The 57,671-nt window shown below is 37.5% G+C and carries 50 protein-coding genes and 2 pseudogenes (2 of these 52 running past the window's edge); 4 read left to right on the plus strand and 48 right to left on the minus strand.

Annotated features, from left to right (window positions below):
• Window positions 1-68, minus strand: partial view of an anaerobic ribonucleoside-triphosphate reductase gene (gene nrdD, locus GJV51_00500; protein QGM24556.1) — the 5' portion only. The gene continues 2,143 nt to the left of window position 1, outside the view; only the first 68 of its 2,211 coding nucleotides appear in the window; the start codon lies at window positions 66-68; its stop codon lies off the left edge, out of view.
• 267 nt (window positions 69-335) lie between these two features.
• On the opposite strand from nrdD, the gene GJV51_00505 reads away from it, so the two are divergent.
• Window positions 336-1,778 (plus strand): nicotinate phosphoribosyltransferase, encoded by a 1,443-nt coding sequence (locus GJV51_00505; protein QGM24557.1) that lies wholly within the window; start codon window positions 336-338, stop codon window positions 1,776-1,778.
• Entirely contained in the window at window positions 1,775-2,596 is an 822-nt protein-coding gene (nadE, locus tag GJV51_00510) for an ammonia-dependent NAD(+) synthetase (protein QGM24558.1), read from the plus strand. Before GJV51_00505 ends, nadE begins: the two co-directional genes overlap by 4 nt.
• Window positions 2,597-2,688: 92 nt before the next feature.
• Here nadE and GJV51_00515 read toward each other — a convergent pair whose 3' ends face one another.
• The 39 genes and pseudogenes from GJV51_00515 to gatC all read right to left on the minus strand — a co-directional run bounded on the left by GJV51_00515 (window position 2,689) and on the right by gatC (window position 48,068).
• Entirely contained in the window at window positions 2,689-3,210 is a 522-nt protein-coding gene (locus GJV51_00515) for a hydrolase (GenBank protein ID QGM24559.1), read from the minus strand.
• Window positions 3,211-3,532: 322 nt separating this feature from the next.
• Window positions 3,533-4,606: a histidinol-phosphate transaminase gene (gene hisC, locus GJV51_00520; protein ID QGM26089.1), complete on the minus strand. Its 1,074-nt coding sequence runs from the start codon at window positions 4,604-4,606 to the stop codon at window positions 3,533-3,535.
• Between the two features lie 39 nt (window positions 4,607-4,645).
• Window positions 4,646-4,933, minus strand: a pseudogene (gene hisE, locus GJV51_00525) (phosphoribosyl-ATP diphosphatase).
• Window positions 4,934-4,957: 24 nt separating this feature from the next.
• Window positions 4,958-5,356, minus strand: a complete 399-nt coding sequence (gene hisI / locus GJV51_00530) for a phosphoribosyl-AMP cyclohydrolase (protein QGM24560.1) — start codon at window positions 5,354-5,356, stop codon at window positions 4,958-4,960.
• The gene (gene hisF, locus GJV51_00535; protein ID QGM24561.1) at window positions 5,353-6,117 is read right to left on the minus strand and encodes an imidazole glycerol phosphate synthase subunit HisF; all 765 of its coding nucleotides are present in this window, start codon (window positions 6,115-6,117) and stop codon (window positions 5,353-5,355) included. The genes hisI and hisF overlap by 4 nt, the downstream gene beginning before the upstream one ends.
• Entirely contained in the window at window positions 6,114-6,830 is a 717-nt protein-coding gene (hisA, locus tag GJV51_00540) for a 1-(5-phosphoribosyl)-5-[(5-phosphoribosylamino)methylideneamino]imidazole-4-carboxamide isomerase (protein ID QGM24562.1), read from the minus strand. Before hisA ends, hisF begins: the two co-directional genes overlap by 4 nt.
• A complete protein-coding gene (gene hisH / locus GJV51_00545) occupies window positions 6,827-7,444 on the minus strand; it encodes an imidazole glycerol phosphate synthase subunit HisH (GenBank protein QGM24563.1) in 618 nt (205 codons plus the stop codon). The genes hisA and hisH overlap by 4 nt, the downstream gene beginning before the upstream one ends.
• An 18-nt stretch (window positions 7,445-7,462) precedes the next feature.
• Window positions 7,463-8,050: an imidazoleglycerol-phosphate dehydratase HisB gene (hisB, locus tag GJV51_00550; GenBank protein QGM24564.1), complete on the minus strand. Its 588-nt coding sequence runs from the start codon at window positions 8,048-8,050 to the stop codon at window positions 7,463-7,465.
• Window position 8,051: 1 nt separating this feature from the next.
• Window positions 8,052-9,329 carry a histidinol dehydrogenase gene (hisD, locus tag GJV51_00555; GenBank protein ID QGM24565.1) on the minus strand — a complete coding sequence of 426 codons (1,278 nt, stop codon included), beginning with the start codon at window positions 9,327-9,329 and terminating at the stop codon, window positions 8,052-8,054.
• On the minus strand, window positions 9,326-10,933 hold the full coding sequence (locus tag GJV51_00560; protein QGM24566.1) for an ATP phosphoribosyltransferase: 1,608 nt from the start codon (window positions 10,931-10,933) through the stop codon (window positions 9,326-9,328). The genes hisD and GJV51_00560 overlap by 4 nt, the downstream gene beginning before the upstream one ends.
• 374 nt (window positions 10,934-11,307) lie before the next feature.
• Complete coding sequence (locus GJV51_00565) at window positions 11,308-12,414, minus strand: diguanylate cyclase (GenBank protein ID QGM24567.1); 1,107 nt, start codon at window positions 12,412-12,414, stop codon at window positions 11,308-11,310.
• Window positions 12,408-13,136, minus strand: coding sequence for an EAL domain-containing protein (locus tag GJV51_00570; GenBank protein QGM24568.1), 729 nt, complete (start codon window positions 13,134-13,136; stop codon window positions 12,408-12,410). The genes GJV51_00565 and GJV51_00570 overlap by 7 nt, the downstream gene beginning before the upstream one ends.
• 83 nt (window positions 13,137-13,219) lie before the next feature.
• Entirely contained in the window at window positions 13,220-14,062 is an 843-nt protein-coding gene (hisJ, locus tag GJV51_00575) for a histidinol-phosphatase HisJ (protein QGM24569.1), read from the minus strand.
• A gap of 49 nt (window positions 14,063-14,111) precedes the next feature.
• Window positions 14,112-14,918 (minus strand): Cof-type HAD-IIB family hydrolase, encoded by an 807-nt coding sequence (locus tag GJV51_00580; protein QGM24570.1) that lies wholly within the window; start codon window positions 14,916-14,918, stop codon window positions 14,112-14,114.
• A 69-nt stretch (window positions 14,919-14,987) separates the two neighbouring features.
• Entirely contained in the window at window positions 14,988-15,167 is a 180-nt protein-coding gene (locus GJV51_00585; GenBank protein ID QGM24571.1) for a hypothetical protein, read from the minus strand.
• A complete protein-coding gene (locus GJV51_00590; GenBank protein ID QGM24572.1) occupies window positions 15,167-16,642 on the minus strand; it encodes a signal recognition particle protein in 1,476 nt (491 codons plus the stop codon). Before GJV51_00590 ends, GJV51_00585 begins: the two co-directional genes overlap by 1 nt.
• 42 nt (window positions 16,643-16,684) lie before the next feature.
• Window positions 16,685-17,029 (minus strand): DNA-binding protein, encoded by a 345-nt coding sequence (locus tag GJV51_00595; protein QGM24573.1) that lies wholly within the window; start codon window positions 17,027-17,029, stop codon window positions 16,685-16,687.
• Entirely contained in the window at window positions 17,026-18,525 is a 1,500-nt protein-coding gene (gene ftsY / locus GJV51_00600; GenBank protein ID QGM24574.1) for a signal recognition particle-docking protein FtsY, read from the minus strand. The genes GJV51_00595 and ftsY overlap by 4 nt, the downstream gene beginning before the upstream one ends.
• A 68-nt stretch (window positions 18,526-18,593) precedes the next feature.
• Window positions 18,594-22,145 (minus strand): chromosome segregation protein SMC, encoded by a 3,552-nt coding sequence (gene smc / locus GJV51_00605; protein QGM24575.1) that lies wholly within the window; start codon window positions 22,143-22,145, stop codon window positions 18,594-18,596.
• Window positions 22,142-22,852: a ribonuclease III gene (locus tag GJV51_00610; GenBank protein ID QGM24576.1), complete on the minus strand. Its 711-nt coding sequence runs from the start codon at window positions 22,850-22,852 to the stop codon at window positions 22,142-22,144. The genes smc and GJV51_00610 overlap by 4 nt, the downstream gene beginning before the upstream one ends.
• A 111-nt stretch (window positions 22,853-22,963) precedes the next feature.
• Window positions 22,964-24,331, minus strand: a complete 1,368-nt coding sequence (locus GJV51_00615) for a phosphoglucosamine mutase (protein ID QGM24577.1) — start codon at window positions 24,329-24,331, stop codon at window positions 22,964-22,966.
• Window positions 24,332-24,334: 3 nt separating this feature from the next.
• Entirely contained in the window at window positions 24,335-25,438 is a 1,104-nt protein-coding gene (locus GJV51_00620) for a hypothetical protein (GenBank protein ID QGM24578.1), read from the minus strand.
• On the minus strand, window positions 25,435-26,256 hold the full coding sequence (locus GJV51_00625; GenBank protein ID QGM24579.1) for a TIGR00159 family protein: 822 nt from the start codon (window positions 26,254-26,256) through the stop codon (window positions 25,435-25,437). The genes GJV51_00620 and GJV51_00625 overlap by 4 nt, the downstream gene beginning before the upstream one ends.
• A gap of 6 nt (window positions 26,257-26,262) precedes the next feature.
• A complete protein-coding gene (locus GJV51_00630) occupies window positions 26,263-28,359 on the minus strand; it encodes a Na+/H+ antiporter (GenBank protein ID QGM24580.1) in 2,097 nt (698 codons plus the stop codon).
• 3 nt (window positions 28,360-28,362) lie between these two features.
• Entirely contained in the window at window positions 28,363-29,241 is an 879-nt protein-coding gene (murB, locus tag GJV51_00635) for a UDP-N-acetylmuramate dehydrogenase (protein QGM24581.1), read from the minus strand.
• Window positions 29,242-29,430: 189 nt separating this feature from the next.
• Window positions 29,431-29,844: a nucleoside-diphosphate kinase gene (locus GJV51_00640; GenBank protein QGM24582.1), complete on the minus strand. Its 414-nt coding sequence runs from the start codon at window positions 29,842-29,844 to the stop codon at window positions 29,431-29,433.
• 64 nt (window positions 29,845-29,908) lie between these two features.
• Window positions 29,909-30,430: a DUF1456 family protein gene (locus GJV51_00645; protein ID QGM24583.1), complete on the minus strand. Its 522-nt coding sequence runs from the start codon at window positions 30,428-30,430 to the stop codon at window positions 29,909-29,911.
• Between the two features lie 191 nt (window positions 30,431-30,621).
• Window positions 30,622-30,849: a CsbD family protein gene (locus tag GJV51_00650; protein ID QGM24584.1), complete on the minus strand. Its 228-nt coding sequence runs from the start codon at window positions 30,847-30,849 to the stop codon at window positions 30,622-30,624.
• 112 nt (window positions 30,850-30,961) lie between these two features.
• Window positions 30,962-32,671: a glycosyl transferase gene (locus GJV51_00655; GenBank protein ID QGM24585.1), complete on the minus strand. Its 1,710-nt coding sequence runs from the start codon at window positions 32,669-32,671 to the stop codon at window positions 30,962-30,964.
• 1 nt (window position 32,672) lies between these two features.
• Complete coding sequence (locus GJV51_00660; GenBank protein QGM24586.1) at window positions 32,673-34,199, minus strand: glycosyltransferase; 1,527 nt, start codon at window positions 34,197-34,199, stop codon at window positions 32,673-32,675.
• 91 nt (window positions 34,200-34,290) lie between these two features.
• A complete protein-coding gene (locus GJV51_00665) occupies window positions 34,291-36,984 on the minus strand; it encodes a hypothetical protein (GenBank protein QGM24587.1) in 2,694 nt (897 codons plus the stop codon).
• 245 nt (window positions 36,985-37,229) lie between these two features.
• Window positions 37,230-37,595, minus strand: a complete 366-nt coding sequence (locus tag GJV51_00670; protein QGM24588.1) for a DUF1304 family protein — start codon at window positions 37,593-37,595, stop codon at window positions 37,230-37,232.
• A 43-nt stretch (window positions 37,596-37,638) separates the two neighbouring features.
• Window positions 37,639-39,585: a DNA mismatch repair endonuclease MutL gene (gene mutL / locus GJV51_00675; GenBank protein QGM24589.1), complete on the minus strand. Its 1,947-nt coding sequence runs from the start codon at window positions 39,583-39,585 to the stop codon at window positions 37,639-37,641.
• 4 nt (window positions 39,586-39,589) lie between these two features.
• Window positions 39,590-42,154 (minus strand): DNA mismatch repair protein MutS, encoded by a 2,565-nt coding sequence (mutS, locus tag GJV51_00680; protein ID QGM24590.1) that lies wholly within the window; start codon window positions 42,152-42,154, stop codon window positions 39,590-39,592.
• Window positions 42,155-42,291: 137 nt separating this feature from the next.
• Window positions 42,292-43,689 carry a 23S rRNA (uracil(1939)-C(5))-methyltransferase RlmD gene (gene rlmD, locus GJV51_00685; protein QGM24591.1) on the minus strand — a complete coding sequence of 466 codons (1,398 nt, stop codon included), beginning with the start codon at window positions 43,687-43,689 and terminating at the stop codon, window positions 42,292-42,294.
• An 80-nt stretch (window positions 43,690-43,769) separates the two neighbouring features.
• Window positions 43,770-44,756, minus strand: a complete 987-nt coding sequence (locus GJV51_00690) for a YegS/Rv2252/BmrU family lipid kinase (GenBank protein ID QGM24592.1) — start codon at window positions 44,754-44,756, stop codon at window positions 43,770-43,772.
• 80 nt (window positions 44,757-44,836) lie between these two features.
• The gene (gatB, locus tag GJV51_00695; GenBank protein ID QGM24593.1) at window positions 44,837-46,276 is read right to left on the minus strand and encodes an Asp-tRNA(Asn)/Glu-tRNA(Gln) amidotransferase subunit GatB; all 1,440 of its coding nucleotides are present in this window, start codon (window positions 46,274-46,276) and stop codon (window positions 44,837-44,839) included.
• Between the two features lie 15 nt (window positions 46,277-46,291).
• Window positions 46,292-47,758 (minus strand): Asp-tRNA(Asn)/Glu-tRNA(Gln) amidotransferase subunit GatA, encoded by a 1,467-nt coding sequence (gene gatA, locus GJV51_00700; protein ID QGM24594.1) that lies wholly within the window; start codon window positions 47,756-47,758, stop codon window positions 46,292-46,294.
• Between the two features lies 1 nt (window position 47,759).
• On the minus strand, window positions 47,760-48,068 hold the full coding sequence (gatC, locus tag GJV51_00705; protein ID QGM24595.1) for an Asp-tRNA(Asn)/Glu-tRNA(Gln) amidotransferase subunit GatC: 309 nt from the start codon (window positions 48,066-48,068) through the stop codon (window positions 47,760-47,762).
• Between the two features lie 219 nt (window positions 48,069-48,287).
• On the opposite strand from gatC, the gene rpsO reads away from it, so the two are divergent.
• Window positions 48,288-48,557: a 30S ribosomal protein S15 gene (gene rpsO / locus GJV51_00710; protein ID QGM24596.1), complete on the plus strand. Its 270-nt coding sequence runs from the start codon at window positions 48,288-48,290 to the stop codon at window positions 48,555-48,557.
• A 49-nt stretch (window positions 48,558-48,606) separates the two neighbouring features.
• Window positions 48,607-48,858 carry a 30S ribosomal protein S20 gene (locus GJV51_00715; GenBank protein ID QGM24597.1) on the plus strand — a complete coding sequence of 84 codons (252 nt, stop codon included), beginning with the start codon at window positions 48,607-48,609 and terminating at the stop codon, window positions 48,856-48,858.
• Window positions 48,859-48,912: 54 nt separating this feature from the next.
• Here GJV51_00715 and GJV51_00720 read toward each other — a convergent pair whose 3' ends face one another.
• The 8 genes and pseudogenes from GJV51_00720 to coaD all read right to left on the minus strand — a co-directional run.
• The gene (locus GJV51_00720; GenBank protein QGM24598.1) at window positions 48,913-50,277 is read right to left on the minus strand and encodes a DEAD/DEAH box helicase; all 1,365 of its coding nucleotides are present in this window, start codon (window positions 50,275-50,277) and stop codon (window positions 48,913-48,915) included.
• Window positions 50,277-51,257 (minus strand): bifunctional oligoribonuclease/PAP phosphatase NrnA, encoded by a 981-nt coding sequence (locus GJV51_00725; protein ID QGM24599.1) that lies wholly within the window; start codon window positions 51,255-51,257, stop codon window positions 50,277-50,279. The genes GJV51_00720 and GJV51_00725 overlap by 1 nt, the downstream gene beginning before the upstream one ends.
• Window positions 51,258-51,296: 39 nt before the next feature.
• Window positions 51,297-52,382, minus strand: a complete 1,086-nt coding sequence (dinB, locus tag GJV51_00730; protein QGM24600.1) for a DNA polymerase IV — start codon at window positions 52,380-52,382, stop codon at window positions 51,297-51,299.
• A gap of 41 nt (window positions 52,383-52,423) precedes the next feature.
• Window positions 52,424-53,425 (minus strand): DNA polymerase III subunit delta, encoded by a 1,002-nt coding sequence (gene holA / locus GJV51_00735; GenBank protein ID QGM24601.1) that lies wholly within the window; start codon window positions 53,423-53,425, stop codon window positions 52,424-52,426.
• A pseudogene (locus GJV51_00740) lies at window positions 53,394-55,677 on the minus strand (DNA internalization-related competence protein ComEC/Rec2). Before GJV51_00740 ends, holA begins: the two are co-directional and overlap by 32 nt.
• Before the next feature lies 1 nt (window position 55,678).
• The gene (locus GJV51_00745; protein ID QGM24602.1) at window positions 55,679-56,314 is read right to left on the minus strand and encodes a transporter; all 636 of its coding nucleotides are present in this window, start codon (window positions 56,312-56,314) and stop codon (window positions 55,679-55,681) included.
• Window positions 56,315-56,378: 64 nt separating this feature from the next.
• Complete coding sequence (locus GJV51_00750) at window positions 56,379-57,470, minus strand: PDZ domain-containing protein (GenBank protein QGM24603.1); 1,092 nt, start codon at window positions 57,468-57,470, stop codon at window positions 56,379-56,381.
• Window positions 57,454-57,671, minus strand: the final stretch of a protein-coding gene (gene coaD, locus GJV51_00755) for a pantetheine-phosphate adenylyltransferase (protein ID QGM24604.1). It continues 271 nt past the right edge of the window; the window shows 218 of its 489 coding nt (coding positions 272-489); its start codon lies beyond the right edge, outside the window; the stop codon is at window positions 57,454-57,456. Before coaD ends, GJV51_00750 begins: the two co-directional genes overlap by 17 nt.

Consider the following 57,671-nt stretch of genomic DNA (forward strand, 5'->3'; position numbering starts at 1 on the left):
GTCCCCTCGCCACTATGCTTGATTACTTTTAAATCAGGTAAACTAATTAGTTTAATCGTATTGTTCATTATTAAACTATTTCCTCCAGTACTATTTTTTAAATTGCTATAACTTAAATACTACAACTATTTTTTCAATCCGAATAGGACAAAGGATGTCCCGTCTTTTTGAATTTACTTCGACAATACACTGTTTAATAGCCCTAGAAGAATTAAACCATTACAAAAATTAAATAATTAAGTATTTCACTATAAGCAAATTGACGTATAATTAATACTTATTAATTTAAGTAACAACTAAAAAATATTGTTATAATGGGAGAAAAGGAATTAAATATGTATTCTGATGACTCACTGGTGCTCCACACGGATGCGTACCAAATTAATATGATTTATACTTATTGGAAACAAGGTATTGATCAAAAACCTGTTGTTTTTGAGGCTTATTTCCGTAAAATGCCTTTCAATAATGGCTATGTTATTTTTAGTGGCTTAGAGCGCATTGTCAAAGTATTAAATCAACTGAAATTTACTGATGATGACATTGATTATTTACAATCATTAGACCTATACGACCCCGAATTTTTAACATATCTCAAAAATTGGCATTTAACTGCAACAATACGTTCAGCTTATGAAGGTGAAGTGATGTTCAATAATGAACCACTTTTGCAGGTCGAAGGGCCGCTGGTTGACGCTCAATTATTGGAAACCTTGCTGCTTAATATTATTAACTTTCAGACATTGATTGCTACTAAAGCAGCTCGCATCGCTAGTGTAACAAATGGTGACCCCCTATTAGAATTCGGTACACGTCGTGCTCAGGAATTAGATGCAGCACTTTGGGGTACCCGTGCTGCTTTTATTGGTGGCTTTGACGCTACATCTAATGTTCGAGCAGGAAAACTATTCAATATTCCGATTTCTGGTACGCATGCGCACGCACTTGTTCAAGCTTACCACAACGATTACGATGCCTTTCATGCTTACGCATCAACACATAAAAATGTTGTTTTTCTAGTGGATACATTTGATACATTAAAATCTGGTGTTCCAAATGCTATCAAAGTAGCTCGAGAATTTGGAGACAAGATTAATTTTCAAGGCGTTCGAATTGATTCAGGCGATATGGCGTACTTATCCAAAAAAGTTCGTATCATGTTAGATGAAGCAGGATTCACTGATGCAAAAATTTATGCATCAAATGATTTAGACGAAAATACCATTTTAAATCTTAAAATTCAAGGTGCAAAAATTGATGTCTGGGGAATTGGTACAAAATTAATCACAGCTTATGATCAGCCTGCCTTAGGTGCTGTATATAAGATGGTTAGTATCGACGGCGATGATACGATTAAATTGTCAAACAATATTGAAAAAATTTCGACCCCAGGAAAAAAGCAAGTTTGGCGCATAACAGATAGTAAAGATGGTAAATCTGAAGGTGATTATTTGACTTTCAACGATGAAAATCCTAGTCAATTGGAAACTTTGCACATGTTTGATCCCAATCATCCTGTCATTTCTAAGAACATTAAAAATTTTGATGCACAACCGATGCTACATGATATTTTCGTTAAGGGCGATCTCGTTTATGATTTGCCTGATATTAATGCAATTAAAAATTATGCCAAGCATTCGTTGAATGATTTATGGGATGAGTATAAACGTATATTAAATCCTGAAACCTATCCTGTCGATTTATCTCAAAAACTTTATGATGCCAAAATGAATTTAATTCATGATATCCGAAATAATATACAGGAGATGACCAAATGAGACCCCTACAGTCTAAAATAATTGCTGAACTGCACGTTCAGCCAATTATTGACCCCAACATAGAAATTAAGCGCTCCGTAAATTTTTTGAAACAATACCTCACGCACAGTGCTTACACCGGTTTGGCTATTGCTGTGAGTGGCGGTCAAGACTCCACACTTGCTGGTAAAATTGGCCAACTTGCTATTGCTGAACTACGAGCAGAAACGAATCAAAAGTTCGAATTTGTTGCTATTAGACAGCCATACGGTGAACAACAAGATGAAAAGGATGCCCAAGATGCACTCAACTTCATCCAACCTGATTTAACAATCACAACAAATATCAAAGAGGCAACCGATGCTCTAGTGGGTTCACTGCGCCTTGGTGGATTAGTCGTCGATGACATGAGTCGCGGATCAATTAAACCAAAAGTACGTATGATTGCCCAGTATGCTGTTGCTCGCGAGCACAATAGTGCTGTTATCGGAACTGATCATGCAGCTGAAGCCGTAGCTGGTTTCTTCACCAAGTATGGTGACGGTGGAACAGATATCAACCCTTTGTGGCGTCTAAATAAACGACAAGGGAGGGAACTTCTAGCGGCGTTACATGCCCCAAAGCATCTGTATGACAAAGTACCCACTGCAGATCTTGAGGATGAACGCCCACAATTGCCTGATGAAGTTGCGCTAGGTGTGAGATACGATGTCATTGACGATTATTTGGAAGGAAAAGATATTGCAAGTACTGATGCCGAACGGATTGAAGAGATGTATCTAACAACACAACAAAAGCGTCACGAACCAATCACTATTTATGACACTTGGTTCTATTAACTTTAAAATTTGATTATTATGTTCTATAAATATTAAAAAATCCACAATATCATGACATATTGTGGATTTTTAATATTTACTAATTTAAACTATCAATCAATTTTACCGATATAATGTAACTGCGGATCGTGCGACATGTCATTGGGATTTGTTCCCGGAACATTGACTGGCACAGACTCATTTAATTTCTTATAGTAAGCCGCCCAAAAGTCAGAAATTTGCTGTCGCTTATTTCCAAAAAACATTGGTTGTTCACTAAATTTAACAAAACCTTCAAAGGCTGTCACGACCAATTGCGAACAATAAAAGCTATCCATACCTGGACGAAAAGAAAAATTATAGGGTTTACCCAAATGTTTTTTAGCATTAATAATAATTTGCTTTGTATTGATAACATTTGTGCGATAAACATCCGCACTTTTATTTTTCTCTAAAAAATACTGAAGTGATTGTAAACAAACGCCTCCATCAGCTGTTGCATGAATGATATTTTCTTCGTTGACTAGTATCGCAACATGAACAAAGTTTCCCGTTGACTCTACAATACCTTTATCCATCTCGCTATTTCTATTTTTTACAAAAAGTAAATCTGCTTGTTTTAGTTTCATAATCATAGTCTAACATATTTATTTACCAAAATTTCATAGCGAATGAGTAATATAGTAACACCAATTATCATGCCATTCATACTCACAAATCGATTCATGATATTGCGGACGGTTATATCCCCGAGATGCCTTGATTTTTATGCTAATACCGAGGCTGGTTCGAAAATATCACTATCCACCAAAACATTTGAATGAACAGATGATTTGGCAGAAGGTACAACAGCTCAACAACGTCGATAAGTGACACATTTTTTATTAAAAGTTGCGAATTAGATTAGCGCTTCAAAAACGTATTAAATCAGAAAAATATTTTTGTGTTCCTATTAATTTACTGCTTCGTAGCTTTCAAAAAAGCTACTTTTAATTCAGCATTGTCTTCTGGTGTACCCAACGCAATACGAATCCACTCAGGATTAAGTCGATCGTTGACTTGGAAACCTTGTTCTAATAATTTTTGACCAACCTTTTTCGTTTCGCCAACCTTTATCCAAATAAAATTAGCCTGCGATTCGTAAAACTTAAACTTGTTTTGAGTCAAGAATTCTTGAAACGTTTGGCGCTCTACTTGAAAACGTTGGACATTTTTTTGTAAATATTCTTGATCTAATACAGCAGCTGTACCACCAGCAATTTGATAGGTTGATAGATTATACGGTAAACGAACCGCTTGCATCGCAGTATACAGAGGATTTTGCATAATGCCATATCCAACACGTAAATTAGCTAAACCGTATGCTTTTGATAAGGTGCGTAGGACAACTAAGTTTGTGTACTCAGTTACCAAAGGTGCCACGGTAGCATCAGGTTCATCTACAAAATCATAGTAGGCTTCGTCCACTACTAACGTAATACTTGCTGGTAATTTGTCCAAAAAACGCTTAATAGCGCTAACTTTTTCGAATACCCCTGTTGGATTGTTAGGGTTAGCTATCCACACCATAGCAGTTTTATCATCAATCGCATCTAAAATCGCATCGAAATCAACATGCCCATCAGCAGTATTAACGGGTATTTTTTTTGTTGTAGACTGTTCAATTTGTGCATGCATCGCGTATTCGCCAAATGTCGGATCGGGAATAATAATATTTGATCCTGGCTCCAAGACAACACGAGTCAACAGCTCTATCAATTCATCTGCACCAGCACCAAATACCAAATGTTGTGGATCAACGTGATTTAACTTAGCAACCGCGTCACGTAGTTCTGTCGCTTGTCCATCTGGATAATAACCTAAAATATTATCGGAAACAGCACGTACAGCTTGAGCTACTTTTGGTGATGGGCCATACACAGATTCATTAGCTGATAAACGAGCTAAATGCTGCAAACCATATTTTTCTTTTACGGTTTCTACTGGTAATTCTGCTTGATAAGCAGCTAGAGCTTGAACTGTTTTTTTCATTTTCTTTTCTCCTCGCCAATTAGCGCGTTCGTGTAATATTGATTTTTTTCCTAAACGTGACCCTAATTCATCTTTAATATCATCTAAACTGATACCTTTTTCAACTAATAAGACCATTAAATGAAACAATAAATCTGAAGTTTCATAAATAAGCTCTTCATTATTATTTTTAGCACCAAGAATTACTTCAGTACTTTCTTCTCCTACTTTTTTAAGAATTTTATCTAATCCTTTTTGATATAGATAATCAGTATAAGATCCTATTTGTGGATTTTGTTTGCGAACAAGTGCTTGTTCATAAAGTTCTTCAATTGTTTGTTGTGGCATCATTTCTCCTTTTGGGTATGGCATTTACTTTTGCGGAAAATAACCATCAGTCCATTTATTTGCAATTGTTGCTTGATTAGCATCAGCCAACGCTTCACCCTTTATTGTGTTAAAGAAACATGAGTAAGCATTGGTATGACACGCTGGCCCTGCAGGACTCACATGAATTAATATGGTATCTAAATCACAATCTAATGTCATACTAACGACCTGTTGTATGTTAGCCGAAATCTCTCCTTTATGCCACAATTCTTGTCGTTCACGAGACCAAAACCAAGTTTGTCCAGTACTTTTGGTTAATGAATAACTTTCTTTGTTCATATAGCCTAACATCAAAAATGCTTTCGTTTCCGCGTCTACAATGACAGCAGGGATCAAACCATTTTGACTTGGCTTGTTAAAATCCGGTTCAATTCCGATCATATACGTATCTCCACACCATTATCTTTCAATGTTCGTTTCAAATTTGGTATTTTAATTTCACCGAAATGAAATACTGAGGCAGCTAGTGCTGCGTCAATTTTAGTTTTCTCAAATAAATCGACGAAATCTTGTGTTGAACCAGCCCCTCCCGAGGCTACTACTGGTACGTTCACAGTATCTGCTATTTGATTATAAAACTGAATATCGTACCCATTTTTTGTTCCATCGGCATCCATGCTTGTGATTAGTAATTCACCAGCACCCCGCGCAACTAATTCAGAAGCCCATTCAATAGCATCAAGACTTGTAGGTTTAGAGCCCCCGGAAATATAGACTCGATAAATACCAGCCGACTCATCCCATTTCGCATCAATAGCACCGACAATAGCTTGCGTACCAAATATTTTAGCTCCTTCAGTAATTAGCGCTGGCCTTTTTACTGCTTCAGAATTAACAAATATTTTATCAGCGCCCGCTTTAATTAAACGGTCCATGTCTGCTGTCGTTCGAATACCACCACCAACGGTCAAAGGAATGAATACTTCTCTAGAAACGGCATCAACGACTGACATAATAGGATATCGAGCTTCCAAAGTTGCTGTAATATCTAAAAAAACTAGCTCATCAGCGCCAGCAGCTTGATATGCTTTCGCTGATTCAACAGGATCACCTACTTCACGTAAATTAACAAAATTAACCCCTTTGACTACTCTACCATTCTTAATGTCTAATGCTGGAACAATTCGTTTGGTTAAAGTCATCCATCCACCTCCCTTAATTGAGCTAGTGTCACATCGCCATCATAAAGTGCGCGGCCGATAATAACATCGTGAATACCGCTTGTTTTTAAATCTGTAACGTTTTTTAGATTAGCAATGCCTCCGCTAGCTATAATATTACTTTTAGGAAATTTATTTTGTAAACGTGATAATAGTTGAATATTAGGACCTATAAGAGTTCCATCTCTGGCGATATCAGTGACAACAAAATTCGAAACACCTACTGATAGCATAGCTTCAATAATATCATCAAAACTCGTATTAGAATTTGCAAGCCAACCTTGTGTGGCAACTTTTTCATCACGACCGTCAACACCGATGACAATTTTGTCAGTGCCATACTTTACAACTGCTGTTCGCACAAGTTCCGGATGAGTCAACGCTGCTGATCCAATAATCACACGATTAATACCTATATTTAAGTATTGGCTAATTTGTTCAAGCGTTCGAATACCACCGCCAAGTTCAATAAACAAGTTTGTTTGTTCTCGCAAAGATTGAATGACATTTAAATTAACTGGTTTTCCTTCCTTTGCACCATCTAAATCAACCAAGTGTAAATGTTTTAAACCAGCATTTTCAATTTGTTTTGCCTGTTTCAATGGGTCTGGGTTAATTGTGGTTCCTTTTTCATAATCACCTTGATAAAGGCGCACTGATTGACCATTTAATAAATCAATTGCTGGAAAAATCATACGTTTTCTACCATTTTCTTAAAATTTTGCCAAATCTCTAAACCATCCTGTCCAGATTTTTCTGGATGGAATTGGGCACCAATCACATTTTTGTTAACCACAACACTTGGTATATCAACTTGTCCATAATTAACAGTTGCCGCAATATATTTTGAGTCTGTTACTGCATAGTAACTATGTACAAAGTAAGTATATTTATCATTTATTGTTCTAGTGATTTGATTAATTTGACTCACCTTATTCTGATTCCATCCCATTTGCGGTACTTTGTAATGTTCTTGTTTAGGTAATTCAACTATTTGCCCAGGAATTAACCCAAGACCTGTCGTTTTACCAAATTCAGTTGATGAGTCAAAAAGTAACTGCATCCCTAAGCAAATACCCAACAGTGGCTTACCACTATTTGAAAAATGTTTTATTGGCTCAACCAAATGACGTTCTCGAAGTTTATCCATTGCTGAAGAAAAAGCACCAACTCCTGGCACTACCAGACCGTCAGCAGTAGCAATATCGGCAGGATCTTGAGAGACTTTAGCTTTTAATCCTGTATATTCAATTGCTTTCATAACATTTCTAATATTACCTGCGCCGTAGTCTACGATAATAATTGACATGTATTTCTCCTTATTTTTTTAAATTCGTCCCTTGGTCGAATTAACCCCTTTAATTTCTGGATTGATAGTAACTGCTTGGCGCATTGCACGACCAACAGCTTTGAACATACTTTCAATTTTATGATGTGTATTTCGACCATATAAGACTTCAATATGAATATTGGCTCTTGCCTGATCAGCAAAGCCTTGCCAAAAATCTTCGACAACCTCTGTCTCAAAAGTACCCAATGTTGGTGTATTAAGTTCAGCATGCAAAACTAGGTAGGCACGCCCCGATAAATCAATTACTGCGCGTGTTAATGTTTCGTCCATAGGGACAAATTGGGCTCCATAACGCTCGATACCAACTTTATCACCCAAAGCTTGGTTAAATGCTTCTCCTAGCACAATACCAATATCTTCAGTCGTATGATGACTATCAACTTGTAAGTCACCCTTGACATCAACTTGTAAACCAAAGCGGCCATGTTTAGCAAACAAAGTCAACATATGATCGATATAACCAATGCCAGTATCAACTTTAATCGGAGTCTGTTCATCAATATCTAAGGTTATTTCAATTTGTGTTTCAAAAGTATTTCTCTTTATTGTTGCAGTTCTGGACATGTTATTCCCCTCGACTTTCAATTGCTCGAGCGTGTGCTTCTAATCCTTCTTCACGAGCTAATACTGCGACGTCAATCGAATCAGCCAATAATGCTTCAGCAGAATATTGTAAATACTGAATGCGCTTTTGAAAATCCCAAACACCTAGTGGTGAACTAAATCGTGCTGTACCACCTGTTGGTAAAATGTGGTTTGGACCGGCTAGATAATCACCAAGTGGTTCAGAAGCATATTTTCCTAAGAACACTGATCCGGCATTTTTAATTTTCGAAACATAATTATACGCATTTTCTAACTGTATTTCCAAGTGTTCTGGTGCTACAGCGTTCATCAAATCAATCATTAAATCAATCGTGTCAACCAAATATATGAAACCATTATTTTCAATTGCTTGACGTGCAATAACTTCACGAGGCAAGACTTTAAGCTGGTCTTCGACCTCCTTTGAAACTTTTGTTGCTAATTTTTCAGAATTAGTGATCAAAATTGCGCGTGCATTAACGTCGTGTTCTGCTTGTGAGAGTAAGTCTGCTGCTACATCCTTTGCACTTGCTGAATCATCAGCTAAAATCCCAATTTCTGATGGTCCTGCGATCATGTCAATATCTACTTGACCATATACGTCACGCTTAGCCGTCGCTACATAGGCATTACCCGGTCCAGTAATTTTATCTACCTGTGGAATAGATTCAGTTCCATATGCTAAAGCGGCAATTGCTTGAGCCCCTCCAACTTGATAAATGCGATCCACCCCTGCTATTTTGGCGGCAGCTAAGACAGCTTGGTTTAAGCCATTTTTTTGCGGTGGTGTCACCATAATAATATTTTCAACACCAGCAATTTTAGCAGGAATAGCATTCATCAAAACAGACGAAGGATAGGCTGCAGTACCTCCAGGTACGTAAATGCCAACAGCTGATAGCGGCGTCACCTTTGTTCCACGAATCACACCATTACTAGGATTATCCTCAAAAGATTCACTAATCTCCAATTTGTGAAAGCTTCGAATGTTATCTGCAGCTTTTTCTAGTGCTTTAATAACGGCTGGATTAAGCTGATTCAATGCCTCTTCAATCTGTTCATCGGTTACTTTTAAGTTGTCTAAAGTGACACCATCAAATTTTTCTCCATATTCTTTCAAAGCTTCATCGCCGTTTGCGCGAACATTTTTAATAATATCAGTTACACGAGCCTCTACTTGCGGATCAACCGTCTTCTCTGTTTGCTGACGAATACGGGCTTTGATGGCTTCTAGTGATTCATTTTTAATAATATTCATTGTTCTTCCTCTTTCAGAATAGTAACAAGATTATTGATTACTGTCGTAAGCTCTGATTGAAATTGCAGTAGCGAACCAGCACGAACAAGCATGTGTGTAGCTACTCGACCAACAGTATCATAAACTTGTAGATTATTTTCGCGCAGTGTATTTCCTGTCTGTGTAATATCAATGATGGCGTCCGACAAAGCAGTAAGTGGTCCAAGTTCTACTGAACCTTCTAACTTAATTAACTCGACATCTTCCCCGCGATTACTAAAGTATTCAGCCGCAATTGTGGGATACTTCGTGGCAATGCGCTTTCGCGTTGATGTATCAAGATTAAAGCCTTTTGGGGCAGCGACAACGAAGTCTGCTTTCCCCGTCTGCAAATCAAGCATATCGTAATGATTTTGTACCTGCTCAGCTATTGTGTCAGAGCCAACAATACCGACATCACCAATGCCACGATCAAGATATTTAACGACATCACTCGGTTTTACCAAAATAAAGCGATATTTTCCGTCAGCACTATCAAAGATTAATTTACGTGCTGGATTTTCTAATAACGAAGTATCAATACCAGCCGCTTTCAATAATGGTCGTGCATTTTTTTCAACACGTCCCTTACCGAGTACCATTACAATAGGTTCTTGTGGTCTCATTTCTTCAGGTTTACGTCGCCAGTTAGCTAGAATGGTTTCAATATTTAACCCCATACCAACCGCTGGTAATGATTTATTTTGAAAATTTTCTAGCAAACGGTCATAACGACCGCCACTAAATAAATAACGACCTAAACTCGGAACAAAACCACGTATAATTGTGCCAGTATAATATGGTTGTGGTGAAGCTGCTGCCAAATCAACCGTAACTGCAACTGATGGATAATGTTTGTGCGTGTATTCGGCTAATTCCAACCAATCGCTAATAATATCATTAACCGCCGGTATTTCTTGCAGTTGCCACATCACTGTTTCCCCATTTTCACCAAATGCTAATGGCCAATTAGCTAATCCTTTGGGAAAATCAGGAATAGTGACCCGAAGTTTCTCAAATACTGATACATTTTTTTGTTCGATTGCTTGCTTCAAACGTTGTCGTAAGTTTTGATCTAATTGCAAATTGTCTAAAACTACATCAATAAAACGGGCATCACTCAAAACCACTTGTACATCAACAATCCCAAACTCTTGTGCAAATTTAAGCATCGTATCTAGTGCTTGAATTTCCGCTTCAAAACTTTGATCACCAATAAGCTCAATACCCGCCTGCGTTTCTTGATTATAATCACCAGACAGGCTGTCCATTCGTCTAAAGACATCCCCTATATAATAAAGTCTAGACAAACTATTTTGTTGTCGATTAGCTGATAAAAAACGTGCAATCGGCAAAGTTAAATCGGGACGTAGAACCAAGTTCTCTCCAATTTGATCAAACAAACGAAAAACATTCTCATTTTGATATTTATCAAATGTACTCTCACGCTCGATTAATGGTGTACTAATCGGTGTAAAATCAGCATCATTTAAAATGGTCGTGATCATCTGTGAAATTTTTTGTTTTTGTTGTAATTTTTCACCAAATTCGTCCCGCGAACCGGTCGCTAATACTTTTTCATTCATGTTAATCTCCTAGATGCTAGATAACAGAAAGACGTCCTTGCAAACTAAATTATTAGTTTGCAAGGACGTCTTCACGTGTTCCCACCTTGATTTCAATTTTACTTACGTAAAAAAGCTCGACAACCTACTAAATGTAGGCTTATTCGATATCGGGAATTTCCGGAATGGTTTTTGAACCATTCAACTCGTTGGTGTGTTTTCATTAATTATGCTGGCGCTCATCTCAATGCGTTAGCTTGAGCACTTTCTGTACAACACGGTAATTAACTACTTTTTCAACTTCAGTTATTTTTATTATTAAGTTATTTTCATTTTACATTAATTTTTATAGATGTCAATACTTATTTAAAAACAATGAAATACACATTTTACTTTCACTCTTCAATAACTATCTTGCCTCTCCCTGTCTTTTTAGACCGATAAACTAGGTTATCAGCAACATCAAAAGTCGTTTTTAAGTTAAACTTATAATTTTTTGAAAAACTTACACCAGCCGAAAAACTCATCAAGTGATTTTGATTTCCTAAAGGTAATTCACCCAATTCAAGCTGCATATTTTGTAAGAACTTCTCGATATTAGCAAAATTATTAGGATCAAACATCCAAACAAATTCTTCGCCGCCATAGCGATAAATTCCTAAATCCTTTGAATTTAGTTTGTACGCGAGGTGATCTCTCAAGAATAAAGAAAATTCCTGTAAAACTTTATTTCCAGCTTCATGTCCGTAGGTATCATTAACATTTTTAAAATAATCCAAATCAATAACCGCAATACCAATATTTGTCTGTTTGTCAGAAGCTAACAAGATATCTTGTTCAAATTTTTTATAATTAAAAAAACCTGTTAATTTATCGAAAATAACTTCTTTCTGCAGCTGAATATTTTTACTTTGTAAATTAGCAACTTGAAAATACACTTTTCGAGTTATTAAAATTGTGATAATAGCTACACTGGCACGAATTAGCCAATTTATTGGTTGATTAAAGATACTATATATCACAACATGGGGAATAAAGGGCGCAGAAAAAAGGCTGGTGGCCACAATAAATATTTCAGAAAGAATCATTGCGAGTGTTTGATTAGAAACATATTTATCAAATACTTTCATATAACATATAACCATTCCAGCTACTACTAATGAGGCCACAACGTTGATAGTTGTTAAATGACCATCCACAAATATTATGTACAGTATTCTTACAAAAGGTGTAATAATAACCAGAAGAATAGCTTGTTTTTTATCAACCAAGTAAAAAATTAAAAGTGCAAGTAAATATTCATGCGCTACAACACCAATAAAATGATAAGAAACTGACATTGATGTATAAAGCATAGCAACATATATTATTGGTTTTATCCATTGTTCATAACGGCTACCAGAATTACTGTACATTAAAAATTGCATACTAATCAACGTAGAAATAGCTAAATTCATTATAACTAGCATCAACAATAGATAACTAAATAAATAGGTTAACATTTTTGTGCCTCAATCATATCCTCTCTAGGTTTACCAAAAAACCAACCTTGCTGATAAACGATACCCATTCTTTTTAGTAATATTTGTGTATCCACATTTTCAACACCTTCAAAAACAAAGGCTAAATTATTTTTTTTAGCTAAGTTGTCCCACTCTTTTAAAAATGAAACACTATTTTGAGAAGACTCACTTTTAAAATGTGCCCAAGCAAACTTAATACCATCCACTAAATTGACATTGTCCTGTACATGTGACAAGGTATTTCGCCCTTTACCAATATCATCAACAAAAATTCTATATCCCATTTTTTTAATTTTCTTAACAGCATCTAATAGATACTCACTATCCTTGATTGCATAGGATCGTTCAGTTAGTTCAACAATAATATTGGGTGCCCAAGTTTGCATTCTTTCAAAAAATTCCTGTGTTTGCGGTGATTTGAATTGTATAATTTCAAAGTTAACTGAAAATTTAGTACAAGGATTTTCTTGTAATATGTCCTTTAATTGTTTTTCAAAAAAAGAAAGCACCATTTGATTCCCTGATTGACTTTTGATTAAGTCGAAAAATATTTCTCCAGGAAATTTTCTTGTTTTTTTAGAACGTAATAATATTTCGTAAAACACAATCTCATCTTCTTGTTTATCAGAAATTTTAACAACCGGCTGCATCACAAAATAAAAATCCTTCGTCACTTCCAGTTGCTCATACAGCTCAGTCATAGTTGTTCTCCACTATTTATCAAGTTTTTGTTTTTCTCATTAAAAATACCATATTTTTTTAACATCTTCATGCCTACCAACCCCTATTTTTTATCTTCCATCAATTTTTCCATTTCATCATAATATAGTCCTAGAGCGCTCACTTCATGCGCATCGGATCCATAAACCAGCTCAATCCCTATTTTTTTTGCTTGTTCAGCTATATCAAATGTAGGATAACTTTCGCCATTATATGGTTTACTAAAACCAGCCGCATTAAAATCTAACTGATAATTTTTTTGCTTAATAATTGTTAACAATTCAGTAATTTGTTGCTTGATAGATTTGTCAAATGCTGGCAAATGCAATCGTTTTTGGTACTTTCGAATGAGCGTAATATGTCCAATTCGCACGGGTACTTTTAATCCAGTATCAAAATTTACACTTTGGAGAACTGCGTCATAATAACGTTTAAATAGTACTTGTGGATTACGACACTCATCACTAAAATATGTTGACAATGCATCTGAATCGTAATCAATGGGCGCAATATCTCCACCATTGTTAGGTAAAAAATGAACAGATAAAACAATTTCATCAATCCAATTAGATTCTCTCTGCAAAAATGAACGTATGTCAATTTCATATGTCCTGAAATAATCTACTTCAAATCCGGATTTAATGTTAATGCTATCTTTAAACTTTTCTTTCACTCGCTCAACTTCAGATTTATAAATTTCTAACTCATCGATTGCCATAGCAGAATGATCACGTGCATCATTAGGGCCAACAAATCCTTCTAAAAATTTTCGTGGCAGTGGTGCGTGCTCTGTAATAACATATTCAGTAAATCCCAAATCAATCGCTCGTTCGATATATCTATCAAGCTGCTCTGTGCTTCCATGATGAGAAAATTTTGTATGAGTATGTCCGTCTTTTTTTATCATTGTAATCACCGTATTTTCTACTATAACAAAAAAAAACACGCTAAGTGTGTTAAACGTGTTTTAATATAGTCTTTAGGACGCCATCATGTTGATTATCAGCTACAGAAATATCAAAATCATGTTTTAATAATTCTGGATCACTATTAGTCATCGCAACCGGATGCCCAACATATTCTAACATCTCCATATCATTCAATCCATCGCCAAATGCCATAATATCCTTCGCATCAACGTGCAATGCATCAGCAATATAGTTGAGTGCATTGGCTTTGTTTACATCAGAATTAACAATATCAATCGCACCGTATCCCGAAGTAGTAACATGGACAATTTTACCTAAAATAGATTTAAGATCGTTCATATAAGCTACTTCATTATGAGATAAAACAATTGTTGACTTTAAAATTGGTTCTACCACATCATCAATACTGTCCACTAATGTTAAGTTTTCAAAATATTCAGCGGAAATTTTGAAAGTATCACCAATTGCTGCCTGTGATTTCAGCATATATGTAGTCGATTGTCCATTAAATGCCAATCCCACCGTAACATTATCAATATATTTTTCTGTTACAGCAAAAATAGTTTTCAATGCTTCTTTAGGCAAAAATTTAACATTTTGTACTTCGCCATCTAACATCACCTCAGCACCATTATTGGCAATGATTTGGTACTCACCTTCAAAGTTTTTGAAGTACTCCAAAACTTTTTGCAAATGGTTACCAGTTGCCACAATGAACTGCATGTTTTGTGCCTTCATTTTTTTCAATACTTCTCGAAAAAGTGGTTCATTAATTGTTTTATCATCTCGCAAAAAAGTTGCGTCTAGGTCTGATGCTATAAGTTTAAGTGTCATTATCAATTCCTTTATACATTAACGGTCAAATACGAACAAACATTAACTATATCGAAAATAAAAAGTATATTATCGCTGAACCCACCACCACAATATTTTTATGAGTCCGAAGACAAAAACTCCTGCCAATAGTGGCCAAAAAACAGCAAAGAAGAATGATAAAAATGAAAAGTGAGACAGATTAAGTAAATTTGATCCAAGTAATACGACAAATACAAAGACTGGTAAAATCCGTTCCATACTTTTCATTACTTGCGTCCACGCTTCTTTTTCGCCTTTTGCAACCGACGTGCAGCTTGCTTTACAGCAAAGTTTTGCATTTTCTGTCCGAAGTTTCCTTTGGGCATTCCACCATTCATGCCACCCATCATTGAGGACATATCCATACCCGAACCACTCATCATTTTATCAATGCCACCAAAGTTGCCATTAGTTGCTTGATTCATCATTTTACGCATTTGATCAAATTGCTTAATCATACGGTTAACTTCAACAATTGGCCGACCAGCACCAGCCGCCAAACGGCGACGACGAGAAGGGTTGATTAAATCAGGATTCTCGCGCTCTTCTGGTGTCATCGAGCCAACTATTGCTTCTAGATGAGCGAATTGTTTGGCATCAAGGTTCACATTAGCTAAAGCTGGATTATTCGCCATCCCCGGAATCATCTTTAACAAATCTTCCATTGGCCCCATACTTTGTACTTGTTTTAATTGTGCAACAAAGTCGTTAAAGTCGAAAGTATTTTGACGCATTTTTTCGAGCTGCTTAGTTTGCTCTTCTTCGTCAAAATCGCGTTGGGCCTTTTCAATCAACGTTAAGACATCGCCCATGCCCAAAATACGCGAAGCCATACGGTCAGGATAGAAAACATCTAAATCAGTGGGCTTTTCACCTTGTCCAACAAATTTAATTGGTTTTCCAGTGACATCTCGAATGGACAATGCTGCACCACCACGCGTGTCACCATCTAACTTTGTTAAAACAACACCTGTTAAATCAAGTGAAGCGGAGAAGCCTTTGGCCGTTTCAGCCGCATTTTGCCCAGTCATTGCATCGACTGTCAATAATATTTCATCAGGATCGGCAATTTCTGCAATATCTTTCAATTCTTGCATCAATTCTTCATCAATTTGAAGGCGTCCCGCTGTATCGATGAATACATAATCGTTTTTATTCTCAGCAGCCTTTTCTAGTCCAGCTCGAACAATATCACGTGGATTGATATCTGTGCCCATTGAAAAAACTGGAATATCTAAATCGCGACCAAGTATTTCTAATTGATCAATCGCAGCAGGGCGATAAATATCTGCGGCGATTAATAATGGTCGAGCATTATTTTCATTTTTGAGTTTGTAAGCCAGTTTGGCAACAGTTGTGGTTTTACCAGCACCTTGTAAACCCGCCATCATAATGATTGTCGGTATTTTTGGTGACTTATTTAACGGTACCGCTTCTTCACCCATCGTTGCAGTCAATTCATCGTTAACAATTTTAACAATTTGTTGTGCTGGGTTTAAACCTTCCATAATATCGGTGCCGCTTGCTTTTTCGCGAACATTGGCTACAAATTTTTTCACTGTGCCGTAGTTAACATCGGCCTCTAATAAGGCCAACCGGATTTCCCGCATTGTCGCGCGCAAATCTTCTTCACTAACACGGCCACGTCCTGTCAGATTTTTAATTGCCTTTGATAGGCGTTCTGTTAGATTTTCAAATGCCATAGGTTATTAAACTGTACACACTATTTGGTGCACATTTCCCTTCTAGTTATCAATTTCCGTCGTTAAAAGCTTCTGTACCAATAATTTTAACACATTATCATCTGGATAATGTGTCTCGATATATTGTTCAACATCCTTTTCTAATGCCTGTCGCTTTGTAAAATCGACTTGCAAATGAAGGATACTTTCGTATTTTTCAAGTTGTTCAATAGCTCGATTAATATTATCTGATACTGCTTGGCGGCTAACGGTCTCCGCTTCAGCGATTTCAACGATTGAGTAGTCATCTTCAAAATAGTAACGTAAATAGGCTTGTTGCTTATCTGTCAACAATTTTTCATAGAAACCAAATAGTTCGTTGATGTGCGTCTTTTTTGCTAAATTCATGATTCAACCAACTCTTTAAACAACCCATAAACGAATTCTTCAGGCTTAAATTCACGCAAATCACTAGCTTTTTCACCAAAACCAATCCATTTAACTGGTAAGTGCATTTCATTACGAATAGCAAAAACAATACCACCCTTAGCTGTACCATCCATTTTTGTTAACACAATACCACTGACATCGGATGAATTTTTGAACAACTTTGCCTGTTGTAATGCATTCTGACCAGTCGTTGCATCAAGAACTAACAAAACTTCGTGTGGTGCTTCAGGAATTTCACGCTGGATAATGCGTTTCATCTTTTCTAATTCTTGCATTAAATTAACATTGTTTTGCAATCGACCTGCCGTGTCGACAAATAAAACATCGTAATTTTCATCACGAGCCTTTTCAACTGCTGCAAAGACAACAGAGGCAGGATCCGCTTTTTCTTTACCAGCAACAACGGGTACATGTGCTCGTTCACCCCATTCTTGCAATTGCTTGGTAGCACCAGCACGAAATGTGTCCGCTGCTGCTAATAAAACAGACTTGCCCGCTTTTTGATACTTACTTGCCAGTTTACCAATCGTTGTTGTTTTACCAACACCATTCACGCCTACAAACAGAATAACCGTTGTTTGTCCTTTGGGTGCAAAATTCATTGTGGCATCTTCATTTATACCGTCAGCTTCATACAAGTCAACCATTTTTTTGATGATGACATCACGAACGTCTTCCTTACGCTTTGCATTTTTTAACTTCACTTCTTCTCGAAGTTCGTCACTAATCTTTATAGCCATATCAAAGCCAACATCCGCACCTACTAAAGTTTCTTCCAAATCTTCGAAGAAATCTTCGTCTACCGAACGGAAATTAGCCAAAAATCGGTTAAATCGATCTGCAAATCCAGTACGTGATTTTTTCAAACCTGCATCATAAATTTGTTGCTCTGTTGTTTCTGTTTCTGTTTCTGTCTGTTTCTGTTTCTGTTCTGTTTCTGTTTCTGTTTCTGTTTCTGTTTCTGTTTCTGTTTCTGTTTCTGTTTCTGTTTCTGTTTCTGTTTCTGTTTCTGTTTCTGTTTCTGTTTCTGTTTCTGTTTCTGTTTCTGTTTCTGTTTCTGTTTCTGTTTCTGTTTCTGTTTCTGTTTCTGTTTCTGTTTCTGTTTCTGTTTCTGTTTCTGTTTCTGTTTCTGTTTCTGTTTCTGTTTCTGTTCTGTCTGTTCTGTTTCTGTCTGTTTCTGTTTCTGTTTCTGTTTCTGTTGATTGTAGGGTGCTGTTTTTTTGTTTGTCAAGCGCTTCTTGCCAAATTTTGGCTTCATCTTCGTTAACTAAACCAACTTGTTCCAGCATCGGCTGTGTCATCGATGTCGTACTTTCAGATATCGCAGCACTTTGCTCAGTATCAGAATCATTACGATTCGATTCAGATTCACTCAAAATTTCAGTGGATTCTGATGTAGCCTCCTGCTCAACCGTTTCATTTTTCTTTTTACGGAAAATATCAAATAATCCCATTTATTTTCTCCTAATCCAAGTAATACACGCTTCTGAGCATTTAGCGGGTTCTTAAACAAATTATACAATTATGAAACCGCTTCTTCCACCCGATCCAAGTCAACTGAAACCATTTTTGATACACCAGCCTCTTGCATTGTCACACCATACAACAAATTAGCATTCACCATCGTGCCTTTACGGTGTGTAATAACGATGAATTGTGTATCACCAGCAAAATCACGTAAATATCTAGCAAAGCGCGCCACGTTGGCTTCATCCAACGCAGCTTCGGCTTCATCAAGTACAACAAAAGGAACAGGACGAACGTGTAAAATAGCAAATAATAAGGTAATCGCTGTCAAGGCTTTTTCGCCGCCAGACAATAGACTCATTTGCTGGAACTTTTTACCAGGGGGTTGCGCTGTTATATCAATGCCTGTTGTTAATAAATGAGTTGGATCTGTTAAGCTAATTTCTGCACGACCACCACCAAACATTTTGGCATAAATATCTGAAAAATGTGCCGCAACCGCATCGAAAGTATTTTTAAAACGAACCTGTACTTCCTTATCCATTTCATCGATTGTTTGTAGTAGTGTTTCTTTGGCTGAGTTTAAATCATCACGTTGCTTTGTCAAAAAATCGAATCGTGCTTTTACAGACGCATACTCTTCAATTGACCCAATATTAACATTGCCAATCTCATCTAAACTACGTTTGACCAACCGCAATTGTTCGGTAATATGTTGAAAATCCATGTCAGCAACTTCTTGGTACAAAGCTTCAACATCGCCGACATCGTACTGTGTCAGTAATTGTGCTTGCAGATTTTCGAGCTGCGTTTGCAAACGAGCCAAGTGTGCTGCAGACTGGCTTTGTGAGCCAATAAGTGTTCTCAAAGTCTCCTGTTGCCCTGCAAACTGCTCTTCTAAATCAGTGATGCTGTTCGTCAAAGTTACGATTTGTGTGTTAATCTTGTCATGCTTTTCTTGTGCAATGTCAAGTTGCTGCGATATATCATCAATTATGCTTTGATTAGCTACATTACCTTGTGCTATAACCAATTGTTGTTGCAGATTTTTTAAGTTTTTGGCTACAGTACTATGCTCTATTTGTACTTCATCACGTTGATTCTGTAACAAACTCAACTGACTATTAATGCTGTCAAGCTGGGCGCCAACTGTTGCAAACTCAGTTTGTAAGGTGGCTTTTTCTTCATTTGTTGATTGTGATTTTATTGAAGCCGTATCTAGATCATGGGTCAATTTCGCAGCCAAACGCTCTTGGTCCAACTTTTGTTGTTCAATATTTTCGATTTTAGTACTAAACTCTGCTAAGCGATTTTTCAGCTCTAGCTGTTGTTCACTTACTTCTTTCAATTCATATTGAATCGCTTGCACGGATTTTTTTTGTCGCTTTATAGCGTCCTGGTGCCGTGATAAATCATAATCGATTTTTTTAGTATCATTTTGAGCCACCCGCAATGATTCTTGCGCCAAAAGTAAATTTTCTTGTAACTGTTCACCAGTTGAACGTTTCAACTGCAGTGTTTCTTCTAACGTTCTTGCTTGAATAGTTAGTTCATCGGCACGTTTACTTAATTCAGCGATATCTGATTGGCGACTCAATAAGGTTGCACTACGCTTTTGCGTTGCGCCACCCGTCATAGAACCACCAGCATTAACCACTTGGCCATCTAGACTTACCACGCGAAAACGAAAATGCCCACGTTTGGCGATTTCAGTTGCTTGATCTAGATTTTCCGCCAAAACGGTTGTCCCTAATATGCTGGCTTTAATAGCAGACATTTCCTCAGGCATATCAATTAAATCTGCAGCAACCCCGATAAAGCCATTCATATGTTGTACTGCTTCTAAACCGCTTAAGTGACGTGATTTGATGGTGTCTAGTGGTAAAATTGTAACACGTCCCGCCCGTTTTTTTGTTAAATAAGAAATAACCTGCTTTGCCGTTGATGTGTTATCTACTACAACTTGTTGTAATACACCGCCCAATACGGTTTCAATTGCCAGAGCATAACGACTGGGAACAGTCATCAATTCAGCAATGACCCCCTTAATACCAGTGAATTTTTCTAAAGTTTGTGGTTTCATAAGCGCGCGAACGCCTTGATAAAAACCAGCATACTCATCTAATGAATTGAGTGCATCACGATGGCTACGAACCTTGTTCAATTCATCTAACACTTGGTACCAATTTTGTTCTGTTGCCTTATATATTTTTGTTGCATCCTCAATGTCTTGCTTTAAATCTGCTACCTTTTTTTCAAGTTCTGCCATATTCAAATGATCATTATTCGGTACCTTTTTGTTAAACGTTATCTGACTAGCTGTTAACTCTTTATTTTCATTATCAAGACGTGCTAGCAATACTTTTTGGCGGCTGGTTAGTTGCTGTAACAATTTTTCATCATTTTTTTGCGTATTATGCAGCGTGGCTATATCCTGCATGGTTTGAATATATTGATGTCGATTCGCTTCAATTTGACTATGTATTTTACGTTGTAACTCAACTTGTACACTTGTATCAAATTGTCCCAGCCTAATTTTTAATTGCTCGTATTTTTTGTGCAAGGCATCTTTTTGGTTCTCTACTTGTTTAATTTGTTCATCTAACTTTCGAACACGGATTTGTAAATCATAGGCTTGTTTTTCAGCACCTTCAACATCTCTATTCAGTGTTGAAATCTGCTGTGTTCCTAGATTTTTAGCCCCAATCAAACGCTCACGTTCTTGAGTACAATCTAAAATTTTAGCCTGTAAGCTATCTCGTGACAATTGTGCATTAACACGTTCTTGACGTTTATCTAATAATTTTTTATTGACAATATCTAACGCTAACTTTGTCTGGTTAACACTTTTATCATAGGTTTCTACTTGTTTAGTTGTTGATGATATCTGACCATTGAAATCATGAATTGACCAGGCTAATCTTGCTTTGTCCAACGTATCAAAACGTTCTTTTTGCGCTAAATAATCTGTTGCTTCTGCAGCCTGTTCAGCTAATGGGTTAATTCGACTTTCAATCTCATGAATAATATCCGCCACGCGTGACAAATTATCGCTTGTCTGGGTTAATTCTTTTTGCGCTTTTTCTTTATTTTGCTTGTATTTATACACGCCAGCAACTTCTTCAATGATACCGCGTCGATCTTCGGGTTTTGCATTGAAAATACTTTCAACTCGTCCCTGGGATATTATTGAAAAACTTTCACGTCCTAAACCAGTATCCATAAACAATTCATGAATATCTCTCAATCGGCTCTCAACACCGTTAATTAAGTAGGAACTTTCACCTGATCGATATAACTTTCGCGTAATTCGAATTTCGTTAAAGTCAGATTGTACATAATGATCGCTGTTATCAAAAGTAATTGACACTTCGGCACGATTCAATGAACCACGTTTATCCGTACCACCAAAAATAACGTCGGACATTTTTGTCCCACGCAAATCTTTGGCAGATTGTTCACCCATCACCCATTGAATCGCTTCAATGATGTTTGATTTTCCTGAACCGTTAGGTCCAATAATGCCAGTCATCCCTGGCATTAGTTCAATCATTGTCTTATCAGCAAATGATTTAAATCCGCTAATTTCAAGTGATTTTAATTTCATAAGTTGACATTATCTTCCAGTATTTTTAGTGCTGCTCTGGCAGCTGCCTTTTCAGCATCTTTGATGGATTTACCAGTACCACGTGCTAATTCTTTATCATTGGCGGAAACACTCGCTTCAAATAACTGGGTATTATCTGATAATTGTTCCTCTTTTTCAGTCTGATAATTGATGTCCACAGACCCTTTGGTTTGTAATCGCTCTTGTAATCGGCTTTTGAAATCAATAAAACGATCAAAAAAGTCTGTATCAATTGCTGCAAATAATGTTTGATTCAAGAATTGTTTAACAGCATCTGCTCCCTGATCTAGATACAGTGCACCAATAAAGGCTTCCCAAATATCTTCAAGTAATGAGTCGCGATCTCGTGCCCCACTCATCTCTTCACCTTTTCCTAAACGAATCCCTTCGTTTAAATGAACCATTCGTGAGAAATGTGCAAATGACCTCGTTTGAACCATTGCAATACGCATTTCTGTCAATTGACCTTCGTGCCAATCAGGGTAACGCTTAAATAAATACTCAGCCACAATCATTTGCATGACAGAGTCACCTAGAAACTCCAATCGCTGATAGTCGCGACCTTTTTCGTCCGGATGTTCATTCAAATAGTTACGTTGTGTTAAAGCTTCTGTTAATAGTCTCTCGTCATTAAATGAGATATTAAATTTTTTTAAAATGTATGATTTAAAACTGTCTTGTGACACGTTATTTTCCTTTTAAAGCGTAATCTATTATCTATTATATCAAAAAAGTGGCCATACTTTTCGAAAAGTTATAGCCACTCGATTGAAAGATTACAGTAGTAATCGTATACTTTATAGTTCAGATTTTTCACGAACAACATTTGCGATAGATTCAGTATATTTTTCCACTAATTCTTGTGTTGGTGCCTCCACCATGACGCGTAGTAGAGGCTCCGTTCCTGAAGGGCGAACCAAAACTCGACCATCCCCTGCCATCTGTGCTTCAACTTCCGCAATTTTAGCAATAACATCAGGATCATGCTGAATTTCTTCTTTGTCGGCGACAGTTATATTCACTAATTTTTGTGGATAAATATGAACAGGATCCGCAAGTTCAGATAATGTCTTTCCCGTCTCTTTCATTACATACAACAATTGTAGAGCAGTCAATAAGCCATCTCCAGTTGTTGCCCAATCACGAAAAATAATGTGACCAGACTGTTCGCCACCAAGATTATGGTCCGATTTAATCATTTCTTCCATAACATAGCGGTCACCGACTGCCGTTTTGATACTAGTCATATCATTGTCTGCCAGTGCTTTATAGAAACCGATATTACTCATTACGGTTGAGACAACTGCATGATGTTTTAATCGTCCTTGTTCATTTAAGAATTTTCCAGTGATAAACATGATTTTATCACCATCAACCGTCTCACCATTTTCATCAATGGCAATCAATCGATCTCCATCACCATCAAATGCTAGACCCGCTTGCACATCATTTTCTTTTACCAGTTCAGCAAGCGCCGCCGGGTGAGTAGATCCAACACCATCATTAATATTTAGCCCATTGGGTTCTGTTCCTAATGTTACGAAATCTGTTCCCAAATCCGCAAACAATCGTGCTAATAAACCGCTGGTAGCGCCATTAGCACCATCAAGAGCAATTCGCATACCATTAAGGTCTGTTGGAATTGTTTTTTGCAGAAATTCTAGGTATTTTTGAACACCTTCCGGATAATTATTGACGACACCTAATCCATCAGCACTGGGGCGAGGTAGTGTATCTTCTGACTCATCTAATAACTGTTCAATTTCATATTCTAATTGGTCAGATAATTTGAAACCATCATTTCCAAAGAATTTTATGCCATTGTCAGCCGCTGGATTATGTGAAGCTGTAATCTGCACCCCAGCATCTGCCTCTAGATTTTGAACCAGAAAAGCTACAGCTGGTGTAGTAATAACACCTAACCTTAGCACATCAATACCAACTGATAAAAATCCTGCAATAATGGCTTGTTGTAACATTTCGCCCGAAATTCGTGTATCACGACCCACAATAACAACTGGTTTCTTGTTCTCATCGTTGGCATGCTTAGTCAATATTGCACCACCTGTGCGGCCAAGACGAAAAGCAAGCTCAGGTGTAAGTGTTTTATTTGCAACACCTCGTACACCATCGGTTCCGAAATATTTAAGATTAAATTCTGACATATTTTACTGTCCTTTAGTTTCTGATGTTGTGTTTGCACTACTTTGAGTACTACTACTTGTACTGCTTGTTGATTCAGCGGATGATGAAGATGATGAAATAGAGCTACTACTACTGCTATTGCTCTCTGTTGAACTGCTACTCGTTGAGCTAGTGTTTGACGGTGTAATAGTTACTTTTACTTTTGAAACATTATATTCAACAATGCCTGTTTGTGTAGGAATTTCTAGAGTACGCGTTGTTTTACTGCTAATATCACCAACATCCACTGGTATGCTAATAGTGTCCACCGATTTAAGTATATCAGAAGAACCATATGCCGTCACCGTTTTTGGATCAAATGTAACCGTATAGTCATTACTGTCACCATTGTTTATTGTTGCACTTAAATTCATTTTTTTATTGTCTTCAGGTTCAATATCTAACCTGACATTTGCAGTTGGATCACTGATATTAACCTCAACTGCATTACCATCTTTATCCCGGGCAACAAGTTTAACGGATTGAGAGAGAGACTCTTTAACACCACTATCAAGTGACACTTCGGCGTCTACGTAACTCACAGCTTCAACATTATCGGTAGGTCCTGATATCGTGACATTTTTTGGGTTGGACGTTGTTGCTCCTACTATGTATCCAGTCGCAATCTTACTTTTATCGAAACTAACCTGTACTGGCAATTTTGTTGCTTTCTTTTGAGAAATTGTCACTGTGACAGTTTGTGGCGTCACAGTAGACGTTAAGGAAGAGTTAACGCCTCGTAAAGCTACCTTAACATTATGTTTGCCGACACCTAAGCTACGTAAATCCACGCTAGCTTGTATGTCATTATGACTCTGTGCAGCAGTCACCAATGGTCCAGAACCTTCAATACCAACTTTAACTGTTGACGGTGCACCGATAACAACATATTTATCTGAATCAACTTGTAAATTTAAAGGTACTTTTAAAGTAGCCCTTTTTTCTGGAATCAACGTTGAAAAATTTGTTGACCCACCACTGTTAGTAGCAGTACCTTGTTTCGTACTGGAAACATAAGCAGCAAGTAAAATAGCAATAACTAAGGAAATGACCAAATTAACGATTTTAGACTGTCCTATTTTTTTCATTTTGAACGTCCTCCAATTTTTTGCCACCAATGCTTGTCATTTTCTTCAGCAATTTGCACCAAAAACTGATGTTCAAAAAAGTTCATATAAGACTCTTGGTCCATATTTCGAAGTAAATCTCCACCTTGAGTAATCGAAATTTCACCTGTCTCTTCAGAAACAACCACTGTAATTGCATCACTCGCTTCACTAATACCAACAGCAGCACGATGCCGTGTGCCCAACTCTTTGGGTATTCGCGTACTTTCTGATAATGGTAGGTATGCTGCAGCAACGGCAATACGGTCATCATCAATAATCACGGCACCATCATGTAAAGGTGTATTAGGAATAAACGTATTGATTAATAATTGGCCGGTAATGTAAGCGTCTAACTTGATACCAGTTTTGATATACTCATCTAAACTACCATCACGCTTTATCGTAATTAACGCACCTATTCGGCGTTTAGACATGTACTGCAAAGCATCATCTAGACTTTTAATTAGTTGATGTTCTTTAGAATTATCCACACGAGCACGGCGAATAACCAAACGTCGTCCCAAGCTTTCCAATCCCCGTCGGATTTCTTGTTGGAAAATAACGACCACTGCTATCGGAGCCCATGTAATGATTTGATCCATAATCCACGATAAGGTTATTAAACCAAGATACCAGCTTACCACCTTAACCAAAATAACGAAGCCTACGCCAAATAAGATCTGGAAAGCGCGGGTGCCCTCAACAAATTGAATGAGCTTATACAAAATAAACCATATGATAGCGATGTCAATGACATGCATTAGGTTATTAAATGTAAAATATAATAGAATATTCATATTTAGCTATTCCTCATCCCTTCCTGCTAGAGCAGCTGTTTCAGCATAATTGATAAATTGACGTATATTTACACCTGCTTGTCGTGAAATACGCCCTTGTTCATACAGTTGTTGAATTGTTTCACGTTCCACATTTAATGCTTTAATTTCCAGTTCCATTCGATATCTATCATCTAATTCACGTTGTTCCGGTGTATCAGGGTGGCGTTCTTTCTCAATCTGATTTCGATAAGATATAATCAAATTATAAGCCGCTTGGCGTTCCATTCGATGTGAGACAGTGTCGCCTGTATACTTTTCCATATATTCAGACAAAGACCGAATAGCCTCTTTGGCCATTTCTTTAGTAGCCATGGAACTTTCTTCCCGAAATTGGTCAGTTGATTCATCGGAAATCCAAATTCGAAAGCTTCTTAACGTACGCCGCCACAATATAATAATCCATTGGGTAGATAGATGATAGTGTTTATCAGAATCAATCATATTTTCTAGACGATCTAAACGACGATTTTGAGAAGAATAAGTCAGTGTAGATATTTTTTCGTCGGCGAGTAATTGACGTAGGCAATTTCGTTGTGCTTCCAATGCAACACGTCGCAATTCTCGATCATCTTCAATATTGACTTTATGATCATTATTTTTGTTTAATTGTCGATAAATTTGGTCAATATTTTGTTGTTTTCTGCCAATTAATTCATAAACAATAATTCTGTTGTGATCATTTTGTTGCTCGCGAAGGACTTGCATCCCAATCCGAATGGAAAATATTCTCGCTTGTGCTTCAGTTAAATCAACTTTAGATTCATGGGTATTTGATGTTTCAACCTCACCCACCTCTGGTTGTGTAAAATCATGCGTAGTCCGTTGCTTGGTAACTATTGGTAGCATAATTGTAGCCACCAACAGACTAATAATCACTACCACTGCCGCCACAAAAACGAGTAAATTACGTTGCGGAAAAGCTGATCCGTCTGCAATAGTCGATGGAACAGTCAAAACAGCAGCCATTGTCACTGCACCACGAACACCAGTAAGGCCTGATATGATTGCTATTCTAAAGGAAACTGTGCGTTGCTTATGTTTTAAATGGTATGTGATTTGCGTACCGTATGCCCATAATGTACGAATGGTAAATATGATAAACCAAACAGCAACACCATAAAAGATAGCCATACCCGTATGGACCTGCGTGCTACGTACAATATCTTTCATGGCAGCAGGTAGTTCAATACCTAATAGAATAAAAACCGTGCCATTTAGCAAATAAACAAACACTTCCCAGGTACGTACTGCGACCACATTTATTTCAGGTGAACGCGCGTTCATATGCTGGTCACTCAAAATTTTCGATAAAATACCACCGGCCACAACTGCAATGACACCAGAGGAGTGAAAAATGTCCTCAGCAACCCAATAAATAACAAATGGCATTAACAAAGTCACAACCGTATGGAAAACCACATCATTTAAGCCAGCACGATCAAAGGAATCACGTAACCAACTAACAAAACTACCAAGAATTAGCCCAACAGCTAAGCCGACAATGGTCATCCAAAAGAAGTTTCCAATGGCTTCACCAATTAGAAAAGTACCTGCGATAGTCGCTTTAATTGCTGTATTAAAACTAACCAACCCACTCGCATCGTTGATTAAGCTTTCTCCAGAAACAATATGCATCACATTTTCAGGAAGCTTTACACGGCGAGCAATGGCTTGCACGGCCACCGGATCCGTTGGCGATATCACAGCTGCTAGGGCCAAAGCCACTGATTTCGGTAATTGAGGCATTAATAAGTGCATTAAAAATCCGCCGACTAACGTTGTTAAGATAACCAAAATAATTGAATTTCCTAAAATTGGTCCACGTAGTTCCCAAAGCTCATGTTTTGGAAAACGCCATGCATCGTTAAATAATAACGGTGCTATAAACAACAGCATAAACCACGCTGAATCAACTTCAACGTAAATACCACATACCAATGCTAGAAAAAGACCAATCGCAATCTGAAATAAACTAATAGGTATCTCAGGTATAAAATGCGACACAATGTTAGAGATGGTTACCGCAACAATTAATATTACAATTAATTCTAATATTGCCATACCTTAACGCTCTCCCATTATTCTAACTTCTGTTTCTAAATGCACACCAAACTTTTCATAAACTGTTTTTTGTACGTAATGAATTAAATCCTCATAGTCATTACCTGTACCATGTGCAACATTGACCATGAAGCCCGCATGCTTTTTGGAAACTTCAACACCCCCGCGACGTACACCTTGTAATTTAGAATCCATAATTAATTTACCTGCAAAGTAACCCTCAGGTCTCTTAAAAACGGATCCGTTCGATGGATAGTTTAGTGGTTGCTTATTAGCACGTTTAAAATTGTTTTCATCCATTCGCTTCCTAATAGCAGCGCAACTATCTTCTTGCAATTCAAAAGTCGCACTAATTATAATGCCACCGTTATTTTGGAAAACAGACTTCCGGTAACCAAATTCCAATGAATCTTTTTCAAAAATTTGTATAGTATCGTCTGGCATTAAAGCAGTGACAGATGACACCACCATGTCAACTTGCCCCCCATAGGCACCCGCATTCATGAATACCGCGCCACCAACTGACCCTGGAATTCCTGCACCCCACTCCAAACCACTCAATCCATGTTCAAACGCTTGTTCTGTCACCCAAATTAAATCAGCACCAGCTGATGCTACGATTTTATTTTTCTCCACAATGACATCTCGCAAATCATGGAGTAAGATGGATAATCCCCGTAGACCGCCATTGCGAACGATTAAATTAGATAGCCGACCAAAAACTTGTATAGGCATATCTGATTCTTTAGCCCAGTTTACCAATACTTTTAATTCATGAACACTTTTTGGCATGGCTAAGTAGTCAACTAATCCACCAGCCTGCGTATAAGCATACGGTGCCAGTGAATGATTCTCTAGTATTTCAATATTTTCTAATTGCATTAAATTGTGTCTCCAAGTCCATATGTATTATTTTACCAAACTTTAGGTAATTCTTTAAAATTATGTTAAATCACTAATATATTATTGAAAAAACAAAATAAAAAAGCGCTCAAGTGGATTTAAACCGATTCCCGTGAGTGCTTAATTAATTCACTTTAACTATTCAAACATCATTCATCTTACGCTACGTTACGTAAACCATAATTTGATTTCTTTTTCGGCCGTTTCCACACTATCCGAACCGTGGACGATATTCTTAACAGCCTCTCCCTCCCATTCACGACCTAAATCACCGCGAATGGTTCCTGGTGCCGCCAGTGTTGGATTAGTTATTCCCATAATTGCTCGCCAGCCCGATACAATGTTGGTTCCTTCTCCAATCATCACGATAACCGGACCCGAAGTCATATACTGCACTAATGAAGGATAAAATGTTTTGCCCACATGCTCAGCATAATGCTTTGCCAGTAATTCAGGAGTAGGTTGTACCATTTTCATCGCTTTAATTGCATAGCCTTTATGCTCAATTCGTTGAATAATCTCACCAATTTTGCCACGAGAAACGCCATCTGGTTTAATCATCATAAAAGTACGCTCTACCATATATTCCCTCCTTACAATTAAGTTTCTAACCTAATTGTACACATATATGAAAGCGTTCACAACACTACTTTCTTGCTGTGCGTTTGACATCATCGGGACGGTACTCTATGGCCATCCCTTTTAGAATATTACGTAAATATCGATCACCAGCCGGTTTATAATTTCGATGATCTGGTCGACGTAATATGGCACTTAACTCACTATTAGAAATTTCAATTCCCGCCGTCTTTAGGAAGCCAATTAAGTCATTGCTAGTATAGGACATCGCAATTTTCAATTTTTTGATAACAACATTATTTATCGCTGCCTCGTTCACCATATCAAATGTTGGTGGAACAGGTTTTAAATCGGGACCGATTTTCTCACCACGTTGTGAAATAATTAATCCATTCATAAATGATTCTAGTGTTTTTGTCGTGACCTTTTCATCACGTTTCGTATCTTCTGCTTGTTTTGTCAATAGATTATGTAATTGGTTCTCATCTACTGTCACACCACCAAATTTAAAAATTTTAATCATATCAGCATCCTTTATGCTGAGTGCATAACGTAAACGAATAATTATATCATTATTGTTAAAAGCCATTGTTGTAAAACCTAGTCAATAGAAAATATATTGTCCAACTGTGATCTATTTTCTCTATTATTTCCCTTTTATTTTTCTCTTCACACTACTTTTCAGAAAAGATAGCTGTGTCCGCAAGTCTAATTATACCATACAAAAAAGGCCGAACAGAATTCCCCAGCCGACCTTTTTAATATACAATTGCAATCTGATTATTTTTCAGAATGATTCTTTTTATTTTTCAAAGCATCTTTTACGGCATCGACGTCGTCATGGGCAACATCTCGAACCTTTTGTACATCATCTTTGGCTGCGCCCTTAACATTTTGGATTTTGCCTTCGACTTCACGTGATTTATCATCACTAATTTTTTCTTCAAGTTCTTTTGCCTTATCAGCAATTTTATCTTTAGCATTATCAAACTTTTCTTCAAATGACATGAGTGTCCTCCTTGAATGATATTCGATTTTGTCTAATAAGTATACTGCAACGGTAAGTGCTTGTAAAAAAATATGATTTGTTACTTAGTATAAACTGATTTCAATAATTATTTTACATTGTAGGTATCATCAATTCTAGTTTATTTAACGCTCTTTTTGTTGATTCACCATGAATTAACTTATTACCAAATGTCGCAGCATGTTCTGCCATGATATGAAATTCTTCAGAAGTAATGCCACTAATTGCATTAGAAACTTCTGACAATGATTCAATAGTAACACCCAACTGATATGACTCAATTATTTCAGCAATTGCGGAATGTTTCCAAGCGATTACAGGTAACCCAGAAGCCATATATAAACTGAATTTATATGGCCAATTCCACTTTGTATAATTTTGGCGATATACGTTATCAGCATCTTCGTCCCATATTAGTCCGAATCCCTTGTCTAATTTCTGTGCCAAATCTTCTGCTAGAATAAAGCCACCATCATGTAAATTATCATTAGTTATATTAATGTTTGAAAAATTTTTCTCACCAAAGACAGTTAGATCAAAATCAATATTGTTGATATCAGGAAACTTAGAAAGAGAACCGGCATACACTACTTGTAAATCATAACTAGCTGGTTCAACGTTATCGGTATGGTTAATTCTAAAATCGTAAGGCTCCAAAGGAATGACATTTTTCAATGATACACCGGCAATTTTATTTAGAGCACTACTAAATTTTTGAGGAACAATATTAGCATCGAATCTAGTTAAAACACGTTTGTCTTCTTCAGAATCGTACCCACTTAGTTTACTAACATCGTACCGAATTAATGTTAAATCGTGAATAAAAGAGGCAATAAACACGCCCTTATCATGGAACCAACTAAGCATAGCGTTTTCTAATTTTGCTGAACACATTGGATATTGCCAAATAACCAGATCACCTGTGCTAACATATTTACAATGTCTTTCTAATTGTTCAATAATCCAGTGGACTTCATCAATATAAGGTTCTTTGTCAAGTGAAATTTGATGGTACCCTACTAACGAAGCAAATAGCGCTGCGTCATTTCTTGGTTTCCAGTGATTTTTATCGTCAAATCTTATCATCCACTTTTTTCGATTCTTTGATGATTTATAAAATGCCAATGTATTATTATGTTCAAAACTACCTTTTTCAACTCTTCGACTCTTAATATGACTATTTAACGCTGGTAATCCATAACTAATAATTTCTGTAACATTCTGATTTTGATCGATTATTTTATAAAATTCTTCAAATTGCCAATCCCAATATGAATTATAAAAAGTACTTTCTCCATATTCAGTTAACATCATTCCGGTTTCAGTTAATTTATTATCAATTCTTTGCCAATAAATTTCTATTTTTTTATTATTTCCAACAAACCTACTGGTTATTGGATCACTCTGATCATCATAAACAATTTGTTGTCCAATCCCATTATTAAAGGGATGATCAACACTAATTATTTTTTGATTGTCATCATAATTATAAACAGTCTGTACATGCTGATCATTTCCTGATAAAAAAATCTTATTCACTATTTGATTATTAAAATTTTTAAATTCGAATTGATGTTTCTCGGAAGCTGAACTATAATTCAGAATTTGATATTTTGTAAAAGGTAAATCTGTTAATTCGATGTGATTACTGCTGTTACGAATAAAATCATACAAGTTTATTTCATTTAATCGAGTACTGTATTCTATTTCTGAAGTCCATGTTATGAATAAAATTGGTTCAGTTTGAAATTTTTGCCAATTTTCAAGCTCTTTATTTATTTCTTTTGCTATAACTACTTTCATTTTAATATATCTTTTCTAGCATTTTTTGCCATAGCTGCCATACACTTTCTTCACTATATTTCTCTATAGTGAATTGACTGTTTAACGCATATTTTTGCAATATTCCTTCTTCTTTTTCTTCAAATAGTTCAATAATTCGCATAGCCAAATATTGTGTATCATTAGCAGCAATCAAGTCTCCGTTGACACGGTTTTCAATAATAGCATCAGGACCATAATCAATGTCATAACAAATGGATGGTGTTTTACCTAGCTGTGCCTCAAAAAGAACCATGGGTAATCCTTCATGAATAGATGTTAGTAAATGTAACTTGGCTTCTGACATACGCTTTTTCATCCCTTCATTATCAATGAGTCCCTTCAACTTAATGAAGTCCTGGGCATTTTTCTTATTAATTAATGCCTGTAGCTCAGCTTTTTCAGGACCACTTCCCCATATTTCTAAATGTATTGTAGGTACACTTTGATGAGCAAATACCACGGCCTTTATAGCATGATCAATTTGTTTTGTTTTATCAAGCCTGGCTGAGACAATAATCAAACCTTCTTCTTTGTCTTCCCAGTTAATTTTTGAATATTCTTCAATATCACGTGTGGAAAACCAATTTTCAGGAATAGCGTAAACATTTGAATTTTCTGTCCTTCTGAACAAATCTATATCTTGCTTTTGTCTTGTCGTTAAGGCAATTATGCCACTATATCTCTCCCGATTAAGAATAGGATAACTATATCCTATTCTTATTGGTTCATTAATCGAAGTATGATTTACTTGAATATTATGTAACTGCATTAACAGCTTAATATTTGGTTTCTCATTTAGTTTACTTATTTTGGCTATTGTAGTGGTTTTGAATAAATCAGCAATAATAAGATAATTTTTGCAATTAGATGTGTAATAATCCAAAGCAGCTACATTCAAGTCATCTAAATTATTAAAAACTTGTACTTGATCATTTTGACGAATCCAATCAATGCGCCGAACTTCATTGGTAGCCGTAAAATAGTAAATAATTTTTTTGCTACCACTACTTTTAAAATGTTCTCTGCGTGCAATGTATCTCTCATTTCTATTCCCATCATAACTAAAATACGAAATCGTTGATAAATAACCACGCCAATCATATGAATCAGTGCGTACAGGTACGTTTTTACTATTATAGTATGTAACACTTAGTAGACGACCGTCTGGGTATAAGTTCCATAAAAAATACGATTTATTGCGAGAAACTCCTTTTTTATTTTTAAAATCAATTGTGTATTGCTTTTCTACCTGTGATATTAATTCTTTAAAGGCATCTTGCTCATTCACAAATATATTGTCAGCTAATATATCTGTGATATCAAGAAAATGATTGAGTTGGTCAGGGAAGTGATGCATTAAATAATAACGATTAGTTATAAAATAATTTAATGTCACAACAGTTACATTAAACTTGTGATTCTCAAATAACTTCACTCTCTTATGAACAGCATAACTAGCACCTGAAAGTGATTCTGCATAATAAGTGTTTAAAAAAATAGATTCCATTATCTTCCTTTCAATAATTCATTTAATTTTATGTACAAAAATCCATTTATCATTTAATGGATTTTTTTATTGTCTCAATTGTACGTAATATTTACTTATTTTTTCGACTTTTGAAAGTTATACCAACAATACCTAAAAGCATTCCTAATAATGACAATACAATACTATCACCTGTAGTGTTTGCATCCGTATTGGGTAATACCGTAGCTGCTCCTCTATCAACATTTTCATTCATTACATTAGTACTTGATTTACTTTTTGTAGTGCTTTTTGGGGCACTTCTGGGCGTACTTTCGGGGGCGCTTTTGGGTACACTCTCTGATCCGCTTTTGGGCGTACTTTCAGGGGTACTTTCCGGCGTGCTTTCTGGTGCACTCTCTGGTCCGCTTTCGGGGGCGCTCTCTGGCGTGCTCTCTGGCGCGCTTTCAGGGGCACTCTCAGGGGTACTCTCTGGCGTGCTTGGCGCGCTTTCTGGCGTACTTTCCGGCGTGCTTTCGGGGGCGCTTTCTGGCGCGCTTTCTGGCGTACTCTCCGGCGTGCTTTCGGGGGCGCTTTCTGGCGCGCTTTCTGGCGTACTCTCTGGCGTACTTTCCGGCGTGCTTTCGGGGGCGCTTTCTGGCGTACTTTCCGGCGTGCTCTCTGGCGCGCTTTCCGGCGTACTCTCTGGCGCGCTCTCTGGCGTGCTCTCTGGCGCGCTTTCGGGGGTACTCTCTGGCGCGCTCTCTGGCGTACTTTCAGGGGCACTCTCTGGCGTGCTCTCTGGCGCGCTTTCGGGCGTGCTCTCTGGCGTACTTTCAGGGGTACTTTCCGGCGTGCTCTCTGGCGCGCTTTCGGGGGTACTCTCTGGCGCGCTTTCTGGCGTACTCTCTGGCGCGCTTTCGGGCGTGCTCTCTGGCGTACTTTCGGGGGCGCTTTCGGGCGTACTCTCGGGGGCACTTTCGGGGGTACTCTCTGGCGCGCTTTCGGGCGTGCTCTCGGGGGCACTTTCGGGCGTGCTTTCCGGCGTGCTCTCTGGCGCGCTTTCGGGCGTGCTCTCTGGGGCGCTCTCTGGCGTACTTTCGGGGGCACTCTCTGGCGCGCTTTCTGGCGTGCTCTCGGGGGCGCTTTCGGGCGCGCTTTCTGGCGTGCTCTCGGGGGCGCTTTCTGGCGTGCTCTCTGGCGCGCTTTCGGGGGCACTCTCTGGCGTACTTTCAGGAGCGCTTTCTGGCGTACTCTCGGGCGTACTTTCCGGCGTGCTCTCTGGCGTACTTTCGGGCGTGCTCTCGGGTGTACTCTCCGGCGTACTTTCGGGGGCGCTTTCTGGCGTACTTTCGGGCGTACTCTCGGGCGTGCTTTCGGGCGTGCTCTCTGGCGTACTTTCGGGGGCACTTTCGGGCGTGCTCTCTGGCGCGCTTTCGGGGGCACTCTCTGGCGTACTTTCAGGAGCGCTTTCTGGCGTACTCTCTGGCGTACTTTCGGGCGTGCTCTCTGGTGCACTCTCGGGGGCGCTTTCTGGCGTACTCTCAGGGGCACTTTCGGGCGTGCTCTCAGGCGCGCTTTCTGGCGTACTTTCGGGGGCACTTTCGGGCGTGCTCTCCGGCGCACTTTCTGGCGTACTTTCAGGGGTGCTCTCCGGCGTACTTTCGGGGGCGCTTTCTGGCGTACTCTCTGGCGTACCTGGTGTCTGTATATCCCAACGATGTGTTTCGCCACCAGTAACATTAACATTAGCTCCCACAATGTTACCGTCAACATTAACACCAACGTTAATAGTTGCCTCAGGTGCTAAAACACTTCCCAATAAGCGCCCACTAGAAATATTAATGCTATTTTGATAAGAACCAAAGTTCCATACAACATGGTTTGGCATACTATGATTTTCACTATTTTGACGAACAGTTTGCCCATTGCTATATTCATAATTAATTTTCGTCTGAATCCACGCATCATTAGATGGCATATTTTTCACATTAAAAATGACTGTTGGACCCGAAAGTTCAGCAGACAATCCTTTTACTGTAATATCTTGAGGACCAGCCAATTTAGCATAATCAATATCAACATAAATAAACTTTTGATTTTTATCCACATTCGAAACGTCAATAAATTGTTTATTCATATCTGAATAGTCACTAATAACATGTTCCGTTTGATTTGACACACTGTACATATCTGCCTTCAATTTTAGTGAAGAAAAATACGTATCAAAATCAATGTACTTATTATTGTTAGCATCTTGATAAGTATTGTCTTTTGTCAATGTGCTAACACGTCCACCATTAATTTCAGTTTGCCCAGCAGAATTTTTCTCAATTTTAATTGATTCACCTAAAATAGCAACAGAATTTTCAGCACGAAATGCACGATCATTCAACGTTTTATTGTCATTAATACTTTGAATGTAAGATACGTCGTTTGTTGTTGTATTGTAATTATTAGAACGCGTACCAAAGTCTCTATTAGCATCAATCAGATTTTGAACAGCGATATTGCCATTAACATCTGCGCCTAACTTGGCATTTTGTGCAAAAATACTAAATAGGGATGCTATTCCTAAAGCATTATTGTTATCAATATACTTGATATTACTAAAATTCTTCGTATCATTTAAAATAAAATCGGGTGCTACATTAACATCATTATTTTGTTGTACTTTTGCTGCATATACTGTTGTACTTCCAAAATGTAATGTATTATTATCGACTGTGCCTAAAGCTACAATAGCTATGCCCACAGTCACAGAACCAATAATCCACTGTTTACCGGATTTATACATTTTAAAATGATTATATCTATTAGTTTCCATACCTCTTTATCCTTAACTTATTACTTATGGCAAAATATGCCTTCAACTAAGTTATCAACAAATCTTTCTCGTGTCATTGCAAATTAAGTGCTAACGTTTAACAATCGCATCCTTTTTTTGTTTTCACATTATACTTTTCATAATGTTAAATAAATCCACTTGAGAATAAGAAAAATTCTTTTGCTAAAACAAAATAAAAATCCTCTCACCACTGATTGTGATGAGAGGATTTTTATTTATATCACTTAACTAAGTAACATTAAAATCAATGTGATGATTGCTAGACCAGCTTGCTTAACAACAATCATCTTATTGCCACTTGATAAGCTACCATATAGACCAACAAATCCAATGTAGACCATTATAGGAATTAACAAAGTGCGTGAATTAGTTGTAAATATTACAGCATATAGTATACCAATGCCAATTAGGCCATTGTATATACCTTGATTTTTAAACAATATTTGCACCTTTTTATTAGCAAGATCTGCTGATGTCATGCTGAAAGTTTTTCCTGTTGCTTTTGATGTTGTTGCAAATGTTTCTAAAAACATAATATAGAAAAACTCAATTGCAACTAAAACGCTAAGTGTATTAATTAGTATATTCATATTTTGTGTATCCAAATCATAATGTCTATCAACATACTGCTAGTTAATATGGATGATTATCATATTCTTCCCATGCCTCATGTGAATCCTGAATACGTTTAAACATCTTTTCCATTTCAGTTAATGTAAATGACGTCACCACTGGACGACCATGAGGACAATTATAAGGGTTGTCCGCTTTAGCTAAATCTTCCAATAACGTACGGGCTTGTAAGTCGCTTAAATGCATATTGGCGCGGACTGATCGTTTACAACTCATCATGATTGCTGTTCGTTCACGGAATTCGGCAACTGTTAAATTACCATCTCGTAATATCCAATCAACCATTTCTTGAATTGTTTCAGCCTCTTGTCCTTTTTCAAACCATGTCGGATGTTCACGCACAATAACTGTTGTTGGCCCAAAAGGTTCTAGCGCTAGGCCAATGGACTCTAATTCAGATTCCTTATCAGCAATCTTTAACATATCAGCTACAGAATAGTTTATAGTGATTGGTACTAACATTCGTTGCTTATCCGTACCAACCTGACCAATTTCTTTTCGATAATATTCATACTTCACACGTTCTTGTGCAGCATGTTGGTCAACCAAATAGAATCCTTCACTACTTTGAGCAAATAAAAACGTACCATGCATTTGTCCAATATACTCTAGGCTAGGAAATCCGCTCGGTTTCTTTGGTGAAATGTCTAACTCTTCCTGGGTTGGTATCTCTGGCTTATTATAGCTGGATATATCTTCAGAAACTTGCACTGTGATTTCATCATCAAATATTGGCAAGTTAGGTTCGTGAGCGTATTTGTTAGTAAACGTATTAACGGCATCGTCCGTCAAATCTGCCTCTTGATTAATGACTATTTCATTGCTATCTATACCTGTATTGACTGTAGTGGTATGTCCGATATCTGACTTAGCCCATGGCGCTACTTGTTTCGGTACTGGTGTTTCATTTTTTTTACTCTGGGTCTGTCCATATAGATTTTCATAAGCGTCTGGAATCAAATTTTCATCAGCAAAGCAAGATTTAACAGTATCAATAATTAACGCTGATAGTTCAACTTCTTTCGATAATCGAATTTCAGCTTTCTGCGGGTGTACGTTAACATCAACCAATAAAGGATCTGTATTGATGTTAATAACCCCCATTGGAAAACGACCAACCATCAGTTTTGACCCATATCCACGAATAACTGCATTTGATACGGAAAAATTTTTAATAAAACGACCATTAACCAATATCGTTAAGTAATCCCGCGAACCACGTGTGAGTTCTGGTAATGACACAAAACCAGTAATATTAAAATCGTCATCTTCGCCAGCGATCGCACGCATCTTTTGTGCAACGTCACGTCCATATATCGCAGCAATAACACGTTGCTGATTACCATCCCCATTTGTTTGTAAAATATTACGTCCATCAGAAGTTACAGTGAAGGCAACATTCGTATATGACAATGCAATCCGATTCATAATATCGGCGATACGAGACAACTCCGTCTGTGGTCGTTTTAAATATTTTAATCTAGCTGGGGTATTGTAAAATAGATCTCTAACAGAAACTACCGTTCCTAGCCGACCATTAGCTGGTGTTGCAGAAACTTGCTTGCCACCTTTGATATGATACATGATTCCACTTGGCGCATCTTGCGTAGTGGTATTCAGGGTTACATCAGAAATAGCTGCTATCGATGGCAAAGCTTCACCACGAAATCCAAGTGACATAATATTAAACAAATCATGCCGATTACTAATTTTACTAGTAGCATGCCTAGTAAAAGCTAGCGGCACATCTTCCGGATTAATTCCTTCACCATTATCGACAACACGAATTAATGACTCGCCGGCCTCTTCTACAATGACATCAATTTGTGTTGCCCCTGCATCGATAGCATTTTCAACTAATTCTTTTACAACACTGGCCGGACGTTCAATAACCTCACCAGCGGCAATTTGGTTAGCTAATAAATTGGATAATTCATGTATGCGCATTCTCTTACTTCCTTAATTTTTGTAATTCTGCCAATACATTTAATGCTTCTAGTGGTGTCATTGTTGATATGTTAACGTTATCTAATTTTTGAAATAACATTTCTGTTTTAGGATCAACGTCTGAAACATTGAATAAAGCCACTTGCTCAGACAATGCTGAAACTTTTGGTTCAGGTACCGATGCTTCTTGATTTTCTAATCCTGATAAAATTGTTGTTGCATTGGCAATTAATTCGTCAGGCAATCCAGCTAGTGCGGCAACATGAATACCATAAGATTTGTCAGCAGGTCCCTGTTGAATCTGATGCAAGAAATGTAACTCACCTGTTTCATCTTCAACGGCACCGACATGAACATTTGTGATATTTTCGTGTTTATCCGCTAATGCTGTTAACTCATGATAATGGGTTGAAAATAATGTTTTAGCATGTACATGAGCATCTAAATATTCAATGATAGCTTGAGCTAATGCCATACCATCATAAGTTGCTGTACCGCGACCTAATTCATCAAATAATATTAATGAGTGCGCACTGGCTTCTTGCAGTGCTAAGTTAGCTTCTGCCATTTCGACCATAAATGTCGATTGCCCCATTGCCATATCATCGTTGGCGCCAATACGAGTAAATATTTGATCAAATATTGGTAATACGGCGCTTTCCGCCGGAACAAAACTACCCATTTGACCCAAAATAACGATTAACGCTAACTCCCGCATATAGGTTGATTTTCCAGCCATATTAGGTCCTGTGATTAACTGCATTGCTGTATTTTGATTCAAATTCACATCATTAGCAACAAATTCACCGGCTTCTAACAGTGATTCAACCACTGGATGACGGCCTTGCTTAATATTAATTATATTATCGTCAGTAAATGTAGGACGGACAAAGCGATGCTTGTCAGCAACATCCGCTAAGCTCGCTAGAACATCTAATTGCGCTACCTGCCGTGCCAACTTTTGTAAGCGAGAAATATTTGCTTTAACGCGCTCACGAATTGTAATAAATAGCTCGTATTCACGCTCGGTTCGTTTGAGTTGCGCTTCATTAATTAAACGCTCGTGCTCTTTTAGCTCTGGTGTCACAAATCTTTCAGCATTCGTCAGGGTTTGCTTACGTTCATAGCGCCCTTCTTCTAATTTGCTAATATTTGCCCGAGACACTTCAATGAAAAAACCAAAGTTTTTATTATACTTCACTTTCAATGAATTAATGCCTGTTGCAGCACGCTCGTCAGATTCTAATTGCGCTAACCATTTCTGATTTTGACTCAAAACGTTACGGTATTCATCAATTGTTGAATCGAATCCATCATTGATGATGTCACCCTCACGAATGCTGATCGGAGGATCATCCACAATTGCTTCATCAATCAACCCAGCTAAATCACTCATATCTTCTAGTCGTTGACTAGCGTAATTTAAAATACCTTGGCTTGAGGATAAAACAGACTTTATTCCTGGAATTGCAGATAATGATCGCTTTAACTGTACTAATTCTCGGGCATTCATTGTGCCCATAGCAGCACGAGCTGCTAAACGTTCCAAATCATATACTGATTTCAAATGATCTTGTAGCTCGCCACGCACAAAAAATTCATTTTGAAATGCTTCAATCATATCTAGACGTTCATTGATGTCTTCTGTATCACGAAGTGGACGTAGTAACCATTGTTTTAGTAACCGACCTCCCATAGCAGTTTTAGTTTCATCAATTAGACCAAGTAATGAGCCTGCCTTCTTTTTTGTCCTTGCGTTTTTTACAAGATCTAAATTAGTCCGCGTATCTTGGTTGAATTTCAAATAAGCCAAACGTTCATAATTTTGAGCTGGAATAATATGATCCAAATTACGGCGCTGAGTGTCAAATATATAATTTAATAAAATGGTGGTTACTTGTACTTCATTTTCATGTACCAAAGACTGTGTCAAAAAACTTACTGTAGCATTCACAGTTGTCTCAGTTTGAGTCGAAATGACCAATCCGCGTTCAGCAAGTTTATTAGCTATCCCTAGTTCTGTTGTTTCATCATCTTTTAATAATACAATTTCTTTAACTTCAAGTGAACTGAGCTCATCAATGACATCACTAAAACGTTTTAGCGTTGTGGCTTTTAATTCACCCGTTGATAAATCAATATAACTCAAATAATAACGATTATCTCTTGGCAATACCGCTGCCAAATAATTGTTTTGCTTATCATTACCCATACCAGTATTGAGCTTGGTTCCGGGGGTAATAAGTTGCACCACATCACGTTTCACCATTCCCTTTGCAGTGGCGGGATCTTCCATTTGCTCTACAATAGCAACTTTGTGTCCTTGATCAACTAAAATATCAATATAATTCTGAGCAGCATGATGTGGAATACCAGCCATCGGTACCGGGTTTTCAGAATTTTTATTCCGTGCTGTTAATGTTAGCTCCAACAATTTTGCACCAAGCACTGCATCATCTTCAAATAATTCATAAAAATCACCTAAACGATAAAACACGAACGCATCAGGATATTGACTCTTAATCTCATGATATTGTACCATCATTGGTGTTTCAGCAACTTTAGCCATGTTGAATACCTCTTTCTATACACTACATTTTAACATACCAAATAAGCATTTCTATAATGCACTGAAAAATGCAGCGCACATCTGCTATGAAAAGATAGTCTCATAGTGATACGTACTGCATATTGTTTGATTCTGAATTATTTATCTTCTACTTTTTTGAAAACCGTAATACTTTCAACGTGAGTTGTTTGTGGGAATTGATCAAGTGGCTGAACCGCACCTTCAATTTCAAATCCTGCAGCCAAAATTTGAACAGCGTCACGCGCAAGTGTTGCTGGATTACAACTTATATATACAAATGTTTCAGGATTCATTGCTTTAACTGCATCAATTAATTCTTGTGTCAATCCTTTTCGTGGTGGATCAACAAAGACAACATTTGGCTTTAATCCTTCATCTGCCCATTTGGCCATTTGCTCTGGTGCGTCAGCCAATACAAATTCAACATTTGTAATCTGGTTATTTTTGGCGTTTTTTTCAGCATCTTCAATTGCTCCCTCAACAACATCGACACCATATATTTTTTTCACTTTATCCGCAACCGATAACGTAATTGTGCCGATACCCGAATAAGCATCAACAACAATATCAGTTGGTTTCAAATTAGCCTTTTCAGCTGCGAGCGAATATAATGTCGAAGTAGTTTGTGGGTTAACCTGATAGAATGAGTTTGGTCCAATAACAAAATCTTTACCCATTAGTTGATCGTGAATATCGTCTTCACCCCAAATTGTTTCATTCCATTGTCCCATAATCACGTTGGTATCGTGATTATTGATATTGTGGATAACACTCGTTAATTCAGGTAGTTTTGCACTGAGTTTTTCAGCAATTAAATCACTATTAGGCAACTTTTTGGTATTCGTGATGATAACAACCATTAATTCATGTGAATAATAGCCTCGTCGTGCCATAATATGACGAATCACACCTTTTTTAGTTTCTTCTTCATAAGCAGAAACACCTAGCTCACGTAAAATATTTCGCGTAATACGAACTGCTTCATCAACCTTTGGGTCTTGGATATAAAAATCTTCAATTGGTACTAAACGATGTGATCCACGACGGTAAAAACCTGTTTCTAATTTACCATTGATCATTTGTACAGGTACTTGTGCCTTATTACGGTACCCTGTTGGATTTTCCATACCAATAGTCGGCGCCACATCAACATCTACATTAACTTTTTTAAATAATTCTTCAATTTGGCGTTGTTTAAACGTTAGTTGTGCCTCATATTTCAAATTAGCTAGCGGGGCAATGCCTGTTGTAATTGCTATTTTGTTGGCATTTTGAACACGATTTTCGGATTCCTGAACACGTCTGGTTACACGTCCAAATGCATAACTTTTTAGTACCTTTGTGATAATTACGCGGACAATTTCTCCCGGAATAGCGTCAACAACAAATATCGGAAAATTATCAACCTTAACAACACCCATGCCTTGATATGTAATATCAATCACGGTTGCTTCAATTTCCTGATTTTTAACTACTGGTGCTTTGGTTTTATATACTCGATTAGCTTTCGCCATTTTGATTTGCTTCTTTCTTTCGCCTTTTGACACGCACTTTAAAATGAGAATAAGACGCCATAATTAGCGCCTTATTGATGTTATTTTGTATCTAGTTTTTCAGCTTCTTCAACAAATTTACGTTTAGCAACACTTACAGAATTTTCTGACATACCAGAACGGTTGGCAACAAATTCAATATGCTGTTGTAAATCAGTAAATTTCATTGGTGCATCACCACCATATTCACCATCTAAATTTACTTTCATTTGATCATTATCTAGCGGTAAAATTTCTACTTTGTTCGTTTTTTTGTAGATTAACTTAGGATTGTCAATATGCTTACCACCATTAATCATCTGCGCCACCATCTGTAGCATCTGTGCCAAGTTAGCCTCTTTAATGATTAAGAGCGTAAAGCGACCATCGTCTAACTTTGCATCTGGAACGATGGACTCAAAACCACCGACCGAATTAGTCAGTGCTAAAAAGATCATTGAAGTTTTCCCTGAATACTCACCATCGTCAAATATAACCTTAGCATTAACTGCTTTAACTCGAGTAATCAGCTCTGCCCCCTTAACCAAATAAGCCAAATAGCCATATAATGATTTCATCAACGAAGGCACCGCATACGTTACCTCGCTAATAGTCCCTAAAGCAGCAATGTTCATAAAATACTTAATTTCGTTATCTTTTTCAATTTTGCCTATGTCCATTTTAATGGTTTCATTTTGCAAAATTACTTTTGCTGCCTCTAATGGTTCATCACGAGGTAATTTCAGTGCACGTGCATAGTCATTGGTTGTACCTGCCGGTATGACTGCCATCATTGGACGCTTTGTTAAGGGAGATAGTCCATTAACAACCTCGTTAATTGTTCCATCTCCACCCGCTGCGACAATAAGATCAAAACCAACCTCAGCAGCACGTCTTGCTTCTTTCGCCGCACTTAGTGGCTCTGGTGTAGTGGCGAAAGCCGAAGTTTCATACCCAGCTTTTTCATAAACTGCGAGGATATCAAGCATCTCACGTTTGATGGCCTCGCGACCAGAGGTTGGATTATAGATAATTCTTGCTCGTTTCATGCCGGCAAACACTTTCCTTTCAGCTTACAATATGTACACGAGAAAAATCTCGCTTATTGACTAGTTTACATTTTTAAGATTTATCGTTTTTTCAACTCTGACAACAATAACTTATTCAAAACACTTGGATTTGCTTGTCCTTTGGACATTTTCATAAGTTGCCCAATAAGGTATCCAGTAGCACGGTCTTTACCACCCTTGAAATCTTCAATAGATTGCGGATTGTTGTCCAACACTTCAGTAATCCAACCTAATAACAAATCTGGATCACTTAATTGAACTAAACCATGCTTTTTAGCAAAGGCTTCTGGCTCTTCGCCAATCATAATCGCTTCAAAGACCTGCTTGGCTTGCTTTGTCGAGATCGTTCCATCTTCAATCAACTTAATCATGCCTGCCAAATGATCAGGAGTCAAACGTGTGTCTTGCAGTTCGACTTGATTTTTATTCATGTAGGCATTTACATCACCAATTAGATAGTTAGCCGCACGTTTAGGATCAGCTCCTAAAGATACGGTCGCATCATAAAAATCAGACATAGCAAGCGTCTGCGTCAAAACTTCTGCATCATAAGGCTCGATGCCTAAGTTATTTACATAGGCTTCTCGACGTTCACTTGCTGATTTTGGTAAGTCTGCAGCAACCTCATCAATCCATTTTTGATCGATGACTACAGGAGACAAGTCAGGTTCTGGGAAGTAACGGTAATCATCAGCTCCCTCTTTGACACGCATTAAGATTGTTGATTTAGTTGGTTCATCGTAACGTCGGGTTTCTTGTTGAATCACACCGCCAGAACGCAACACCTCTGCTTGACGCTTCTCTTCGAAAATCAATGCATTACGAACATAGTTGAATGAGTTAATATTTTTCATTTCAACTTTCGTTCCATATTGATCTGATCCAAATGGTCTGAGTGACACATTGACATCTGCTCGCATTTGACCTTCTTGCATCTTAGCTTCAGAAACACCTGTAAATAAAATGACTTGGCGTAACTGTTCTAAGTAAGCATAAGCTTCATCTGGTGAAGCAATATCAGGTTCTGAAACAATTTCAATCAATGGTGTTCCTTGACGATTTAAATCAACATAAGAATAGCCATCAGATCCGTGTGTATTTTTACCCGCATCTTCTTCGACGTGCATTTCTGCAATGTGAATACGCTTCACAGTTCCATCGGCCAATGTCACATCTAAATAACCGTTAGTACCAATTGGTGTCTGTGATTGTGTTGTTTGATAAGCCTTAGGGTTATCAGGATAAAAATAATTTTTGCGGTCCCAACGAATCATTGGCGAAATTTGTGCATGCAGTGCCAACGCAACGCGCATACCATATTCTAATGCGCCTTTGTTTGCTACCGGCAAAACACCAGGATAACCAAAGTCAATTACGTTTGTATTAGTATTTGGCTTGTCACCATAATGAACAGGTGAAGGTGACAGCAGCTTTGAGTTTGTTTGCATTTCAACGTGGACTTCAAGTCCAATCGTTGTTTCAAAATTTCCAGTTCCCATGTGTGCCCCTCCTCTTTAATATTCTTTCGCAACATCAGGATGCTGTTCAAACAAACGGCTAGCTTGTTCGTAAGCATATCCTGTTTGATAGACAGTCTGTTCATCAAATGGCTTACCAATAATCTGCAAGCCTACAGGCAAACCATCAACAAATCCAGCATTGACTGACAAACCAGGTAAACCAGCTAAGTTTACTGGAATTGTCAAAACATCTGCCAGGTACATTGCTGTAGGATCATCCACCTCTTCACCAAGGCCATATGCAGCTGTTGGCGCAGTAGGCCCAACAATGACATCATAGTTTTCAAAAACCTTATTAAAGTCTTCAATCAACAATGTACGAATTTTGGCGGCCTTCTTAAAGAAAGCGTCATACGCACCGGCTGACAATGAGAACGTTCCTAACATGATTCGACGCTTAACTTCGTCGCCAAAACCTTCTGAACGTGTTTTGACATATAAATCTTCCAAGTTTTTAACGTCATCGGCACGGAAACCATATCGCACACCATCATAACGTTGTAAGTTAGATGATGCTTCTGATGACATAATAATATAGTACGCAGCCACACCATATTTAGTGTGTGGCAGACTTACTTCGTCAACAGTTGCTCCCAATGCTTCCAATTGCGCAATAGCAGCTTTGACTTGCTTGGCAACTTTCGGATCAATACCCTCACCAAAATATTCTTTGGGCACAGCAATTTTCAATCCCTTAACATCACCGCTTAATTTTGCAGTGAAATCAGGCACTTCACGCTGCGATGAAGTTGAATCTTTTTCGTCGAAACCGGCAATAGCATTTAGTACGGTTGCATTATCTTTCACTGTTCTTGTGAAAGGACCGATTTGATCAAGTGAAGAAGCCATAGCAAACAAGCCCCAACGTGAAACACGACCATACGTAGGCTTTAGGCCAACAATGCCATTAAAAGCAGCTGGCTGGCGAATTGAACCTCCAGTATCAGATCCCAATGCAAATGGCACTTGTCCAGCAGCAACTGCTGCAGCTGATCCACCCGATGATCCACCGGGTACTTTACTATGATCCCACGCATTTGATGTTTGTTTATAGTACGAGGTTTCTGTTGAACCACCCATGGCAAATTCATCCATGTTAGTCTTTCCAACGGATACTGCTCCAAGGTTTTGCAATTTCTCTACCACTGTCGCATTATAGACCGGCTTAAAGCCTTCCAAAATATGTGAAGCACCTGTTGTTTGAATGCCCTTGGTTGCCATATTATCTTTCAATCCCAAAGGGAGACCCGTCAAAACATTCGAAAAATCAGATTTTTCATCAATTTTTTGAGCTTGTGCTATAGCTTCGTCTGGGTTTGTACTGATAAATGCATTTAACTTATCATCGGTTTTAGAAATGTTATCAAGCGATGCACGTGTCAAATCTACCGCACTTACTTCTTTGTTTACCAACTGATTGTGCAAAGAAGTTAAATCATGCTCAAAATAATTAATCGTCATGTTATTCCCCCTCACCATTCAAAATTGCAGGAACTTTAATTAAATCTGCGGCTTCAAGTGGTGCATTGTTAAGAAGTTCTTGTTTTTGATTCCAGTTGTTTGCAACATCTTCACGTAAGTGGTTAACGTTTTCCGTTACTGAGTACGTTGGGATAACATCGTCAGTATTTACCTCGTTCAACGTATCAAAAATATTCAAGATATCACCCAGTTGTGTTGTAAATTGGTCAAGATCAGCATCGTTAAAAGCTAATTTGGCTAACCCTGCAACATGGGCAACTTCGTCACGTGTGATTATTGTTTCGGCCATAAATTCCGCGGGTGCATACATTTCTGTAGGCACACTTCCTTTCAGTGTTTATATACTAATCCATTTTATCACATATTCAATAATCTCTCGCCTTGCATTTCAATGGTATTCCTGTATAATTAAGAACGTTGTATAAACAACACGACCAGTAACTTTGTTGAGCGGCTCACCATCGCTTTACGCAGTCTCTGGCGACATTTTAGAAAGGTGGATATAAATATGGCACTTACACAAGAACGTAAGAACGAAATCATCAAGGCATACGCCCGCCACGAAGGCGATACAGGTTCAGCTGAAGTACAAATCGCAGTTTTGACTGCCGATATTAACGAGTTGAACACACACATGGCAGCTCACAAGCATGATTTCCACTCACAACGTGGATTAATGAAGAAGATTGGTAGCCGTCGTAACTTACTACGTTACCTCCGCAATACTGATATTCAACGTTATCGTGAATTGATCCAACGCTTAGGTTTGCGTCGTTAATCTTAGGATTACTTGAAAACCTCGTATCAAATTTAAGGAGAAAAGACATATGCCTGTTATTGAATCAGCAATTCAACGTGTTCGTCTTACTAAGAAGCAACACGACCGTAACGAACCACAACTCAGCGCTTACCGTACAGCTGTAAAAAAGTTTGAAAAAGCTGCAGCTGCTGGTACAGACAACTTAGCAGAATTATACAAGGCTGCTTCTTCAGCCATTGATCACGCCTACTCAAAAGGTTTGATCAAGAAGAACAAGGCTTCACGTGAAAAGTCACGTTTAGCTAAGTACGTTAAGTAATTAACCTACTTCCTTGAATATTAAAAGGACTTGGAAAAATTTCCAAGTCCTTTTTTAATGCTCTCCACGTTGCTTGTTTGCTTTGCGTGTTGCTCTCATTTCTTGTCGTTGAGATATTCGACGATCCATTTGATTTTTGCGCTGAATTGCGTTTTTAATCCGTCTTTTGTAACCTGGTTTGACATTTTTCTTCTTCTTTTTAACCATACCAACCATAGTTGAATCTAATTTTTTGGTTGTGGCCACTCGTTGAACACGTGCCTTTCGGTCCTTAACATCAATAATTTCATTGCTTTTGATTTGCTTAGCCTTAAAGGTGATACCCAAGGCTTCCAATTCAGCAACTTCATTTTCTTCATCAGGGCCGTACAATGTAATGGCTAATCCAGGCAAGCCATTACGTCCCGTCCGCCCTACACGGTGAACAAAGAATTCTAGTTCAGCGGGTATATCATCATTAATGACATGCGAAACACCTTCAATATCAATACCGCGTGCAGCCAAGTCCGTTGCCACGACATACTGGTATTCTAAGTTTTGGATAGCTTTCATCACACGGCGGCGCTCGCGCGGTTCAATATCGCCATGTATTTCAGCCACTTTCAAACCATGTCCACGCAAAAAACTAGAAATTTCCTTCGCACGCTCTTTAGTATTAGCGAAAACCAATGCTAAGTATGGATTACCGATAGTTAGTACTTGATAAATAATATCATTCTTATCTTTTGACTTAGTAGCTAACAACCAATTATCAATTGTATCGGCAATGACTGTTGATACTGGTATGGCTTCAAAATGAGGGTTATCTAAATATTTTTTTAAGAATGGCTTCAACTTTTCTGGCATTGTCGCACTGAAGACCAATGTCTGAAGTCCCTCAGGCATTGCACCCGCAATATAATCGACTTCATTTAAAAATCCCATATCTAATGTCATATCTGCTTCATCTACAACAAGCGTATGAACTGCATGCAACTTCAATGATCCAGATTCTACTAAATCTTTAATTCGACCCGGTGTCCCAATGACAATTTGTGGTTGCTGATTTTCTAACTGTTTAATTTGTCGTTGTTTATCAGTTCCACCCACAAACTCAGAAATAGAGATGTTAGTATTTAGCTGATTAGAAAATTCCTTCATCGCCTTGGTAATCTGTGCTGCCAATTCACGTGACGGTGTTGTAATTACTGCCTGCACATATTTTTTATCCTGCTCTAATTGATTCAAGATTGGAATCAAAAACGTATGCGTTTTTCCAGAGCCCGTTTGCGATTGTCCGACCACATCTCGTCCTTGTAAAACATCAGGAATTAATTTTGCTTGCACGGCAGTTGGTTCATAAAAGCCAATCGCACTTAATGCGTCAATAACTTCCTTCTTTAAATTAAATTGTCCAAATTGGTTTGCTTTTTCAGCCATCAATCTTCCTTTTCTGTGTCTCGCTTCTCGCTAAGAGCACTATCAACTATATGGATTAAACGATCTATATCACCTTGATCTTGTGCCCAGGCTCCTGAAGCCATTGGATGACCGCCGCCCTCAAATTGATTTGCAATCTTATTGATTGCAATTGTTCGTGAGCGTAGTCTGACACGATAGTTTCCTTCATCTTGTTCTTCAAAAATAGCCCATGATTTTACAGAATCTATCTTTGAGGGTAAGGGTACAACAAATGCTGTTCCAGCATCTTTTAAGTCAAATTGCTTTAGCAATTCTTTGGTTAAAATGACATAAGCAAATCCCGATGGCAATATATTGATATTTTGCAAAACATAGCCTGACAATTTTGCTGCGTTTTCTGAAATGGTTGCCATCGCATGATGAATTTCTTGATAATCAAAATCATACTTAAACAGTTCTGACACCACACGGAATGTTTCTGCATCGATACTATACATAAATCGACCCGTGTCGCCAATAATACCGATATATAATAACCGTGCCGCTTTTTTGGTCATCACTAATCCTTGATTTTTAAGTTTCTCATAGAATTCAAAAATCATTGTGCTTGTAGCAGAGTGACCATCTTTAACCCATTGCCAATCCCCATATGGTTCATCATTTGGGTGATGATCAATTTTAATAACTTCTAAACCTTCAGGCCAGCGTTGATCATCTACCCGCGGTGCATTAGCTGTATCAGTTACAATAACAAGAGCCTTATTATAAGCAGCATCGGGTACAGTATCCATGAAATCATCATTTTCATTCATCCATGCCAATCCTTGAACTTCTTTACCCACGGCATATATCTTTTTTTCCGGAAAGCTTGCTTGTAATATTTCTTTCAAGCCTAACTGTGAACCAAAAGCATCTGGATCAGGTCGTTGATGCCGATGAATAATTATTGTATCATAACGTTTGATCTGTTCTAATATTTGTTCTTCTATTACTGACATGTTTATACTTTCTAATTATTGTTTTCTATCATTGTAACATTAAAACAGTGTTATTTCCTCAAATCCGCTAGACTGTAAATTACTAAGCGATATCCCTAATAAACGGATGGAAAAAGTCGTATCAATGTTTTCATCAAATATTGTCTGCGCTACAGATACCATACTACCAGCTTCTAATTTAAAAGGTACACTTTGAGTGACAGAACGTGTAATGGTATTAAATTCGCTATCACGAATTTTTATATTTAGCGTACGTCCTACTAACTTCTTATTTTTCATAATTTCAACAATTCCCACAGCCAATTTGTTGAATTCTAGATTGATTTCATCTCTTGTTTGTACGAATTGATCAAAGGTCGTTTCTTTTCCTACAGACTGTCTTTGACGCTGCCATTGAACTTCACCAAAATGAACGCCCCTAGCCTGCCAAAACAAGTGTTCACCCATTTTTCCAAATTGAGCTCGTAATGTTTCTTGAGGTATCACACGCAATTGTGCCCCATTATCAACACCCAGCAATGCAAATTTTTCCTGTGTTTTTTTCCCAACGCCTCGAAAAGAGGAAATTGGCAATTTCGCCAAAAAATCTAATGCATTGTCTTTTGTTAATATAGTAACACCATTGGGCTTATTGTATTCGGATGCTAATTTCGCTAACAATTTATTGTACGAAACGCCGATTGAACTGGTTAATTGTGTTTCTTTTAGAATTTGGTGACGAATTTTTGCCGCTAATGTCGCTCCCGTAAGTGGGCTATCTGTTAAATCTAAGTATGCTTCATCAAATGCAATAGGTTCAATTTTATCAGTATACTGATGAAAAATATGATGAATTTGCTGAGATATCATCTTATATTTCTGTATATCAGGTTGCATGAAAAATGCATCCGGGGCTAACTTTTTAGCCTCGGCGGCACTCATTGCTGAGTGTACGCCTAACTTTCTGGCAATGTAATTAGCAGTCGCAACAACACCACGTCCGTTTGACTCAGTAGGATCACGCGAAATAATCAATGGTAAATTACGCAACTCGGGATGATCACGCATTTCAATTTGTGCAAAAAAAGCATCTAAATCAACGTGAATAATTTTTCTATTGTCTGCTGTGATCAGAAATTCTGGCATACTACAATTTTATCACAAGAACAAGTGTTCTCATTTAATTATTAGTGAAAATTTTTTAAAATAAACCGCTCAAATAAAAGTTCAGGATCTTGAGATGTGGATTTTAATTGTTTTTCTATATCAATCATACCTAGATATCCTGTTCGTACAAGCTGCGGTGGATACGATTTTAATGATCCTTTGGCCAATTTTACTCGATAAGGGTGCACCTTGAGTTGAGCCCCAATGTCTTGATCATTCCCAGATAACCCTGCTACCTGCAAAAGTAGTCTAAATTGATTAGTTAAAACGGCATTTAGTCGTAACGGGGCCTCGCCATTCTGTAAGAGATCGTGATAAAGGGTTAATGCTTCTTGCGGTCTTCGTTTAATAACTGTGTCTACTAAATCAAACGCATTAGCTGTCAGAGTCTTGGGAACTAATGCCGATACGACGTCTAATGTTATTTTTTTTGTCTGTTCCGCATAGGTTATTAGCTTAGGCAATTCATTTTTCATATCTGTGTACTGAGCATTAGTACGCTGCATTAATTCATGGAGTGCTTCTGGTTCTATGGTATATGAGCGCTGATCTAGTTGTTGGACAATAGCCTGTTGCGCTTGGCGCTCATTAAGAGCTGGCACAGATATATTTTCAGCCGTCTTCAGAAGAACTTTTGCTAATTTTTTACGCTTGTCTAATTTTAAGTCATTGACAAAAAAAACAACAATATTTTGCAATACTGGGTGCTCAAATAATCTTAATAATAATTCTTGATCACGATTTCCAATTTTTCCTGTAGCAGTCAAGAACTGTGGATTCTTGACCACAACAACACGACGATTACCAAAAAAGGGTACGGACATAGCATCATTAATCACAACATCCACCGTCTGTTCAGCCAAATCAATCTGGGAATAATTCATGTCACGATCTTCTTGACTGACCAGTTCCTTAAACAATGATTGTACATGACTCAGTAATATCTCTTCTTCTCCTGTCACAACGTAAAAATTTGCCATGGTATTATTTTCAATTTGCTGTTGTAGTTGTTTTAAGTTCATGGGGTATTTTTTACCTTAAAATGTCCGTTTAATCCTGAATATTCATAGCTAATCATACCATTTATTTGTGTGTTAAAGACAGTCATTTTATTATTCTGAGCTGTTTCAAGTGTTTCTTTATTTGGATGATTATAGCGATTGTTTCGTCCGGCAGATATTATACCAATTTCTGGATGCCATTTATTGATAACTTCAGGGTTTGTCGCTGTTTTTGAACCATGGTGACCAAATTTTAAGATATCAACATGCATGTCTGGAAATAAATTTGCAATCTGCTTTTCTCCTGATTGGTCTAAATCACCAGCAGTAAAAATATTTTTCCCACCAATATGGCCAAATAAAGCGATACAATCCTCATTCTTTGCTTGACCATTTTTAAATGGGTGAACTATTTGTAGCGGTAGTTTTGATAATTGCGTATCATAGGTAACTTCTATAACTTTTGCTGATCTAAGATATGGTTGAATCTCGCTTTTAAACAACGATTGCTGCATCATTCCAGCTGGAACGATAACATTCTTAACGTTCATTTTTGTTAATATGACTTTAGCATTACCAATATGATCTTGATCATGATGTGACAAGACCATATTATCAACCTTACTAATCCCCCGACTATGTAAGTAATTAACAATGACCGTCTCGCCGTTGGTACGAGTATACTTCTGTTCCTGCCATGCCGGCTGTTTACCAAACGTTACTTTCCCTCCAGTATCTATTAACGTAATTGTTTTATTATACGGTTCACGTATCAATGCCGCATCCCCTTGGCCTATATCAAAAGTTGCAAATTCCCCATAATATGGGAAATGTACGTAAATCATGGCTACACTAAAGGAGACTAGCCACGATATTCTCGCGACATGCTTGATTTTTAGTTCACGCACAAATATTCCTAAAGATAAAAATAAAAGTAGTATAGCTAGTGCGTTAGGCATTTTACCAACCACAAAATTACCTGGTAATGTCGCACAAAAATCTACTATACAAGCAAAATAGCGAATAATTAAGTTTGTTATATATGTCAAAAATGGGACATACTGACCAAAAAAACCTATCATAACTAAAGGAACAATCACTGTACCAAAAATAGGAATTGCAACAAAATTGATCAATGTTTGCAAAACATGCCATGTATATTGTTGTTCAACAATAAGCGGAAAACTCACTAAACTCATCAAAAGGTTAGTTTGCCAAAAGGTTAGCCTCTGCGCAAATACTAAGCAAAAAGTTAAGGCAAATGACAGCTGACCTCCCAACGTGAAAAGAATTTGTGGCACAATCGCTAAACTAAACAATAGACTCAAAGACCAGATAACTTGAGCTTTTATCTTCCTATTTGTTAGATCTTTTAACAATATTAATTCTCCTGAAACGATGGAACGAATTAAAACATCAGGTTCACCTGCAAATATAAAATATATAATCAGTATTATACTCAACAACAATATAGTATATTCTTTTGGTAACCAAATTCTTCTTGATATTTGCATTAGCAGTGCCATTAAAAAGGTCACATGAAATCCTGACACGCTGAATAAGTGAATTAACCCTAACGTTTGTACCCCTGGATTATCTTCATATAAAAATGTAGGTGTCGTTCCAAGAATTAAAGCTTCTGCATATGCACTAAGCGGAGAAGGAAGTTGATCAGCATTATGAATCCCTATGCTATGCCATTTACGGAGTTGATACCTAATTTTTTGTAGTAATGTTGGCGGTTTGGCCGCCTGCGTATACCATGATTGGATATTGATTTGATGTGTGATTGACTTTGTTAAATAAAATTTTTGAGCATCAAACTGATTGAAATTAGTTGGTCCAGGTATACGTGTTAATTCAGCCTCTGCTTGAAAACAGATGACTTCATTGTTTTTAAGCCATATATTCTTTATTTTTTCATCTGGAAACAGCCAATACAGTTTAACTTTCTCATGGTTGTCTAACTCAGCTATTGCTTTAAGATTTGCGCCATCAATTTGAATATCATCTGGAAAAATGATGCCTGTTACATGATGTTGCTGATCGTTACTTTGATTGACTTGTTGTTGTAAGCAATGTGCATTGTAAATAAAATAAACCATGAACGGTAGTGTTAACAGTAGGATTTTAAATAAAAAATCGATGTGCCGTTGCCAAAGACACAGTACGACTATAAGAGCAAAAAAGAACCAAGTAACTGCACATGAATAGTAGATAATACCAGTTAAACTTGCTATCAATAAGCTGGCAAACATTAAAAATCGCGACATATTAAACAGTCACTTTATCTTTCAAAGCTTCAAATCTTTTTTCACCGATACCCGAAACCTGTTTGATTTCCTCAATAGCTTTAAATCCACCGTGTTCCTCACGATAGGCAATGATTTGTTCAGCTTTCTTGATACCAATTCCATCTAACGTTTGTAATTCCACTACCGTAGCGGTATTCAAATTGACAACTTCACTATCTGCCATAGTCATTGCCGACGTACTACCGCCGTTCACAGAAGCAGAAGATATCTCTCCTCTTACTGGTACGTAAACAATTTGACCATCTGTCAACTTCTGAGCTAAATTAACCTGCTGCATATCTGCTTCTTCTAGGGTTCCACCAGCTTGCACAATAGCTGTTTGTACACGTGCCAAACCAGTAATGTTGTAAACTCCAGGCTTTTTGACAGCACCTTTCACATCAACCATTAGAACTGTGCTATTTTTGTCACCAGATTCAGATTGCTTTACAATACTTGTACTTGTTATTGAAGAAGATGATAATGTCCGTGGTACTTCTTTAGTATGATGAGAATATGCACAGTAAGTAACAATGGCGAGAATAAATAAAATGGTAAATAGCCAAATTTTATACTCCTGGTACTTTTCTTTTATAATTTCTAGCATATCTGACATTTTAATCCCTCTACTTTCATAGTACGGATTTCAAAATAAAAAAGCTTACCATAGCAGATAAGCTTTATTTCACACTGTCAGTTGTTTCAATTACTTTCCCCGTCTGCAAGTAATTGATTACATCATCAAATGTTTGCACAGGAATAACCTTTAATTTAGGTGCGTATTTTTTGGCCGTGTCTCGAGCTAACATATAATTAGTTTTATGTTGTTCTTCATATTTAAGTAACTCTTTGCTTGGCTTTATATATGGGGCAAAGAATATTGTGGATCCGGCCTCCTTAGCAGCCATAATCTTTTTATCAATACCGCCAATCTCACCGACATAGCCATCAGCACTCATCGTCCCCGTACCAGCAATATTACGTCCTTTAGATAACAAATCACCAGTTAATTGATCATAAATCTGTATGGTAAACATTAAACCGCCTGAAGGTCCACCAATTTGTCCAGCATTGACACTAACTTTCGGGGTTGTTGTAACGGACACATTATCTGTCAGCACGATACCTATTCCAGCACGACCGTTTGGGTATTCTGCCGTCTTGGTACCAGCAAGCTTAATTGTATCTCCAGTTGCTTGGCCTTTTTTATCATCACGAGTGTAGTCGACAGTAACTTTTGTTCCCTTAGATTTATTAGCTAAATACTTAATGAAGCTATCTGAGTTTTCATAGTGATGACCGTCGATTGCAGTGATTGTATCTCCTACTTTGACACTCTTTTTGAAATGAGATTTAGCAGAGACACTCAATACGTAGATACCACGATATTTTGTCGTAATCGGCTTATTCGCTTTTTTAAAGGCAACTTGTTCAGCATTGGCGATTGCACTTTGCATATAGAAATCTTGTACTTTACTAAAAGTAGCTGAACTTTGTCCACCAGTGACTTCCTGTGCAGTAGCATACGACAGATGTGGGTTAACTTTAGTTTGTAAATACTTAAATCCATTCGCTTGTGACAAATAAACAGATGTAATTCTGTATTGTCCCTTTGATGTATCTTTTTTACCATCAATTTTAACAAACTGTGCTAAGTCGTCAGCTTCACCTGGTGACTCGATGTACCCGTTCAAGGGCCAAACAGCAGCTACAATACCAATTATTACTAAAAGGGAGGCAATAGCTAGAACTATTTTACTTTTTTTGCGCATTTAGTCGCTCCTTTAGTGCTTCAACGATGGTATTTGGAACAAACTTTACCATGTTATCAGCACCCATACTACCAATTTCTTTCACCATAGAACTGGAAATATTTTGATTTTCCGGCTTTGCAAGTAGTAAAACAGTCTCAACATCTGCAAGAGCACTATTCATTCCGGCAATATCACGTTCATACTCAAAATCTTTACCAT

The sequence above is a fragment of the Leuconostoc mesenteroides subsp. mesenteroides genome, from assembly GCA_009676745.1.
Classification (GTDB): Bacteria; Bacillota; Bacilli; order Lactobacillales; family Lactobacillaceae; genus Leuconostoc; species Leuconostoc koreense.

What these genes read in the sequence shown, in the direction of transcription:
- GJV51_00505 (QGM24557.1), top strand. Translation starts at nt 336, where the DNA reads ATGTATTCTGATGACTCACTGGTGCTCCACACGGATGCGTACCAAATT.
- nadE (QGM24558.1), top strand. Translation starts at nt 1,775, where the DNA reads ATGAGACCCCTACAGTCTAAAATAATTGCTGAACTGCACGTTCAGCCA.
- GJV51_00515 (QGM24559.1), bottom strand. Translation starts at nt 3,210, where the DNA reads ATGATTATGAAACTAAAACAAGCAGATTTACTTTTTGTAAAAAATAGA.
- hisC (QGM26089.1), bottom strand. Translation starts at nt 4,606, where the DNA reads ATGAAAAAAACAGTTCAAGCTCTAGCTGCTTATCAAGCAGAATTACCA.
- hisI (QGM24560.1), bottom strand. Translation starts at nt 5,356, where the DNA reads ATGATCGGAATTGAACCGGATTTTAACAAGCCAAGTCAAAATGGTTTG.
- hisF (QGM24561.1), bottom strand. Translation starts at nt 6,117, where the DNA reads ATGACTTTAACCAAACGAATTGTTCCAGCATTAGACATTAAGAATGGT.
- hisA (QGM24562.1), bottom strand. Translation starts at nt 6,830, where the DNA reads ATGATTTTTCCAGCAATTGATTTATTAAATGGTCAATCAGTGCGCCTT.
- hisH (QGM24563.1), bottom strand. Translation starts at nt 7,444, where the DNA reads ATGTCAATTATTATCGTAGACTACGGCGCAGGTAATATTAGAAATGTT.
- hisB (QGM24564.1), bottom strand. Translation starts at nt 8,050, where the DNA reads ATGTCCAGAACTGCAACAATAAAGAGAAATACTTTTGAAACACAAATT.
- hisD (QGM24565.1), bottom strand. Translation starts at nt 9,329, where the DNA reads ATGAATATTATTAAAAATGAATCACTAGAAGCCATCAAAGCCCGTATT.
- GJV51_00560 (QGM24566.1), bottom strand. Translation starts at nt 10,933, where the DNA reads ATGAATGAAAAAGTATTAGCGACCGGTTCGCGGGACGAATTTGGTGAA.
- GJV51_00565 (QGM24567.1), bottom strand. Translation starts at nt 12,414, where the DNA reads ATGTTAACCTATTTATTTAGTTATCTATTGTTGATGCTAGTTATAATG.
- GJV51_00570 (QGM24568.1), bottom strand. Translation starts at nt 13,136, where the DNA reads ATGACTGAGCTGTATGAGCAACTGGAAGTGACGAAGGATTTTTATTTT.
- hisJ (QGM24569.1), bottom strand. Translation starts at nt 14,062, where the DNA reads ATGATAAAAAAAGACGGACATACTCATACAAAATTTTCTCATCATGGA.
- GJV51_00580 (QGM24570.1), bottom strand. Translation starts at nt 14,918, where the DNA reads ATGACACTTAAACTTATAGCATCAGACCTAGACGCAACTTTTTTGCGA.
- GJV51_00585 (QGM24571.1), bottom strand. Translation starts at nt 15,167, where the DNA reads ATGAAAAGTATGGAACGGATTTTACCAGTCTTTGTATTTGTCGTATTA.
- GJV51_00590 (QGM24572.1), bottom strand. Translation starts at nt 16,642, where the DNA reads ATGGCATTTGAAAATCTAACAGAACGCCTATCAAAGGCAATTAAAAAT.
- GJV51_00595 (QGM24573.1), bottom strand. Translation starts at nt 17,029, where the DNA reads ATGAATTTAGCAAAAAAGACGCACATCAACGAACTATTTGGTTTCTAT.
- ftsY (QGM24574.1), bottom strand. Translation starts at nt 18,525, where the DNA reads ATGGGATTATTTGATATTTTCCGTAAAAAGAAAAATGAAACGGTTGAG.
- smc (QGM24575.1), bottom strand. Translation starts at nt 22,145, where the DNA reads ATGAAATTAAAATCACTTGAAATTAGCGGATTTAAATCATTTGCTGAT.
- GJV51_00615 (QGM24577.1), bottom strand. Translation starts at nt 24,331, where the DNA reads ATGTCAGAATTTAATCTTAAATATTTCGGAACCGATGGTGTACGAGGT.
- GJV51_00620 (QGM24578.1), bottom strand. Translation starts at nt 25,438, where the DNA reads ATGAAAAAAATAGGACAGTCTAAAATCGTTAATTTGGTCATTTCCTTA.
- GJV51_00625 (QGM24579.1), bottom strand. Translation starts at nt 26,256, where the DNA reads ATGAATATTCTATTATATTTTACATTTAATAACCTAATGCATGTCATT.
- GJV51_00630 (QGM24580.1), bottom strand. Translation starts at nt 28,359, where the DNA reads ATGGCAATATTAGAATTAATTGTAATATTAATTGTTGCGGTAACCATC.
- murB (QGM24581.1), bottom strand. Translation starts at nt 29,241, where the DNA reads ATGCAATTAGAAAATATTGAAATACTAGAGAATCATTCACTGGCACCG.
- GJV51_00640 (QGM24582.1), bottom strand. Translation starts at nt 29,844, where the DNA reads ATGGTAGAGCGTACTTTTATGATGATTAAACCAGATGGCGTTTCTCGT.
- GJV51_00645 (QGM24583.1), bottom strand. Translation starts at nt 30,430, where the DNA reads ATGGCTTTTAACAATAATGATATAATTATTCGTTTACGTTATGCACTC.
- GJV51_00650 (QGM24584.1), bottom strand. Translation starts at nt 30,849, where the DNA reads ATGTCATTTGAAGAAAAGTTTGATAATGCTAAAGATAAAATTGCTGAT.
- GJV51_00655 (QGM24585.1), bottom strand. Translation starts at nt 32,671, where the DNA reads ATGAAAGTAGTTATAGCAAAAGAAATAAATAAAGAGCTTGAAAATTGG.
- GJV51_00660 (QGM24586.1), bottom strand. Translation starts at nt 34,199, where the DNA reads ATGGAATCTATTTTTTTAAACACTTATTATGCAGAATCACTTTCAGGT.
- GJV51_00665 (QGM24587.1), bottom strand. Translation starts at nt 36,984, where the DNA reads ATGGAAACTAATAGATATAATCATTTTAAAATGTATAAATCCGGTAAA.
- GJV51_00670 (QGM24588.1), bottom strand. Translation starts at nt 37,595, where the DNA reads ATGAATATACTAATTAATACACTTAGCGTTTTAGTTGCAATTGAGTTT.
- mutL (QGM24589.1), bottom strand. Translation starts at nt 39,585, where the DNA reads ATGCGCATACATGAATTATCCAATTTATTAGCTAACCAAATTGCCGCT.
- mutS (QGM24590.1), bottom strand. Translation starts at nt 42,154, where the DNA reads ATGGCTAAAGTTGCTGAAACACCAATGATGGTACAATATCATGAGATT.
- rlmD (QGM24591.1), bottom strand. Translation starts at nt 43,689, where the DNA reads ATGGCGAAAGCTAATCGAGTATATAAAACCAAAGCACCAGTAGTTAAA.
- GJV51_00690 (QGM24592.1), bottom strand. Translation starts at nt 44,756, where the DNA reads ATGAAACGAGCAAGAATTATCTATAATCCAACCTCTGGTCGCGAGGCC.
- gatB (QGM24593.1), bottom strand. Translation starts at nt 46,276, where the DNA reads ATGGGAACTGGAAATTTTGAAACAACGATTGGACTTGAAGTCCACGTT.
- gatA (QGM24594.1), bottom strand. Translation starts at nt 47,758, where the DNA reads ATGACGATTAATTATTTTGAGCATGATTTAACTTCTTTGCACAATCAG.
- gatC (QGM24595.1), bottom strand. Translation starts at nt 48,068, where the DNA reads ATGGCCGAAACAATAATCACACGTGACGAAGTTGCCCATGTTGCAGGG.
- rpsO (QGM24596.1), top strand. Translation starts at nt 48,288, where the DNA reads ATGGCACTTACACAAGAACGTAAGAACGAAATCATCAAGGCATACGCC.
- GJV51_00715 (QGM24597.1), top strand. Translation starts at nt 48,607, where the DNA reads ATGCCTGTTATTGAATCAGCAATTCAACGTGTTCGTCTTACTAAGAAG.
- GJV51_00720 (QGM24598.1), bottom strand. Translation starts at nt 50,277, where the DNA reads ATGGCTGAAAAAGCAAACCAATTTGGACAATTTAATTTAAAGAAGGAA.
- GJV51_00725 (QGM24599.1), bottom strand. Translation starts at nt 51,257, where the DNA reads ATGTCAGTAATAGAAGAACAAATATTAGAACAGATCAAACGTTATGAT.
- dinB (QGM24600.1), bottom strand. Translation starts at nt 52,382, where the DNA reads ATGCCAGAATTTCTGATCACAGCAGACAATAGAAAAATTATTCACGTT.
- holA (QGM24601.1), bottom strand. Translation starts at nt 53,425, where the DNA reads ATGAACTTAAAACAACTACAACAGCAAATTGAAAATAATACCATGGCA.
- GJV51_00745 (QGM24602.1), bottom strand. Translation starts at nt 56,314, where the DNA reads ATGTCAGATATGCTAGAAATTATAAAAGAAAAGTACCAGGAGTATAAA.
- GJV51_00750 (QGM24603.1), bottom strand. Translation starts at nt 57,470, where the DNA reads ATGCGCAAAAAAAGTAAAATAGTTCTAGCTATTGCCTCCCTTTTAGTA.